This is a genomic window from Zunongwangia pacifica (genome assembly GCF_023499215.1).
Lineage (GTDB): Bacteria > Bacteroidota > Bacteroidia > Flavobacteriales > Flavobacteriaceae > Zunongwangia > Zunongwangia pacifica.
On record NZ_JAKHSK010000008.1, the window covers coordinates 1 to 57,671 of the forward strand.

Sequence of the window (57,671 nt, forward strand, 5' to 3'; positions counted from 1 at the left end):
TCAAAATCTTTTACAATAGATTTTTTAAAAGCCTCTGAATACTTACGGGACTTTTGAATTAATTTGATTGTTGACTTCATAGATTTAACCTGTTATGGTCAACCTATATCAGGGACGTACACCATTCAATATTCAGCATTTAAAATTCAATACTCCTCATGGTTCTTGATTCCTGATTCTTGACTCTTAAATCTCTTTTCTTTAGTCGATTTTCTAATGTCTAACAGCGTAGCGATCTAACTTTTAACTTCGTATTACATGTAATCGCCAAAGAAAATGGCATTCATCAATAATTTATTGGTTCCGAACCAAAATGCTCTAAAATTGGTATTATCTGTAAAATAAATGACCTTTCCTTTGCCAAAGCCACCTGTTTTAAAAGGTACCGTATTTTTTATCTCTTCATTTTTTTCTTCACTTATATAACCGCTTAATAAAGGATCACTGGTATACTGAATCGGATTATTATAGCTCTGTTCATCAGCTTCAACAAAAATGGTTGTATTTCTAAAAAGTGCCAGCCGATCGTTTTTATACCCAAAATTAATAGGGTGGGAACGGTCTAATTTTGCTTCAAAAATGGCACCGCCAATACCCTGAGCTCCGTAGAAATCGCTGCGCTGCTCAAAACTAATGTTTTTAGCAGTGATAGGATCACTTTTTGTTTTAATGTCCAGTAGGTTGTTGGCAATTAGGTAACGGGATGCATTTCTGTACGCAATTAAAGTCCCCCCGTTCTTAATCCAGGTTTTAAGTTTTTCGGTATCATTTTTATCCAGAGCTGTCCCCCAGCTGTTCACTAAAATAATATCGGTATATCGGCTAAGATCGGCACGCCCAAAGTTACGGGTGTTTAGTTTGGTAACTTTAATGTCGTATCGTTGATCAAATAAATGCCAAATTTCACCGGCATCATAAGGTGTGATCCCTTCGCTAACTAAAAGAGCAATTTCCTGATGTTCTATCGGAACAAAAAAGCGGCTACCAAGGTTAATTCCTGATGTTAAACCGGTGCCCACCGCATCGATCTCAATATTAGCCGTTTTAGCAACGTTTTTTATAAAGTCGAAAAGTTCTTCTTTATCCAGTTTTTGATTCTGAACCGGGATCATGATACTTCCGTAGTCATATTCTTTATTTTTTGTGCCAAATTTTTTCATGGCCACACGGGCTCTCAAACCCTTATCCAGGATCATGTTCAGGGCTTTTGGCGCATTGTAGTCGTGCCATTCCATCACATAGGCATAAGAGCTTTTTTCTACGGAAGGAACTGCAGGTTGTTTAAGCTCTTCAATTATGGCTCCGGCATGATCCAATGGTGCATCTTCGGTATACTCTACATTAAAAGCCAACGGGAGTGTCCATGCCGAAATATCGTAAAATAGGCTATCTTCAAAACGGGTTCTTTTTTCGAACATGGCTTCTACCAGGCGATGTTGCCTCTGATTCTTGGGAATGATATAAGCAGAACCTGGTTTATAGGTTTGGCCGTCTTTACTGAATTCTTTGGCTACCGGATGAATTTCGATTTGATGTCTTTTCATGATTTCAGCTAAATGATAAGCTGTGGTGGCATCTTTCTCATTTCCAAAAGCCCAGGCACCTTTACCGGCCGAACTCCTGGCATTATTGTAAAAATCACGTTGATAATTCAACAATTTCACCCTCATGCTTTTTGCGGCTTCTAAAGTAGAAAGTGCAGCGGTAAATTGATTTCTAATGGTAAATGGGAACGTTAATAATCCGTTATCGGTTTCCTGTGCATGGCCACGAGAACTCGCCTGTTCAAACAAAATCCCTATGCTTCCGTTAATATCGGGAAAGGTAGAACCCTTTCCGTAGTAAAAATCATCATAACTTTCTTCCGTAAAATAAAAGCTTCCTAATTTATCAAAAGCGGCGGCGTGATATTTCCCGATTTCCTGAGTGAGTTCCTGATTGAGATCTGGCGTTAAAGGATGTGTTCTGGACGGAATTCCCGGCTGAAAGAAAAAGGAAGCATTAGAACCCATTTCATGATGATCGGTAAGAATGTTGGGATACCATTTATGAAAGGTTTTAATTCTGGCCTGTGATTCTGGTAACTGTGCCGGCAGCCAATCGCGGTTAAGGTCAAACCAATAGTGATTGGTACGGCCACCCGGCCAAACTTCATCGTATTCGCGGTCTTGTGGATCGGCATTAATATTGGCACTACGATTGGTATTGGCCCAATAGGCGAAGCGTTGCAATCCATCTGGGTTAAAAGAAGGATCAAAAAGAATAATGGTGTGATCCAGTACTTCTTCAATTTCATCACCTTCAGCCGCCGCTAAATAATAAGCGACAAGTAGTGCTGCATTGGCTCCGCTGGGTTCGTTACCGTGGATAGAAAATCCCTGATTCACTACAATGGGCATCTCTTTGGTATTAAGATTGGCGGAGCCTTCTTCAACCAAGGCTTTATGCTGCTGCCGAATTTGGTCGATATTCCGAATATTTTCTTCTGAAGAAATTGTAAGCAATAAAAGGGGGCGTCCTTCGTAAGAGGTGCCGCGGTTTTCTATGCTGATGCGTGGGGAAATTTCAGCAAGTTTGCTCATGTAATTTACCAATCGATCATGGCTTACATGCCACTGTCCCGGTACAAACCCTATAATGTCCTGTGGTTTTGGGATATCGGCATTATAACTAACGTTTTTTGGTAAATAATAATCCAGGCTTAGCGTGTCGAAATCCTGGGCTTGAAAACCAAGTGATGAAATAATAAAAAAAAGAGTAAAAATTTTCTTCATAATTTAAAATATTGAGGTATAAAACAAAAAACCGCCTCTGGTTAGGAGGCGGTTAACAATTTAAGTGTAATTTTTTAGATATCGTCAAAGCTAACATCAGTAAAATTTTCTGGAGCAGTTTTGGCTTCAACTGCACTGGTGCCTTCGTAAGAAGGTTTAAAATCTTTTTGGTGACGCTCACTTATTACTTCTTCTCCTTTTTCATCAAGAATAAAATCTGTCATTTCCTGAAGAATTTCTGCAAAACCGGCAAAATCTTCTTTGTAAAGGTAGATTTTGTGTTTTTTGTAATAGAAAGATCCATCGTCATTGGTGAATTTCTTGCTCTCTGTGATAGTAAGGTAATAGTCGCTGGCACGAGTGGCTCTCACATCAAAGAAGTAAGTTCTTCTTCCTGCTCTTAGTACTTTAGAGAATATTTCTTCTTTCTCCATCAATCCCTTGTCGCTCATAAAATATAATTCTTTAAATGGTTTAGTAAAGTTGCTTTCAAAAATCTAAAAAAAATTAACATCTTACAAGAAATTTTCACATTTCTTTCTCATTTAACTGTTTTGCATACAGTTCTTTATAATATCCGTCTATTTTAATCAATTCTTCATGACTGCCTCGTTGTACGATATTTCCGTCTTCAAGAATAATTATCTTGTCTGCATTTTTTGCTGAAGAAATTCTGTGACTCACGATAATTGTGGTCTTATCCCGCGAAATTTTGAAAAGATTGCTAAGAATAGCTTCTTCAGTTTCAGTATCTACTGCTGAAAGGCAATCGTCAAAAAGCAGAATTTGCGGATTTTGTATAATTGCCCTGGCGATAGAAACCCGTTGTTTTTGCCCACCAGATAAGGTGATACCACGTTCACCAAGTACGGTATCGTAACCTTTGCTAAAGTTTTTAATGTTTTTATGTACAGAAGCCGTTTTAGCTGCTTCGATCACATCTTCATCGGTTGCATTGTCTTTTCCGAATTTAATATTGTTTCTAATCGAATCGCTAAACAGAAATGCATCCTGTGGTACATATCCTATATTTCTTCTTAAGTTATCCAGATTCAGGTTTTTTATGTTGATACCATCAACCTCAATCGATCCTTCTTCAACATCATACAATCTCCCTATAAGATCGAGTACAGTAGATTTGCCAGATCCTGTTTTACCGATAATTGCTAAGGTTTCCCCCTGGTTTACTTCAAAAGAGATATTTTTTAATGCGGTAATATTGGTGTCTTCATACGTAAATGTTACGTTCTTTAAGTTCACTTTGCCTTTAATTGGATCTTCGGTTTCTTTATGGTTTTTAATTTCTGGCTCGCTATCCAAAAATTCATTGATTCGTTCCTGGGAAGCTTCAGCCTGTTTAACCAAAGAGGTTACCCATCCTATCGAAGCTACCGGCCAGGTAAGCATATTTACATACAATAAAAATTCTACAATCACCCCAAGGTTATCAATCTGCCCGGTAATGTACTGGCGCCCTCCTACATAAATAACAAGGACGTTGCTTATCCCGATAAGAAGTACCATAAGCGGAAAGAAAAAGGCCTGTACTTTTACCAGATCGATATTCTTATCTCTGCTGGTGTTTGAAAGATCGGTAAAATTACTGTCGGTTTGTGGTTCTAATCCATAAGATTTTATGACCGCGATCCCGCTAAAACTTTCCTGTGTAAAAGTGTTCAGTTTAGATAAATATTGCTGAACTACTGTACTGCGTTTTTGAATGGCGACACTTAACTTATAGATCGCAAATGATAAAATGGGCAGTGGGATTACAGTATAAAGTGTAAGTTCTGGTGCTGCCTGGATCATAAAAATCAATACAACAATTGTTGAAGTAAGCGTGGTTACCGTATACATTATGGCCGGCCCCAAATACATTCTTACTTTGGTGACATCTTCGCTAATACGGTTCATTAAATCCCCGGTGCGGTTCTTTTTATAGAAATTAAGGGATAATTCCTGGTAGTGTTTGTACACCACATTTTTTAAGTCGTATTCGATATGTCGCGAAACTACAATAAAGGTTTGTCGCATAAGGAAGGTGAAAAATGCAGAAATTAAGGTTGTTCCTGCTAACAGCAGGATGTTTTTTAATAATTCAGCTTTTAGAGAATCGTAGCCTGTAATCTGTCCATTAATATACTGCTCGATAGCATCGGTAGAATTTCCTATAAGAGGTATAAAATACAAGCCAAAAATTCTGGAAATGATGGTTACGACCAGTCCCAAAAGTAATTTCCATTTATATTTTAAAAAGAATTTATTGAGTGTTCTTAAATGTTTCATCCTTAAAATAAATCTCTAATTTTAAGAATATGTTATTTTAACCATAATTTAATGGTGTAAAATTAAAATATTCCTATTTTTGTGTCGTCATTTTTAGAATATTTAAAAAAAATGACATTAATTTAAAAACCCGCAAATTATGCAAGTTGATGTTTTAAATGCTAACGAACTTAAAAAAGCTGCACCGGTATTTGGACAGCTTTCGTTCGATAATCATGAACAGGTTGTTTTTTGTAACGACAAAGATACAGGATTAAAAGCAATAATAGGTATTCACAATACAGTTTTGGGACCGGCTTTAGGTGGAACCAGAATGTGGAATTATACCAGTGAATGGGAAGCATTAAATGATGTATTACGTTTATCACGTGGGATGACATTTAAAAGTGCCATTACCGGTTTAAACCTTGGCGGTGGTAAAGCTGTTATTATAGGTGATGCCAAAACCCAAAAAACTCCAGAGCTAATGATGAAGTTTGGAGAATATGTAAATTCTCTGGGCGGAAAATACATTACTGCAGAAGATGTTGGGATGGAAACTGCAGATATGGATCTTGTTAGGGACGTGACTCCTTATGTAACCGGGATCTCTGAAGAAAGAGGAGGATCAGGGAATCCATCACCTGTTACCGCTTACGGTGTATTTATGGGAATAAAAGCTGCTACTAAATATCAGTTTGGTACAGACGAATTAGAAGGACGCTCTGTATTGGTGCAGGGAATAGGTCATGTTGGCGAGACTTTAGTAGAGTATTTAACCAGCGATGGTGCTAAAGTATATATTAGTGATATTAGTGAAGAGCGCTTACAGGAAGTTCGCAATAAATACGGAGCTGTTATTTTTGAGGAAAACGATGTGTATAGCGCTCATGTAGATATTTATGCACCTTGTGCTTTAGGAGCTACCATTAACGATGATACCGTAAACCGACTTAACTGTAAAGTTGTTGCCGGTGCTGCCAATAATCAATTATCTGATGAGGTAAAACATGGCCAGATTTTACGCGAGCGTGGTATCGTTTATGCTCCAGATTTCTTAATTAATGCCGGAGGGATTATAAATGTGTATGCCGAATTAGAAAAATATAGCAGAAAGGAGATTATGTCTAAGACTGAAAATATCTATAATACCACACTGCAAATCCTTGAAACAGCGGCTAAAGAAGACATGACAACACACTTTGCGGCACTTAAAATTGCCAAGCAAAGAATTGAAGACAGAAAAAATTCAAGTTTAAAGTAGCTAGAATCAAAATATTGGTATTTTTGCAGGGCGAAAGAATAATCTTTCGCCCTTTTTAAATTCTAAAAAAGTTCTTTTACAATTATGTTGACAAGAAGACATATTCGAGTTAAGGTAATGCAATCCCTATATGCATTCAACCAAAGTGAAAATGACAATCTTGCGAGCGAGGAGAAATTCCTGCTAAAAAGCATGGAAGAGATGTACGATCTTTTTGTGCTTCAGCTAAGTTTGTTAACCGAAATTAAGGCGCATGCCGAAACTTTTTTAGAGCGTTCCCAACAAAAACATCTCGCAACCAAAGAAGATAAAGATCCAAACCGGAAATTTGTTCAGAATGCGGTTTTTGAAATTTTAGAGCAAAATACCCAGTTAGAGCAAATTATCGACGATCGTAAACTTAATCACTGGAAGTTTGATGACGAGTATGTAGCCATTTTATGGAACGAGATCAAGGAAAGTGACGCGTTTGCCGATTATATGGAAACCAGAGATAATTCTTTTAAAGAAGATAAAGATTTTATTCTTGCGATCTTTAAAAAAGTAATTGCGCCAAACGACAAGATTTATGATTATTTTGAAGATAAAAAATTAACCTGGCTGGACGATCTTCCTTTAGTGAATACGGCGGTGGTAAAAATGCTTCAGAAATTAAAGCAAACAGCAACGCCAGAAGATAAGCTTCCTAAGTTATTCAAATCGATCGACGATAAAGAATTTGCGGTAAATCTTTTCAGGAAAACGTATCTTAAAGACGCAAAACTTTCCGAAGAAATGCAGGGGAAAACGCCAAATTGGGATAAAGACCGGATTGCTGAAATTGATACGGTGCTTTTAAAAATGGCGATTTGTGAATTTTTAGAGTTCCCATCAATTCCGGTGAAAGTAACTATAAATGAATATCTTGAGATAAGTAAAGAATATAGTACCCCAAAAAGTAGTATTTTTATAAACGGAATTCTTGATAAGCTTTCTAAAGAGTACAAAACAGATGGGAAATTAAATAAAATAGGGCGTGGCCTTATGTAGTCTAGATTTTTTCTTAATTTTAAACCTCAAATTTATACACATTATGAAAAAAGGAATTTTAATAATAGCAGCAGTGGGAACCATGTTCTTCACTTCTTGTAAAGATGCTGGAAGCAGCGCTTCAGAAAAGGTGAAAGCCGAGAATGTAGATGCAGCGGCAGCACGTGACTCTAAAGCTACGGTATATCCTGAACTAACATTCGATGAAACCGAGTTTGATTTTGGGAATATCCCACAGGGAGAACCGGTAGAGCATGTTTTTACATTTACCAATACAGGTAGAGCACCGTTAGTAATTACTAATGCAAAAAGTACTTGCGGATGTACTGTGCCTGAATATCATAAAAATGAATCTATCCAACCGGGTGAAACTGGAGAAATGCTCGTAAAATATAATGGATCGGGTAGAGGACAGGTTCAAAAAACAGTGACTATTTCTGCAAATACAGAAAAAGGGCAGGAGCAAATTAAAATTAAAGCTTTTGTTGAAGCTGATAAAACAAGCTAAAAGCGAGAATTGAATATATATGGAGCAAATACAACAGTTTCTTCCGTTAATCTTAATGTTTGCCGTGGTGTATTTTTTTATGATACGTCCGCAAATGAAGAAAGCGAAACAGGAGAAGAACTTTATTTCTGAATTAAAAAAAGGAGATCGAATAGTTACCAAAAGCGGAATGCATGGTAAAATTGTAGATTTTAGTGAAAAAAACAATGCGGTAATCATTGAAACCGGGGCCGGAAAAATCACTTTCGATAAATCTTCAATTTCTCTAGAAATGAGCCAAAAGCTTAACGAGCCGGCAAAACCAGCAAAAGAAGAGAAAAAATAAGATACTCTTTTAAAGAATAAAAAAACCTTTAGAAATTTCTAAAGGTTTTTTTTATGAATGATCCTTGGTGTTTCTAAGCATTTTTACTGAAATAGTTTTAAAATCCTTATGGGAAACCCCATTGTTGTTTATTGGGGATAAATTCTAAATCGCAGATTAAAGGCTTAATATCCATTTCGTCACTTTCTATAGAAATCATATTTCTAAGCCAGGGAATAAATTCATTAGTACCACTTTTTGTTAAAAAACCTTATCATCCGGTAATTTGCCGATGCCTGTAAATTTTTGGCATTTTTCGTGAGGATTAATTTTTTCTTTAGAAGAATAAAAGATGATGTAATCTCCTTGTTTCATTTTTTGTAACCGAAACTTTTTGCCTTAGTTTACTTTTGCGATTTTTGTTAGATAGCAGATTGAACGTGATCTTTAGCAGTGCAAATTAACCAGTATTTTCTTTGGCGAGATTCCATGCTAATCATTAATACTTATCCTGTAAGCCCACCCCTTTTTTTATCATTGGGATTATTTTTTCTAATCTCTTAGCGCGTGTGGTTTCTTTTTTAGCCGCGCTGATATAATTAGCATATTCTTTTTGCTTACTACAGGTTAACTGGCAGTAAGATTCGTCTAATTCCGCATCGTTTTTCAAAGCCGAATTTAATTCGGGCGGAATAATAAGTTCCTGTTTTCGGGAGGCTTTTATTGTTTTTCCCAGTTTCTGGTTTTCAATCGCTTCCAGCACATAGGGCAGCAAAATTTGCGTATTAATCTCATTACCCTTTTCAAAGCGTATTTGTCGTAACGCTTTCGTTTTTCCTTGCTGGGCATTTACGAGTAAACCAGTATTTTGCTGAAGTAAGGCACCATTAAAAAACCATAACGCGATATGATTTTTAAAAGCGGCCAGTCCGGCAACATTTTTATCTTTTAGCGTGTAGGTTGGTGCTCCCCATTTTATGGTTTCTTCTAAAATGGTTTCCTGAAGCATCTCCCGAATTTGCCTTAATTCGGTTTGCCAGTATTCGTGAATCTCAATGTATTCGTCTACATCTTTTACCGCCATAGCTCTAAGTTTCCTTAAAAACAAGATTGAAAAAATATCCAATCTTGTTTTTTTTAAAGTTATCTGGCATTAAGTTCGGCAATTTTTATGATAACTTCAGTAGCTTTAACCATACTTTCTAATGGTACATATTCATATTTTCCGTGAAAGTTATGTCCCCCGGCAAAAATATTAGGACAGGGAAGTCCCATAAAACTTAGTTGGGAACCGTCTGTTCCACCGCGAATAGGTTTAATAATAGGTTTCACCTTTACCGCTTCCATCGCTTCTTTTGCCAGTTCAACAATATGCATCATGGGTTCTATTTTTTCGCGCATATTGCGGTATTGATCTTTAACTTCAACGGTAACACATTCGCTTTCGTATTGCTTACAAATTTCTATTCCAAGATCCTGGATCATTTTTTTACGAGCTTCAAAATGCTTTTTATCATGATCTCGTATAATGTATTGCAGTACGGTTTCTTCAACATCGCCGTTAATATTGCTTAAATGAAAAAATCCCTGTCGGCCTTCCGTATGTTCTGGGGTTTCCAATCGTGGCAATGAATTAATAAAATCCTGAGCAATGTACATACTGTTTACCATTTTATCTTTGGCATAACCGGGATGTACGCTTTTTCCGCTTACCGTAACTTTGGCGCTGGCAGCATTAAAATTTTCGTATTCTAATTCGCCAATCTGGCTGCCATCCATCGTATAGGCCCAATCGGCTCCAAACTTTGCCACATCAAATTTATGCGCTCCACGACCAATCTCTTCATCTGGCGTAAAGCATACTTTTAAAGTGCCATGTTTAATTTCAGGATGCTCCAAAAGGTATTTCATAGCCGTCATTATTTCGGTGATTCCAGCTTTATCGTCGGCACCTAAAAGACTATTGCCATCGGTAGTGATAATGGTCTGCCCTTTATACTGTTTTAGATCATCAAAATATTCTGAAGAAAGGATGATATTTCTATCAGTGTTAAGTACGATATCCCCGCCATTGTAATTTTCGATAATCTGCGGATTGATATTAGCACCGTTAAAATCGGGTGAAGTATCAAAATGAGAAACAAATCCAATAACGGGCGTTTCCTTGTTGGTGTTGGCTGGCAGGGTAGCCATGACATAAGCATTTTCGTCGATGCTTACTTGTTGCATTCCCATTTCTTCTAATTCTTTAGCCAGTTTCTTGGCAAGAACCCATTGCTTTTCGGTACTAGGTGTGTTTTCACTCTCGGGATCACTTTGCGTATCGATACTTATATAGCTTATAAATCGATCTAAAACTTCTTGTTTATTGATCATGTTGATAGGTGTTAGTTGTCTGGATTTGGTTGATTTTTCAGAAGTTTTTCTGAAAATTAATGCTGAATAAACTCCTGATGATAAAGTAAACTACCTTAGGGCAAGCCCATGAGGCATTTATTAGAAAATTAACTTTTATTTCTAGGCATCGGGACGATCAGAACACATTTAATTTCTATTATCGAGTCAAAATTAGGGAATTGCCAATCGGGTACAAAACCTTTTAAGATTTAGTATGTTCATTTTTACAATTCATTTATTTTTGCACAAACCAGCCAAATATGTACAAGTCTTTAATTCGCCCGATACTTTTTAAATACGATCCAGAAGCCATTCACCATTTCACTTTTAGTAGCTTAAAGAAATTAAATAAAATTCCGGGAGTGCCTGCAATTTTAAGATCCAAATTTTGCAATAACGACCCGCGCTTAAATCGTGAAGTTTTTGGACTGAAGTTTAAAAATCCTGTAGGCCTGGCCGCGGGATTTGATAAAGATGCCAAACTGTATAAGGAATTATCGAATCTTGGTTTTGGCTTTATTGAAGTGGGTACGGTAACACCAAAACCGCAACCCGGCAATGATAAAAAACGATTGTTTAGATTAAAAGCCGACCAGGCGATTATTAACCGAATGGGGTTTAATAATGGCGGGGTAGCGCAAATGGTGACGCAGCTTAAGAAAAATACCGATGTATTAATTGGTGGTAATATTGGTAAAAATAAAGTGACGCCTAACGAAGAAGCTGTAGAGGATTATAAAATTTGTTTTGAAGCTTTGTTTGATTATGTAGATTATTTTGTGGTAAATGTAAGTTCGCCAAATACACCAAATTTAAGAGCCTTGCAGGATAAAGAGCCACTAACGCATTTGCTTAACACCTTGATGGAGCTAAATAATGCGAAGCCAAAACAAAAGCCAATATTGTTAAAAATCGCGCCAGATCTTACCGATTCTCAGCTTCTGGATATTATTAATATCGTTCAGGAAACTAAGATCGACGGTGTGATCGCGACAAATACCACAATTTCGCGTGAAGGTTTACAATCTGAAGATCAAAATGAAACCGGTGGTTTAAGTGGAAAACCGCTCACCAAAAGAGCTACCGAGGTGATTAAATTTCTTTCAGAAAAAAGTAATAAAGCGTTCCCTATTATTGGTGTGGGCGGAATTCACACCGCAGACGATGCTATAGAGAAACTAGAGGCCGGTGCCAGTTTGGTTCAACTATATACAGGTTTTATTTATGAAGGCCCTGCACTTATCAAAGCCATCAATAAAAAAATTCTTGAAAAATATCCAAAATCGTAATAGTTAAGACATTTGTTAGCGCAGCTCCTTCCTTTTTTAACCGCCACGATCCTGCTTACGCTCACTCCGGGGCCAGATATCATTTATGTGTTGGTACAGGGAATGGCTAATGGTAAAAAGCACGCGATAGTTACCGCTTTAGGCTTAGTTAGTGGTGTTGTGGTACATACTACTTTGGTAGCCTTTGGAGTGTCGGCAGTGATCAAGCAATCGGAGACTATTTTTGTGATCATAAAATGTTTAGGCGCCGCTTATCTGTTTTATTTAGCGTATAACGTTTTTAAAAGTGATCCTGATATTGCTTTTTCTGCGGAAGGAATTAAACAAAAAAGCCTTTTTGGCTTATATAGACAGGGATTTATTATGAATGTTTTAAATCCTAAAGTAACCATTTTCTTTTTAGCGCTTTTTCCAGGTTTTTTATGGGATCCTGAAGGGAATACAGTGCTCCAATTCTATATTTTAGGGCTTATTTTTATGTTTCAGGCGTTGCTGATCTTTAGTTTGGTAGCGATCCTTGCCGGAAACATTTCAAAATACCTTCAAAAACATCGAAAATCGGGTGTGGTTTTAAAATGGATCCAGATCTTTGCATTTATTGGGATTGGCGTATTTATTTTAATTTAAATAAATGCCGAAATGGTATAAAAACGAAACCTGTTTTATATAATCTCAATTCGATACTTCCGACTTAATTTTTTCAAAGCAATTGCTTATTTCTGAATAAATATTAGATTTTATTATCAAAATCTAAAAAACTATCTTTGGCTATATGGGAGAGATTAAGCTTATCGAATGTCCGCGCGATGCCATGCAGGGAATTAAAGATTTTATTCCTACTAAAACTAAAGCTCAGTACATTCAGTCCTTATTACAATGTGGTTTCGACACGATCGATTTTGGTAGTTTTGTGTCTCCCAAAGCGATACCCCAGATGCGGGATACTGCTGAAGTACTCTCTATGCTGGATCTTACCAGAACAAAGAGTAAATTATTAGCGATCGTTGCCAATACACGCGGGGCAGAAGATGCTTCGCAATTTCCTGAAATAGATTATTTAGGGTATCCATTTTCTATTTCAGAAAACTTCCAGATGCGAAATACCCACAAAACCATAGCAGAATCTGTTGAGGTCTTAAAATCGATCTTGGATATTGCGAATAATGCTGATAAACAAGTGGTAGCCTACTTAAGCATGGGCTTTGGGAACCCTTATGGCGATCCTTGGAATGTGGAGATCGTAGGGGAGTGGACCGAGAAACTGGCGGCTATGGGCGTGAACATTTTATCGCTTTCTGATACTGTGGGTACTTCTACACCAGATATTATCGATTATCTTTTCTCTAACCTAATCCCAAAATATCCAAAAGTGGAATTTGGAGCGCATCTACATACCACGCCAACGAAATGGCATGAAAAAGTGCACTCGGCGTATAAAGCCGGTTGCCGAAGATTCGATGGGGCCATCCAGGGATTTGGCGGTTGCCCAATGGCGAAAGATGAGCTTACCGGAAATATGCCTACCGAAAAAATGTTTTCCTATTTCAATACAAAGAAGGAAACTACAAATATCAGAATGGGAAGTTTTGAGGCATCTTTTAATAAAGCGACCAAAGTTTTTACTCAATATCATTAGTGTTTCTTATTGATTCTGATTTATTTATAAATAAAAATTATTTAAATTAGGTCTAAATAAAGTTGTAGTACTCCTTAAGCATTTTATATTTGCGAAATTATTTTAAACAAGTCTAAATAAAATGGTAATGAGAAAAATTTTACTGGGTTCACTTATTTGCAGTACGATAAGCTTTTCTTCTTGTTCAGATGACGATACAATGATTATCGAAGAAGAAAATGAACTAGAAGTACCTGCCAATTATATTTTCGAAAGAAATGGTGAGTCTACCGTAAACTATAACGGCCAGACGACAAGATTACAAATGTCTGCCGAATTGCTTTCAGCTTTTAACGACTTCGAAAATAATAGCGAAGAGCAATTATTAAATATGTTTGCCAATGAAAATGCACCTTTCGCAAACGCATCATTAAACGAATCTTCTAAAAGTGTGAAGTCTAAAGTTGCCGCTTCTAACCTTTATTTTTCTACAAATAGTGTTGAAAGTGCTGCCATTAAAGAAGATTTTGAATCTTTTATTTCTGGACAAATCAATCAGGTAAAAGTAAATAAAGATAAACTGGCCGAGGCCGGAGTTGCCGGACAGATTGCCCAGGGCGAACGTGTTCGTTACGTAAATGCACAAGGCCTTGAATACAATCAGGCTTTCGCAAAAAGTCTGATCGGTGGCTTATTGCTGGATCAGATTATTAATAATTATTTGTCTCAACCGGTTTTGGATGAAGCTGATAATCGTGAAAATAACGATGCCACTGTTGCTGAAGACGGAAAAGTGTACACTACCATGGAGCATAAGTGGGACGAAGCTTATGGATATTTATACGGTGACCCATCGATCCCAACAGCCGATCCAATGTCGGTTTTAGGAGAAAGCGATGACCATTTATTGTTTAGCTATTTAGGACAGGTTGATGCCGATGAGGATTTTGATGGTCTGGCAGAAACTACTTTCGAGGCTTTTAAAAAAGGCCGTGCTGCGATCGTAGCCGGCGATTATGAAACACGAGATGAGCAGGTAAGGATGATCCGCGGAAATCTATCTACTGTAATAGGTGTACGTGCCGTGCACTATTTACAGGGAGGAAAAAATGCTTTAGCTGAAGAAAACTATGGCGCTGCTTTTCATGAATTGTCTGAAGGTTTCGGATTTGTATACAGCCTGAGGTTTACACATAATCCTATAACCGGTCAGCCCTATTTATCAAAAGAAAAGATCGATTCTTATAAAGCGGAATTATTATCTGGTAATGGTTTCTGGGAAGTTTCTTCAGAAACATTAGATAACATTTCAGAAGAAATTGCGGCAGCTTATGGATTTTCCGTACAGCAGGCTGCAGAGTAACTTATAATATCCGGAGTTGATTAACGTCAGCTTCGGTTTTTAATTTTTGAATACAATGAAGAAAATTTCAACGATTTTAATACTTTCCTTGCTGTTTTTTGCGGCCTGTTCTTCTGGAGACGATGGAGGAGAAACCAATGGAGGAAACGAAACTGAAAGTTTTGATCGCAGCGCGATGCTCGCACACTGGGCAGATGATGTTATCGTTCCTGCTTTTCAGAATTTCAACCAATCAACTTCCGAGCTAAAATCGGCTACCGATGCGTTTGTTGCAAATCCAAATGCCGATGATTTTGCAACTTTAAGGATTAGATTTAGAAAAGCTTATATCAACTTTCAGCATGTTTCTATGTTCGAGATTGGAAAAGCAGAAGAATTGAATTACAGAAATTTCCTAAATACATACCCGGCAAATACTGCGAATATTCAAATTAAGATCGCTTCTGGTTCTTTTAATCTGGAATTGCCATCTTCTTTTGCCCAACAGGGATTCCCGGCTATGGACTTTTTGTTGTATGGTCTGGCTGAAAATGATGCTGCAATTCTGGAATTTTATACTTCCGGAGAAAATGTTGAAAATTATAGATCGTATCTTCTGGCAGTTGCTGAAAGAATAGATTCCCTTACCGCTGAAGTTACCGAAAGCTGGACTGGAAACTATAGGACTACTTTTGTTAAAAATACCAGTTCTTCCAGTACCGGTTCTGTAGATCGTTTTACCAATGATTATGTCATGTATTTTGAAAAATTTCTGCGTAGTGGTAAAATTGGGTACCCTGCGGGAGTATTTTCGGGAACACCTTCTGCGGTTAATGTAGAAAGTTTATATGCCGGCAACCTTTCTAAAGAGCTATATCTTGAAGCACTGAATGCCTTTAGTAATTTCTTTGAAGGTAAAGGCTTTGACAGTAATCCTAACGGGAAGAGCTATAAGCAATATCTGCAATATTTGGATAGCATGAAGGACGGTCAGGATCTTGCCGCCCTTATTTCAAGCCAGTTTTCAGCAGCCAAAAATCAGGCTAATTCACTAAATTCAAACTTAAAAGAACAGGTAGAATCTGATAACTCGGTAATGTTGGCGGCCTATGATGAATTACAGAAAGCTACCGTTTTGCTGAAATTAGACATGATGCAGGCACTTTCGATCAGCGTGGATTATGTAGATTCTGATGGTGACTAAGATTTTTGAATGAATTCAAAGCGCAGCAAATATCTAAACTCTTATACGGAAGCCGCCCCTCTGGCGGTTTTTCGTTTGTTATTTGGGCTTATGATGTTTGCGAGTATTGTTCGATTTTGGTGGAATGGCTGGATTGAAAAGTTATATATTCTTCCGAAGTTTCATTTTTCCTATTACGGTTTTGAGTGGGTAAAACCTCTAGGAAATTTCACTTACCTTATTTTTACGATCTGCGGAATTGCGGCCTTATTTGTTGCCGCAGGTTACAAATATCGATTGGCGATCATCACTTTTTTCCTGAGTTTTACCTATATCGAACTGATGGATAAAACCACCTACCTGAATCACTATTATTTTATCAGTGTACTGAGTTTTTTGATGATATTTCTACCTGCCGGAGCCTATTTTTCTATCGATGCGATTAATGATCCTAAAAAAGGATTTCAAAAAATCCCATGCTGGTGCGTCGATTCGATTAAATTAATGCTGGGAATTGTCTATTTCTATGCAGGTCTGGCAAAAATTAATTCCGACTGGCTTTTTAGGGCAATGCCATTAAAAATCTGGCTGCCTTCCAAATACGATTTGCCATTTTTGGGAGATTTGATGCAACAGGAATGGGTGCATTATGCCTTTAGCTGGAGTGGCATGTTGTATGACCTGTCCATTCCGTTTTTATTACTTTGGAAAAGAACCCGACTTTTTGCTTTTGCCTTAGTGGTGATTTTTCATGTGCTAACGCGAGTGTTATTTCCAATTGGGATGTTTCCGTATATCATGATCGTGAGTGCCATGATCTTTTTTAGTCCGCAGTTTCATCATAAAATCTTGAAAAAGCTGGCAGATTGGTTCAAGATCGATATATCCATATTTGATAATAACCGACGGTATTTTTTGAAACCAAAAACAAGAAAAATATTGACTGGAATTATTAGTGTTTTTTTTGTGATCCAATTGCTTTTCCCGTGGCGGTATTTGTTATATCCCGGGGAATTATTTTGGACTGAAGAAGGTTTTCGATTTTCCTGGCGGGTGATGCTCATGGAAAAAGCCGGTTACGCGCAATTTAAGATTGTAGACGGAAAAACGGGCAAACGATTTTATGTAGATAATTCCGATTTTTTGACCCCTTTCCAGGAAAAACAAATGAGCTTTCAGCCCGATTTTATCCTGGAATACGCGCATTATCTTGCTAATCATTTTAAAAAAGACGGTCACCAGAATATCGAAGTGTATGTAGAAAATTATGTGGCGCTAAATGGCAGAGCTAGTGATCCTTACATTTCTCCCAAAACGAATTTGCTTAATTTTACCGACTCTTTTAAACATAAAACATTCATTTTACCCTTCAAAGATGAAATTAAAGGTCTTTAGTATACTTTTTCAGTGTTCATTTTCAGTTTTCGCCCAGTTTTCGATTAGCGGAACGGTAACTTCTTTAGAAACCGGAAAACCGATTAAAAACGCCGAGGTTTGGAATAAAAGCCTTGGCATAGTAGCAGTTACAGATGCAGATGGGAATTATAATATTACTAATCTGGAAGCCGACTCTTATACATTAGTAGCTTTTGGCCTGGAATACGAGATTATTGAAAAGGAAGTTAGTCTTTCTTCCAACGCGACGATCGATTTTAAGCTTTCCAGACTCGCAGGAAGCTTATCGGAAGTAGTTTTGAACGCCAGAAGGGAACAACTTTTTTCGCTTCGGAAATTGAGAAAAGTGGAAGGCACAGCAATCTACGCCGGGAAGAAAAGCGAGGTGGTATTATTAGATAAAGTTTCTGGGAATCTTGCCGCGAATAAAGCCCGGCAGATTTATAGCGAGGTGGTTGGTTTAAATATTTATGATAATGGCGATGCCGGAATTCAGCTGAATATCGGTGGCCGGGGACTGGATCCCAACCGAACCCAGAATTTCAATACCCGCCAAAATGGGTATGATATTTCAGCAGATGTTTTGGGATATCCTGAGAGTTATTACACGCCTCCGGCAGAGGCTTTAGAAGAAATACAGGTGGTTCGCGGTGCGGCATCTTTACAATACGGCACGCAGTTTGGCGGTTTGCTTAATTTTAAATTTCATCAGCCTTCAGAAAAGAGAATCGAATTTATTACCCGGCAGTCGATTGGATCGTATGATCTGTTTACCAGTTTTAATAGTCTGAGCGGGACGCTGGGGAAGTTCAGTTATTATACCTATTATAATTATAAGGGAGGAAAAGGTTTCCGTCCAAATTCCGAATATGATTCGCATAATGCATTTGCTCACCTTGGATGGCAGTTGAGCGATAAAACAAAATTGAGCTTTGAATATACGTTTTTAGATTATCTGGCGCAGCAACCGGGAGGTTTAACCGATTATCAGTTTTATGAAAACCCCGATTATAGCAATCGTGAGCGAAACTGGTTTGATGTGAACTGGAATCTTTTTGCATTAAAACTGGAGCAGGAAATTAGTGAGAAGACCGATTTTAGCCTGAATATTTTTGGCTTGGATGCGTCTAGAAAAGCGCTTGGTTTTAGGGAAAATCGAGTTTCGATTTCCGATCCGGGGCAGGCGAGGGAATTACTGGTAGACGATTTTAATAACTGGGGAGCAGAAGCCAGGATTTTAACCAGGTATCAGCTTTTTGATGAAGAATCGGTTTTACTGCTAGGTTCCAAGTTTTATAAGGCGGACAACAACCAGCAGCAGGGGCCTGGTAGTGATGGTTTGGGAGCAGATTTTGATTTTTATAATGAGGAATTTCCAAATTATCAGCGACAATCAACTTTTAAATTCCCGAATCAGAATTTAGCCTTTTTTGGGGAGAATATTTTCAATATCACCAACGAGTGGTCGGTGACCCCGGGTTTCCGTTTTGAATATATCAATACAAAAGCTGATGGAAGTTACAAGAATATCATTTTGGATCTGGCCGGTAATCCGTTGCTGGATGAAACGATTAAGGACCGCCAGGATTTCGAAAGAAGTTTTGTATTGCTTGGGGTAGGGAGTAGCTATAGCCTGGATGCTTCAAACGAAATTTATGCGAATTTTTCACAAAATTATCGATCGGTAACCTTTAATGATATTCGGGTGGTGAATCCAAGTTATCAGGTAGATCCAAATATCAGTGATGAAGAGGGGTTTACTGCCGATTTGGGAATCCGTGGTAGGCTTGGGGATTTCCTTTCTTACGACGCGAGTATTTTTGGATTAAAATATAAAGACCGAATTGGGGAAATTCTAAAGGAAGAAGAGCGAGTGAATGCCCAGGGCGAATTGGAAGAAACCGGAAGGCTTGTCCGTTTTCGTGGGAATATTGGAGACGCGTTTATTTACGGTTTGGAAACATTTGCAGAGTGGAATGTGAGAACTAGTTTATTTCCGCAATTACAGGAGTATCAGTTAAGCATATTTCTAAACTCCGCTTTTACAAAATCAGAGTATATCCGGTCTGATGCTAATAATGTAAAAGGAAATCAGGTAGAATTTATCCCAACGGTAAATTTAAAAACCGGGATGAATTTTGGTTATAAGAATTTCATTGCAGGGCTTCAGTATTCTTATTTATCAAAACAATATACCGATGCTACAAATGCTCCGCAGGATAAAAATGATCGTGTAAGAGGAATTGAAGGGAGTGTTCCTGCGTATGGGGTGATGGATCTTTCAGCATCTTATAGCTGGAAGCACTTTAAATTAGAGACAGGTATTAATAATTTGCTGGATGATACGTATTTCACAAGAAGGGCGACGGGTTATCCGGGACCGGGAATCATTCCGGCTCAGCCACTAACCTGGTATACCACGCTTCAATTTAAATTATAAACGGGTTGTTATGGCTTAAGGTTTTATCTTTTTCAATAACTTCATACTATAGCCTTTTTTAAATATAGAAGAACACAAATTCTTTACATTAGATTTGTTAATTTTTTTTATTTAATAACCTAAAAAAAATGTTCAGGTCATTTCATTATTAATAATTTCACATTTCTTCTTATTATTGTGCTAATAATAGATGTTACGTTTTGCAAATCAAGTTTTTAGGAATTTTCTTTCTTTTTCTTACAAAATTAGCTCTGGCTCAAACAAAATTCTCACAAGAGTCTATAGCCGATTCTGCACGCTATTATATAAAAGAAGCTAATGAGTCGATTTTTAACGATTTTGAAATAGCAAAAGAAGAACTTATAAAAGCTAAAAATTTTGTAGACCAGACAGAAGATGCTGCTTTAAAAGCCGAGGTAGCACGTAAATTTGCTATTGCTTATTATATAAAAGGAGAATATTATAACTCCTTATCTCATTTCCTGGAAGCAGAAGGCTTGTATAGAAAAGCAGGAGATTGGGTAGGCATAGGTAAATGCTTAAATGGTTTGGGCTTAATCCAACAGGGGATCGATAGGCACAAGGAAGCTATAGAATATTTTAAGCAGGCAAGAGATTATTATAATTTATCTAAAGATAAATATGCCTCAACTCCTGCCGTAATTAATTTAGGAATTTCTGAATTACAATCGGGCGATTTAGATCATGCAAAAGCTACTTTAGATAGTGCGCTAATCATGGCTATAGGTTCGGGTAGAAAAGATATTGAGCATGTAACCCTAAATCATTTAGGGGATTTAGCGTACAAAAAAGATCAAATCAATACTGCTTTAACGTATTTTGAAAGGGTAGTAAATGATAGTGTGGAACCAAATAATTGGGAAAAGGCATTCTCTTATTACGGTTTGGCAAAGGTTGACCTTGCTTTAAATAATCTATATGAAGCTGAGAGATATGGTTTGAAAGCTTTAGATTTTGCTAAAGCCAATGAATCGTTTTATGAATTAGAGCGAATAACCGGCGTATTGTTTAATATCTATGAAGCCAAAGGAGAGCTGGAAAAGGCGATTCTTATTTCTAAACAAAATAGGGCGTATAGGGATTCTCTTTATGATCAAAAGAGAACAAGAGCGATTAACGTTTTAAATTTAGAACAAAAGGAAGCAGATAATCGACGCCTTCGAATCGAGAAGATGGAGAAGGATAAGGAGCTTTCTAAAAATAAGCTGATTATTGCAGTACTTCTTACGTTAGGTTTTATTTTAATATTGATTTTATTTTTCTGGGTAAAAAATTATCAGCAAAAAGAACAGTTCAGGAAGGCCCTTGAAGAAAAAAACCGACTTATTGTTCAGAAAAATGATATGATTACAGAGCGGAATATTGAGCTGGCAAAACTCAATAAAAGTAAGGATCGTTTATTTTCTATTTTATCACACGATTTAAAATCACCTATTGGTTCTATACAAAAACTTTTAGAGCTTATAAAATCAGGAGAGTTTACCCAAAAAGAGCAAGCTGAACTTTTAGATGAGATGTTAAAGCAGGTTTCAGCCACTTCTTCGATGCTTCAAAATTTATTACAATGGGCCAACTCCCAATTAGAAGGCTCTAAAGTGTATATGGAAGAAGTAATCTTGCCAAAGCGTGTAAAAGAAATAATGGATGCACATTATCTGGTTGCAAAAGCGAAGAACATTAGGATGATACACGAAATACCTTCTAATATGAGTCCGGTTTTCGTTGATAATGGTCATCTGTCCATTATTCTCCATAACTTAATTAGTAACGCAATTAAGTTTACCCATCCCGGTAAAGAAATAAAAATTCATTATTCAGAAAATGAAGGATGCGTTCTATTTAAAGTAAAAGATGGAGGTGATGGTATTTCTAAAGAACGTATAGACCAGATTCAGAATTTTAATACACAGATAATGTCTGAGCTTGGTACCGATATGGAGACGGGAACGGGGATAGGTTTGCTGTTGGTCAAACAGTTTTTAATGATGAATAATGCCTATCTTCAAATAAAAAGTTACCTCGGTGAAGGGTCAGAATTTATTATTTGTTTCAGTAAAAATAAGGATTAAGGATTTATTCATGTAAACCTAACGCATTCTAGCGAAAACTGTGTATATTTGCATGCAATTAAATTCTTAATTGCCATGATTGCACACGAATCCAAAATTCTGGGAGAAGGGCTTACTTACGATGATGTTCTTTTAGTCCCTGCCTTCTCTGAGGTTTTACCACGCGAAGTAAATATCCAGACAAAATTTACCAAAAACATTACGATTAACGTTCCTATTGTTTCAGCAGCGATGGATACCGTAACAGAATCCCGTATGGCAATTGCCATGGCTAGAGAGGGAGGTATAGGTGTTCTTCATAAAAACATGACGGTAGAACAGCAGGCTTTAAAAGTACGTAAAGTGAAACGTGCGGAAAGTGGAATGATTATCGACCCTGTTACCCTGCCAATTTCATCTACCGTTCAGGATGCGAAAGATCAAATGAAAGAGCATAGCATTGGCGGTATTCCTATTGTTGATGAAGATGGAAAATTAATAGGGATTGTGACCAATCGTGATCTTAGGTTCGAAAAAAATAATAAGCGTCCTATTTCTGAAGTAATGACTTCAGAAAATCTTGTAACTGTGGCTGAAGGAACTTCTTTAGAGCAGGCAGAGGATATACTTCAGGAAAATAAAATTGAAAAACTTCCGGTAGTAAATAAGGAGGATAAACTGGTTGGTTTAATCACTTTTAGGGATATTACCAAGCTTACCCAAAAGCCTAATGCTAATAAAGATAGCTACGGAAGATTAAGGGTTGCTGCGGCTATTGGAGTGACCGCAGATGCGGTACAAAGAGCTGAAGCCTTGTATAATGCCGGGGTAGATGCTATTATTATCGATACCGCTCATGGTCATACTAAAGGAGTTGTTTTTGTCTTGAAAGAAGTAAAATCAAAATTCCCGGATCTTGAAGTTGTTGTTGGAAATATCGCTACCGGTGAAGCTGCAAAATATTTAGTAGAAGCGGGTGCAGATGCGGTAAAAGTAGGTATTGGGCCGGGATCTATTTGTACCACAAGAGTTGTTGCCGGTGTTGGCTTTCCTCAATTTTCAGCAGTTTTAGAAGTAGCTGCGGCTATAAAAGGAAGCGGTGTACCTGTTATTGCCGATGGAGGTATTCGATATACAGGAGATATTCCAAAAGCACTTGCAGCAGGAGCCGATTGTGTGATGCTAGGTTCTCTTTTAGCAGGAACTAAAGAATCACCGGGAGAAACCATTATTTATGAAGGAAGGAAATTTAAATCTTACCGCGGAATGGGATCTGTAGAAGCGATGAAAAAAGGTTCTAAAGATCGTTATTTTCAGGATGTAGAAGACGATATCAAGAAACTTGTTCCTGAAGGAATCGTAGGTCGTGTTCCTTACAAAGGTGATTTAGAAGAGAGCATTCATCAATTTGTTGGCGGTTTAAGAGCCGGTATGGGATATTGCGGAGCCAAGGATATTGAAACGTTAAAAGAACATGCAAAATTTGTGAAAATCACCTCTTCTGGTATTCATGAAAGTCATCCTCACGATGTGACGATCACTAAAGAGTCTCCAAATTACAGTAGATAATTTTAGAAGAATCTATATAACTGTAAAAGCCCGCAATCGCGGGCTTTTTGTATTGCGTGTTTTTGTGCTTTTTAATTAGATCCTGCTTTATTACTATCGGCAGATGGTTGGGTAGTATTCACCTCTTCAATCGAAATTCCTAACTTTTCCATTACTTTTTCAGTAATATCACTTCCTGGTTGAGAGTAAGCCAAAGCCCCACCACCGGCATGAAAAATCTGGGTATAGCCTTCTTCGCTAATAACTTCTTTCATTGCAGCGTCGATTTTTTGATATAATGGCTGGGTAAGCTCATTACGTTTCATTTGCATCATTACCTGAGAGCGCTGGCGAAATTGTTTAATTTCGTTCTCTAATCCAAGAATTTGGTTTTCCCGTTGTTTTTTAATGTCTTCAGTAAAAATAGCCGTACTGTCCTGGTAATTTTTAATAAGACCTTCGTAGGCTTTAATCGCTTTTTCTACATCTGTTTGTAAAGATTTGTTGTATGCCTGTATGCCTTCATCTACAGTGCTAATTTCAGGCATTTTGGTAATAATGTATTCGGCATCTATCGTTCCTATCTTACTTTGTGCGTTCGCCGCAATTGCGAAAAATAAAAATGTAATTAATACGCTAAATTTTTTCATTTTTTATCTCTTGTTTTGCGCAAATATAACAGGGAGTATTAATTAAACATAGAATTTTTTAGGAAAATGATACTTTTTGAGTTTGATAAAATGAAATTACACCGCTTTTTTAGACCAAATACAAACAGTGCTTGATAATCAGTAAGGTTATAGCTTGCAGAACCTTTAGGAATTCTTATTTTTGCTTCACTTAATAAGAAATTTCAGAAAACAGCGTTTTTACTGAAGTTGAAAGAATTGTTGACCTGTTTTGAAGAAAGTATTTAAGGCAATTTTAATAGGCTTTATAGCGATTTTGGTTATTTCTTGTGATCTTTTTAAATCTCAGGATGATCGAAAAGTCGTGGTACGGGTAAATAATTCTTATTTATATGAGGAAGATATTAAAAGCCTGGTTGGTGAAGGAACCTCGGCAGAGGATAGTGCCATTATTGTAAATAGTTATATTAATCGTTGGGCAACACAACAATTATTGATCGACAGGGCAAAACTGAACCTTCCGGAAGCCAGACAAAAGGAGTTTGATGAGTTGGTAGAAAATTATAAAAACGAATTGTATACCAATGCCTATACCGAGGCTATCGTTTCAAAAGAAGTGGATTCTGTTTTTTCTGATACTGTTATTTCAAGGTATTACGAAGAGAACAAAGAGAATTTTAAACTTGGGCAGGATCTTGTGAAACTTAGGTATATAAATTTAGAGGCAAATAATACCAATTTTGATAAAATTAAAGACTGGTTTGTTCGTTTTAACGAAGAGGATAAGGTAAAATTGCAGGAAAATGCATTGCAATTTAAAAATTATTCTTTTAACGATTCAGTTTGGATAAAAACAGCTACGGTTTACGACAAAGTAACACCATTAGGCGTGGGGGACAGAGCTAAATTGGTACAAAAAGACAAATACATAGAGTTAAAAGATTCGTTAGAAACCTATTTAATTTATGTAAATGACGCGCTTAAGAAAAACGATCAGGCGCCATTAGAGTATGCAAAACCAACGGTGGAACAGATTTTGCTTAATAAGCAAAAATTAGAGTTGGTAAAGCAGTTAGAAAAGGATATTACAAAAGATGCAATTAAAAACAATCAATTTGAGATTTACAATTAAGAGAAGTTTGATGCTGGCGGCTATACTGCTTGGGTTACATGCAGGAGCACAGGAGATTATTGTTACAGACAGCACTTCGATCCCACTAGAGGAAGAGCTGGCGCAAAGCGAAGCGGTAACGGCTGAGGAAGGTACTCGAAGAAAAGTAGATGGTATTGCTGCGGTAATTGGGGATTATATTATTCTGGATAGTGATGTTGATTTAACAAGAAAAGATATCCAGTCTCAAGGAGGTAGTACCGCAAATGTGACCGATTGCCAACTGGCAGGCTCTCTAATGGAGAATAAACTTTATGCGCACCAGGCCATTCAGGATAGTATTATTGTGCCCGATGCACAAATTAATAATTATATCGATCAACAAATTGCCGGTATGGTAAGACAGCTGGGGAGCATGGAAGATGTGCTGGAATTTTATAAAAGAGATTCTGAAGCTGAATTTAGAAATGAATTGTTCGAGCTTAACAAACAAAGCCAGCTTGCACAAAAAATGCGACAAAAAATTATAGAGGATATCGAGGTTACCCCTGAAGAAGTGAGAGCTTACTTTAATAGTATTCCTAAAGATTCCCTTCCTGTTTTTGGAGACGAAGTAGAAATTTCAGAAATCGTGGTAAAACCTGAAGTTCCTGAGGAAGAAAAGCAAAAAACCATTGACCGTTTAAATCAATTTAGATCAGACGTTTTAGATAACGGCTCTAAATTCGCGACGAAGGCGATCCTTTATTCCGATGATACAAAAACGGGAGGTGATATTTTAAGTTTGGGAAGAAAAGATGCTTTTGTAAAGGAATTTAAAGATGTGGCTTTCTCTTTACGCGAAGGGGAAATAAGTGAACCTTTTGAAACTACATATGGATATCATATTATACAACTGGTTAAAGTAAGAGGTCAGGAAATCGATGTACGCCATATCCTTTTAATACCCGATGTAAATAATGCAGCAGTAGAAAAGGCGAAGAAGGAGATCGATGGGGTACGGGAGAAAATTGTAAATGGGGAAATCGAATTTGCCCAGGCCGCCAGAGAAGTTTCAGATAGAGAGGAAACAAAGGCTGATGGTGGTAAAATGAGAAATCCAACTACCGGAGATACCGGTTTCGATCAAAAGAATTTACCTCCAAGACTTTACAGTCAGATTTCAGAATTAAAAGACGGTGAGATTTCTTATCGACTTACCGAGCAGGACGAAATGGGGCGCCCTATTTTTAAGATCGTGAAAATCGATAAAAGGATTCCGCAGCATGTTGCAGATTACGGTACAGATTATATGAAGATTAAAGATCTTGCGCTTCAGGATAAAAGAATTAAAGCGATCCAGGAGTGGCAAAAAGAAAAAATCCAGGATACTTACGTTAAAGTTAGTGGAAAATACCGGGATTGTGAGTATACTAGCAACTGGTTAAAAAAATAAAATTAATTACTGAATGTCTGACGTTAGCTTACTAGAGAATTTTGTACAAAAGCATAAAAGCTTAAAAGGTGAAATAAGTAAAGTAATTGTAGGACAGGAAAAAGTAATCGATCAAATACTGCTCTCCGTTTTTTCCGGAGGGCATTCTTTGTTAATAGGCGTTCCCGGTCTGGCGAAAACCTTAATGGTAAATACCATTTCTAAAGCTTTGGGACTGGATTTTAAGCGTATTCAGTTTACGCCAGATCTTATGCCGAGTGATATACTGGGGTCAGAAATTCTTAATGAAAAACGCGAATTTCAGTTTATAAAAGGCCCTGTGTTTACCAATATATTGCTGGCAGACGAGATAAACCGCACACCTCCAAAAACACAGGCAGCCCTGTTAGAAGCCATGCAGGAAAAATCGGTAACTGTAGCAGGGCACCGGTATCATTTAGATTCGCCTTATTTTGTGCTGGCTACACAAAACCCTATAGAGCAGGAAGGAACCTATCCTTTGCCAGAGGCGCAGTTAGACCGCTTTATGTTTGCGATTAATCTGGAATATCCCACTTTCGAGGAAGAAGTAAGTGTCGTTAAAAATACCACTAGCGATAGGCAATATGATATCAAATCGTTGTTTACTTCAGCCGAGATTAGCGATATTCAGCAGCTCATTAGAAAAATTCCGGTGGCAGATAATGTGATCGAATATGCTGTAAAATTGGTAGGAAAAACCCGCCCAAATTCAGAGGCTGCTCCCGCGCTTGTAAAAAATTATTTAGATTGGGGAGCCGGGCCAAGAGCTTCGCAAAACCTTATCCTTGCGGCAAAAACTCATGCAGTCATAAATGGTAAATTCTCTCCCGATAAAGAGAATGTTCAGGCCGTAGCGATTGGCATATTGCGTCACCGAATCATCAAAAATTATAAAGCCGAAGCCGAAGGTGTTACTGTCGAAAGCTTAATCAAAGAACTTTTCTGATAATCTGCTATAATCATCTGCTTTTAGAAGCTACCGGAGAAATTGCTTCTTAAATAGATTCCTTTTTTATAGTGATAGATAATTAAGAATGGCTATAAATAAAATCAATTGCTTCTTTGAAGTGATGTAGTTTATTAAATTCTTAAAAATACACGTCAATTTTTGCGTACTATGTTTTTTGAGGTGATAGTGTTTGTCTTTTATTGAATATTCTGCCTTCTTGAAATCTGTTGCAACCCCTTTTACTCAAACCTTTTAGAAGGGCTTTTGATTTTCGAAATCCGCTTAAATTTCTTATTTTTGTTGGACTTTTTTAGAACAAAAACTCTTAAAACAATGGCATACGATATTGATATGATCAAAAAGGTGTACGACCAGATGGCAGATCGTGTTACTAAAGCACGTGAAGTTGTTGGTAAACCTTTAACTCTTGCAGAAAAAATTCTTTATTCTCATTTATGGGACGGTGAAGCAACCAAAGCTTACGAGAGAGCAAAAGATTATGTAGAATTCTCTCCAGATAGAATTGCCTGCCAGGATGCAACTGCACAAATGGCTTTATTGCAATTTATGCAAGCTGGTAAAAAGAAAGTAGCTGTTCCTACCACAGTACACTGTGATCACCTTATTCAGGCAAAAATGGGAGCTGCAATCGATCTGCAAAGTGCCAATAAATCAAGTAGCGAGGTTTTCGATTTTCTAGAATCTGTTTCTAATAAATACGGCATTGGTTTCTGGAAACCTGGTGCCGGGATTATTCACCAGGTAGTATTAGAAAATTATGCATTCCCTGGAGGAATGATGATTGGTACCGATTCTCACACGGTTAACGCAGGTGGTTTAGGTATGGTGGCTATTGGTGTTGGTGGTGCCGATGCTGTAGATGTTATGGCAGGTATGCCATGGGAGCTTAAATTCCCTAAGCTTATTGGTGTGAAATTAACCGGTAAACTTTCAGGATGGACAGCCCCTAAAGATGTCATTCTTAAAGTTGCAGGTATCTTAACCGTAAAAGGGGGGACCGGTGCAATTATCGAATATTTTGGTGAAGGTGCCCGTTCTATGTCTTGTACCGGTAAAGGTACCATTTGTAACATGGGAGCTGAGGTTGGTGCAACCACTTCAACTTTTGGTTATGATGAGTCTATGGAGCGTTACTTAAAAGCGACCAACCGCGAGGATGTAGCTGAAGCAGCTAACGTGGTAAAAGAGCATTTAACCGGTGATGATGAGGTTTACGCTAATCCAGAACAATATTTTGATGAAGTTATCGAAATTAACCTTTCTGAATTAAAACCTCACTTAAACGGACCTTTCACTCCAGATTTAGCCACTCCAATTTCTGAAATGGGAGAAAAAGCGAAGGAAAATGACTGGCCAATCAATGTAGATTGGGGATTAATTGGGTCTTGTACCAACTCTTCTTATGAAGATTTAACCCGTGCCGCTTCCATTGCAAAGCAGGCGGTTGACAAGAAAATAAAATCAAAATCAGATTTTGGTATTAACCCGGGATCTGAACAAATTAGATATACCGCAGAGCGTGACGGACTTTTACAGATTTTTGAAGATCTGGATGCTACTGTATTTACAAATGCCTGTGGACCATGTATCGGTCAGTGGGATCGTAGTGACCGTAAGGGAGAAGAGAAAAACACTATTGTTCATTCTTTTAACCGTAACTTTTCTAAGCGTGCAGATGGTAATCCAAATACACACGCTTTTGTAGGTTCTCCAGAGATGGTTGCTGCTATTGCGATTTCAGGGCGTTTAGATTTCGATCCAACTCGTGATAAATTAATCAACGAGGATGGGGAAGAGGTAATGCTAGATGAACCACAAGGAATTGAACTTCCAACAAAAGGTTTCGCGGTAGAAGATGCAGGTTATATCGCGCCAAAAGAAGATGGTAGTAGTGTAGAAGTAAAAGTAGCTGAAGACAGTGAGCGTTTACAATTACTTACTCCTTTTGAGCCTTGGGATGGTAAAAACCTAACAGGGGCTAAATTATTAATTAAAGCTTGGGGTAAATGTACTACCGACCATATTTCTATGGCGGGTCCCTGGTTACGTTACCGTGGTCACTTAGATAATATTTCTAATAACTGTCTTATTGGTGCTGTAAATGCGTACAATAAGAAAACCAACTTTGTAAAAAATCAGCTTACAGGAGAGTACGATGGCGTACCTGCTGTACAAAGAGAATACAAAAAAGAAGGAGTGCCAACAGTGGTTGTGGGAGATCACAACTATGGGGAAGGTTCTTCTCGTGAGCATGCTGCTATGGAGCCTCGTCACTTAGGTGTTAAAGTGGTACTGGTAAAATCTTTTGCCCGTATTCACGAAACTAACCTTAAGAAACAGGGAATGTTAGCGCTTACTTTTGTAAACGAAAATGATTATGATCTAATTCAGGAAGATGATACGTTTAACTTTGTGGACCTTGCTGAATTTGCTCCAGATAAGGAAATCACGATCGAGATCGTACATGCTGATGGATCTAAAGATACCATTAAAGCTGAGCATACCTACAACTTACCACAAATCGAATGGTATAAGCATGGTTCAGCATTAAACTTAATCAAAAAGGAAAATGCCGCTTAATGGTAATCCCTTAAAGGATTAATGTTTTAAATAAAATTTGCTAAAACTCCCACTATATTTAGTGGGAGTTTTTGTTTTATCTATTTTTGTAGTATGAAAAAGTTTTTTAAAAACGAGTGGATAAACATTATTATGGTGGTGATTATTTTGGCAATGATCATTCCCCAAACAAGAACCCCAATTGCTATTGTTTTTAATAAGCTTATTGCTTCAAATCCAGGAGTGACCGATGAAGAGGAACGCCCAGAAATAGAATCGTATAACTGGATATTAGAAGACCGTTTTAAAAATGAAGTCGATTTTAACCAATTTAAGGGAAAGGTGATTCTAATAAATTACTGGGCCACCTGGTGCCCGCCATGTATTGCAGAAATGCCGAGTTTAGATGAGGTATATCAGGATTATAAAGATAAAGTGGTTTTTCTTTTTATTAGTGGAGAGGATTTGGAAAAAAGTCAGGGGTTTATGAACGCTAAAGGCTATGATTTACCGGTATATCGCATGAAAACCAATTATCCCGATCCTTTAGAAGGCTACAAATTGCCAACCTCTTATCTTATCGACAAAAATGGGAAGATCGTGATTAAAAAAGAAGGTGCTGCCGATTGGAACAGTGCCGGTTTTAGAAATACTTTAGACCAGCTTTTGGCTCATTAAAAGCGGAATTTTCTGAAAAAGGAAATAATAAATTCAGGGTCAAAAAGGCTAAACATGATCTTTAAATCTTCGCTAAAAGAAGTTTCTTCATCCAAATAGGCAAAAATTTCCTCTACCGAATTTTTACGGTAGAATTTACTGAAAATCTGTTCTCCTTTGTCGTTTCTACGGGCAAGTACATCTAAAAAAATGGCATCGTAAATTTTATATTTTTTTCTGAAAAGATCTTTAGAAGGTTCGTGACCAGATTTAATATTTTCGATGATTTTTGAGATGTTTTTTTCGGTGTGTTTAAAGGCGTAACCCGTAGAACCCTTAACCCAGCCGCCACCGGTACCGATTTTGGTGATTTTATCACTATTATTTTTATCGAAGGGGAAATCGGTCATGGGGATAACGCCCTGCTCTTCCTTTGTAATTTCGTAATAATCTGATTTTAAGTATGTTGAAATGTAGTGTTGTAGCTGCTCGTTATAGATAGTTTCTTCTGTAAGAAACGGAGTGAAAAAGGTATATTCCACGAGCGCTTCGTTTTCAGAGAAAGGTAAAATATAGGTGAAACTTGTACTGTTTTTATAACGAAGCCTAAAATCCATCATCGTAAATTGATTAGTCGTAAAAACAGGCGATTCAGATTTTATGTGATAGCCTTTAAAATGCTGGTAAATCTTGGTGTGCTCATTGGTCTCGTAATAAGCGGAAGGTATACGGCTATCAAAAAAGTGAGTGGCATTGTAGGTCTTGTTTTTGCCTATCGCTTTCATGGTTACCGGATCGATTTCTGAAATTTCATCTTCTATTAAAATGAAGTCTTTAGATTTACCAATTTCAGCTAACGCATATTCAAAAAAATCTTCAGAAGTCAGCATTTTATAGGAATAGGGAGCAAGGTCTAAATGTTCATTAGCAATAGTAGAAATAAATTTCCCTTTTTGCCATTCCGCAGTAATTAAAGCATCCCAACGACCATGGCCTTTTTCCCAAAAACACCATGTTTTATCTTTGGTGATTTTAAAAGAAGGATCGATAATCGCTATTTTCTTTCCTTTAAAGAAAACATCATCTTTTAAGCGCAAAGCGAGCTGAAGTCCTGCCAGGCCGCCCCCAACAATCGCATAAAAATATACAGGGCCTAGCATAGGTTGGGGTTACTTAGATTTTTTGAAGTATTTAAAAGGTACAAATAGCATCCCAAAGTTTTCACCGTCTTCTTTACCAATATGTTTGTGATGCATTTTATGTGCTCTTCTAATACCTTTTGCATACGTGCTATTGGCGTTTCTAAAGATCTTAAAACGCTGATGGATAAAAATATCGTGAACGCTAAAATAGGCGATTCCGTAGGCTAAAATTCCTAATCCAATAGGTAAGGTAAACCACACATTTTCATAGCGCCATAAAAGAAAACAGCCAATACTTACCGCCGCGTAAAATACAAAAAACAGGTCGTTACGTTCCCACCAGCTGCTGTGATCTTTTTGGTGATGGTCTTTGTGAAGGCTCCATAAAAAGCCATGCATAATGTATTTATGGGTAAACCATGCCATACCTTCCATGCCTATAAAAGTGGCTAAAAATATTGCGATCCAAAGTACTGTAGTCATAGGTTAAAAATACAAATTATATAAGATTTAGTCGGCATGAGATATAAGACTTTGCAAGTAATCCTGCTTTTTGGTAATCTGATACCCTAATTCGTTTTTTCTTGATTTCTAAAGACGGTGTTTGCTTTAATTTACACAGCAATTTTTTGTAATAAATATAAGCGGTATACACCCCAAATTTCGCTTCTACGGGTAGGTGAATGATTCCGTTTAAGCCCTGTCTAAAATCTTCTTCAATTTCAGCAATAATCCTTTTTTTACTGGCTTCATCTAATTGATCAAGATTGGTGTTCGGAAAATAACTTCGGTTTAAATCTTCAAAATCGGCTTTTAGGTCTCTTAAGAAATTCACCTTTTGAAAGGCCGAGCCCAGGCTCATGGCAGATTCTTTAAGTTGGTCGTACTTTTTTTGATCTCCTTTTACAAATACTTTTAAGCACATAAGCCCCACCACGTCGGCGCTGCCGTAAATATATTCTTTGTATTCCTGGATACTTAGGTAATCTGATTTGTGAAGGTCTAATCGCATACTTTTCATAAAAGCGACGTACAGTTCTTTATCGATATCGTATTTATGTACGGTTTCCTGAAAAGCGTTAAGAATAGGATTTAGACTTATTTTATCTTCTAAAGCTTTATATAAATCGGTTTCAAAATCGTTGAATAACTTCTCCTTATCATAGTCATGAAAGCTGTCTACAATTTCGTCTGCAAATCGTACAAAACCATAAATATTATAAATGTCCTGCCGTATACTTGGAGCTAACATTTTTGTTGCAGAAGAAAAAGAAGTACTGTACGCATGGGTAACTTCTTTACTGCACGTTCTCGAGACAACGTCAAACATAGATTTCATAGCATTAATTTTTATTTTTTGTAATAAGCCCGGCGGTTAATTTTCCCGAGATCAATGATGGTGGAACTCCCGGGCCGGGTACCGTTAACTGCCCTGCAAAAAACAGGTTTTTTACTTTTTTACTTTTAAGCTTAGGCCTTAAAAAGGCTGTTTGTAGCAAGGTGTTCGCTAGTCCGTAAGCATTTCCTTTATAAGAATTATAAGCTTCTTTAAAATCATTTACGCAAAAAGACTCTTTAAATATAATATTATTTTTAACACTTTGATTGGTGATTTTTTCAAATCTAGTGATAATTTTTTCGAAATATGTATTTCTTAATGCCGGAGTGTCTTCGATATCGGGAGCAAGCGGAATTAAGAAGATTCCTGCTTCGTTCCCTTCGGGAGCAATATGATTATCGGTTACTGAAGGAAAACTGGCATAGAAAAGCGGATTTTCGGGCCATTTTGGTGTATCGTAAATGTCCTGGGCATGTACATCAAAATCGGTATCAAAAAATAAGCTGTGATGTACGGTATCTTTTAATTTTTTATCGAAACCTACATAAAAAAGTAGGGATGAAGGGGCAAACGTGCGGCTCTCCCAGTATTTTTCTGAATATTGCCGATGTTGTTCAGGGAGTAGCTGTTCGCTATGATGATAATCTGCGCCACTAAGCACGATATCGCTGGCGATAAATTCATCATTTACATATAAACCTTTAGCGGTGTTATTTTCGACTTCGATTTTAGAAACATTGCTATTGGTTTTAATGGTTACGCCTAAACTTTCGGCTAAAGCCTGGATGCCAAGAATCACCTGGTACATTCCTCCTTTGGGATGCCAGGTTCCCAGCCCAAAGTCGGCATAATTCATAAAACTATAAAAAGAAGGCGTATTGGTAGGTTTGGCTCCTAAAAATAAGACCGGAAATTCAAGAATCTTAATAAGATTTTGATTGTTGAACTCTTTTCTAACCTTTTGGGATATGGTACTAAAAAACTGTCCGATCCTGGTAGCGGTTTGTGGCGTTACCAGTTCTAATGGGGAAACCCCGGGGCGGTAGACCACATCTTTTATGGCGATATCGTAATTTTCCTGTGCTTCTTTAATAAATTTTTTTAAAGGTTTAGAGCTGCCAGGTTCTTCTTTTTCGAAAGCGGCATAAATTTTTTCAAGACTGTCTTCTATCGTTATACAATGTCCCTTTTCAAAATAAACACGGTAGGCAGGATCTAGTTTTATTAACTCATAAAAGTCTTCCGGTTTTTTACCAAAATCGGCAAAAAAGCGTTCAAAAACATCGGGCATCCAGTACCAGGTGGGGCCAATATCAAATGTAAACCCATCTTTTTTTAATTGTCGCGCCCTACCACCAACCTCGTTGTTCTTTTCGTAGATCGTGATGTCGTAGCCTTCCTTAGCCAGGTAGCATGACGCGGCAAGTGAAGCAAATCCAGAGCCAATAATGCTTATTTTTTGCTTCATTTTAAATGGTTTTTGTAAAATTATTCAAATCGCGGTATATTTTTATATTTTCGGGTAAAGCGGTGTCTTTGATCATATTCGCTTTATGCCCAAATAGATTGAGTTCGTATTGGCGACCATCACAAATGATTTCCTGAAACTCATTGATAAAATCCTGCATATTTACAGGGGCAATGGTACAGTAACTTAAAAACCGTACGTTAGGATAGCGTTCCAGTAAAAATTTCATGTTAGAAAGCGGCAAACTTGGTCCCAAAAAGATAGTTTGATATCCGGCATGTAAGAGCAGGTATTGTATGTATAAAATGCCAATGTCATGAATTTCGTTTTCGGGCAGAAAAAGAATAAAAAGATCGTCTTTAGAGGGATCTTTAGTGCTTTTTATATCAACAATATTTAAGTACAGTTTTTGTTTGATTAAATCTACGATATAATGCTCGTGGATAGGTTTTATGGTATCTGTTTGCCAAAGCATTCCCACTTCATTTAAAAGCGGAAGAAAGATATCGTTAAAGATGGTTTTAAAGCTTTTCTTTTCGAGTAAGCCCTTGTAGGTCTTATCGAAAAGTGTCTCATCAAAATTCATCATGGCCATCTTAAATTGGTTGATCGCCCTGTTTTCGTCACTAATGCTAGACGTGATACGATGTACCATTGCGGTAATTTCTTCCTCGCTTAGTTTTGAAATTCTGGAGATTTTATACCCATTTTCGTTAAGAAAAGCGATGTTTAATATTTTTTGAAGACTGGAACTATCGTACATCCTAATGTTGGTCTCGGTACGTTCCGGGCTTAAAATATTATAGCGTTTTTCCCACATTCTTATGGTGTGTGCCTTGATACCGCTAAGGTTTTCTAGGTCTTTAATGCTAAAGTTTTGTTTGATTAATTCCATATTACCTGTGATACTAAACAAATCTAAATAAATAGTACCTGTAATTTACATAGGGAAAAGTTAAAATGTTTAATCTATGCGTTAATTGATTAAACAAAATTTAAAAAAATGGGAAATAGGATCGTTTTTTAAGTGCTGTAAAAACAAAGAAATTCTTTAAATACTAATCCCAAGCCCCATTTGTAGTTTAGAGGTATATTCCCTGGTATTCAGCGGGGTTTTGCTATCAAAATAGTAGTCGTAAATCGCAAAGAATTTAAGCCATCGGTTTAAAGGGAAATCAAACCTAAACTGCTCAAGTAATCGATAATCGCTTAAATCCTTATACAAAGGCTGATAGTAAAACGTATTGGTTAATATAAAATTTCTAGAAGCCGAGGTGTACGAAAAGCTCACATAGGTACTATTTCTATGATTGTACATGGTGCTTCCTATCGTATCACTTTGTTCCATTTCGTACATATAACTATTGCCCAGATGTCCCGTAAAATTTTTACGGCTAATCCAGTTCAATCGTAATCCTGCACCAATCAGGTTTCGTTGCCGTACCACCAATAGCTGGTTATATTGTCCCTGTACAAAGGCTTCTAATCTTATAATTTTATGGATTTTATAATTAAACCTCCCATGCAGAAACCAGGAATTTTGTAAGTTTCCTTCATCAGCATCAACAAGATTATAGTTCCCCAACAAGAGATAGGTTTTCTTTAGGTCTTTGGATCGAATTTGAGTGGTTAAAGAGGCCTCGATCTGATTTACGCTAACGCCATCGTTGTTAGAATGGTTAAACCCAAAATCGGCATTAAGCACAAAGCGAATAGAATCAGACTGGATACGTTTGGTTTCTATATTCACCAGTTGGGCATTTAATAAACCGGGGATAAATAAGCAAATGAATATTAACTTTTTAGGCATAGACGATGTTCAGCTAAAGCAAAGATAAAAGCTTTGATGAATTCGTAAGGAAGATATTAGGATGAATGTACATTGTGAATATGGAATGGGAAAAGAATTGTGAATGAGAGAATGAAATAACCTGTAGCTTATTTCCTGTTAGCAAGGAATCGGATTGGAAAAATAACAAAAAGTAGAAGTGCCCAGGATGGGAGTCGAACCCATACGCCCTAATGGACACATGGCCCTCAACCATGCCTGTCTACCAATTCCAGCACCTGGGCAAATGCGCCGCACTAAAGGGCTAAAAAGAGTTTTGGAAACCCTAAATAAAAAGTGATCTGGCTGGGGCTTCTTTCGACTTCGCTCAAGATAAACTTCTCGCCCATCCACATCTTAGTGATCTGGCTGGGGCTCGAACCCAGGACCCTCTCCTTAAAAGGGAGATGCTCTACCAACTGAGCTACCAGATCAAAATTGTATGTAATAAAAATAAGAACAAAAAAGTGATCTGGCTGGGGCTCGAACCCAGGACCCTCTCCTTAAAAGGGAGATGCTCTACCAACTGAGCTACCAGATCATTAAATAAGCATCCGTCGTTTTGCGAATGCGGGTGCAAATATATAATCAATTTTTTATTTTTCAAGCTTATTTTAAATTAAATTTGCTTTCAGTAAAAATTAACTTGAAAAAAACGGCTATAGTATGAAAATTTTCTTGAATGGTTATATGGGGTCTGGGAAATCCCTTATTGGTAAAATGCTTTCTGATTCAATGGGTTACCCATTTGTAGATATGGACGATCAGATTGAAATTATGGAAGGCACTACTATTCATGAAATTTTTCAAAAAAAAGGAGAATTATATTTCAGAAAACTCGAAAATGAAGTTTTAAAGGATATTTTGGCGTCAAATTCAGAGATGATTATCTCTCTTGGAGGCGGAACTCCGTGCTACGGAAATAATTTTGAATTGATAAAGAGTGATCCTGAAAATAAAACCGTGTACTTAAAAGCCTCGGTCGAACAATTAACACAACGATTGTTTTTAGAGAAAGTGCACCGCCCGGTGATTAGCCACCTGGATACTAAAGAGCAGCTGGAAGAGTTTATAAGAAAGCACCTTTTTGAGCGAGCGTACTATTACAATCAATCTAATATCATTGTGGATGTAGATCATGCTACACCCACAGTAATTTTAGAAGAAATAAAATCCAGGCTAGCTTAAACAAGCTCGGCCCTGTCGTTACCTTCTTCAAAAGTGATCTTTACCGTTTCGTTTAAAGAGGTAGAAAGTGATATACCTTTAAAATCGGCTTTTACAGGGTATTTTTTATGATTACGGTCTACTAGTACCGCCGTTTTAAATTGCTTTAAAGGAACGTCTAAAAAGTGGCGTACACCGTAGATTAAAGTGGTGCCCGAGTTTAAAACATCGTCTACCAGTACAATCGACTTATTACTGTATTTTTCCGACGGTATAGAGGTGGTGATGGCATTTAATGGATGTTGTTTATCTACCTTTACCTCACACAGAATAATGTGAAGCGGGGAGATTTTCTCTAATTCGGCCTGGATTCTTTTTGCCAGTTTAAAACCTTTGCGGGCAATACCGGCAAGAACGATTTCCTGTTCGTTAATATTATTTTCGTAGATCTGAAATGCGATACGCTTGGTTTTTTGAGCAATTTCAGCATGATTTAAAATCTGAACCTTTTCTTTCATTTAAGCGCTATTAAGTATTTTGTTCTTTATTTTCAGTGTCACCAGCATTATCAAACCAGTCTTCGATATCCCGACGATCTTTTTTTGTAGGTCTTCCGGTGCCTTTTTTTCGGTAATACTCTTTAGAATATTTTAGAAGATCTAATTTTTCAAAAGCTTCTTTTGGAGTGTGATCCTGTATATAGATGGTGACAAGTTTGGCACCAACCCTGCTTGGAGGGAGGTCTAATACTTCTAACTGATAGTCTATCTGGTTTTTTCTTACCAGCAGTTTATCGCCGGGAAAAACCTCTTTAGAAGGTTTTATGTTACTACCGTTCATTTTCACCTTCCCCTGTTTACAGGCATTGGTGGCAATACTTCGGGTTTTAAAGTACCGTACACTCCATAAAAATTTATCAACTCTCATAATAATTGGTCCCTAAAACTGTTCTATAATCATAAACAAAAATACAAGATTATTGTATCTTGCGCCCTTAAAAAACGAGACAATGCGATTAAACAAATATTTATTAGCCGGAATTGCTTTGGCTGGCCTTATTTTTACGAGTTGTAATAAAGATGATGATGGAGGCAAAATAGAGCCGATAGAATTAAGGGACGAGCAGGAACAGGCGGTGATAGACGATGATAGTATTGTAGAATATTTACAAACGCATTTTTATAATTACGAAGAATTTGAAAGCCCTGCTTCAGATTTTGACTATAATATTGTATTTGATACTATTGCTGGGGAAAACAGTGATAAAAAACCAATTTTGGAATCACCGCTTTTGGAAACGAAAAAAGTGACCTATAAGGTGAATGAAATCGAATTGGATTACAATCTTTATATATTGAAAGTTAGAGAAGGTGTTGGTGAAAAGCCACATTTTACAGATTCTACTTTTGTTAGATATAAAGGAGAACTACTTTCTTCTAAAGTTTTTGATAATAGTATTAATTCGCCGGTATGGTTCGATCTGGTGGGTTCCGTTTTTATAAACCCTAATACAGGTCAACCTTATATAGAGGGAGGTGTGAAAGCCGTAGGATTTAGAGAAGCTATGATCGAATTTAGAGGAGCTTCAGACTATAGTGTAAATCCCGATAATACCATAAAATGGTCTAATGATTATGGAATAGGAGCTTTATTTGCACCCTCAGGGCTAGGATATTTTAATACTCCAATTGGAGGAAAAGAATATAGCCCGTTAATTTTCACATTTCACTTATTAAATGTAAATGAAGCCGATCATGATGGGGATGGTATCCCAAGCTGGATGGAAGATATTGATGGTGATGGCGATATATATAATGATGATACCGATGGGGACGGATTACCAAATTATGCAGATAGAGATGATGACGGGGATGGTTTAGCGACGCGTCGTGAAATAATTATCAACGCCGATGGTACTATAACTTTCCCGGATAGTAATAATAATGGTACGCCTAATTATTTAGATGCTGATTATTTTCAGCCTGTAGAAGAAGAATAAACGATCAGATTTCAATATAAAAAAAGCTCCTTTTAAAATTGATAAAAGGAGCTTTTTTAGTTCATCTTGCATCTATTAAAGGGTTAAAGACAAACTAAAAATCCATTGTGAAGGTCTGGAGTCTATGCCAAAATTTTCACTTGCGGTTTCACTAAAAGCGGTGTTATCGGTAAATGCGCCTTCATATCGTACATCCAGTCCCAAATTACCTAAGTTAACTCCGGCTCCTAATTGATAGCCTACGGTAATATCGTTTTCTACATCACTGATTTTAAAGGTGCCATTTTCAATTTCGTTATTGGTAATGTACTGGAATGAGGGGCCTGCTTTAACATTTAACGGGCCAAGAATATCGATTCCCAATAATACCGGTAAGTCTATTTTATTCAGATTATAGTCGAATGCTCCATAATCTGTAGACAATTTGGTGTATACAAGCTCGGGTTGAATGAAAACCGAGGAGATGCCAAATTTAGCGAATATTCCAAAATGATAACCTGCTTTTTCTTCTCCATTGGTGATGTCTGGAAAATCTTCTTTAGCGTCTGAAAAGTTATCGATATCTCCCGTAGATCCATAATTTAGCCCTCCTTTAATACCAAATTCGGTAGATTGTGCCCATAATCCTGTAGAGGCCAGGCACAGCATAATGATTAAAATTTTTTTCATGATATAATTTATTAGTTAAGTATAAAACGCAAATTAACCGGTAAAATTTTCATCTAAAATAACAAAGCCTTTTAAATATGAATTTAAAAGGCTTGTTTTGTGATAGTTTAACGCTTTTTAAGCTTTTATTTACGTTTTATAACTTTTTCTGAAGCAGCTACAATAGCTTCAGCGTTAAGGCCGTATTTGTCCATTAATTGTTCAGGAGTGCCACTTTCACCAAAAGTATCTTTTGTGGCTACAAACTCCTGTGGAGCGGGGTGATGCTCGGCTAAGGTTCTGGCAACACTCTCTCCTAAACCACCAAGGAAGTTATGTTCTTCAGCAGAAACCACGCATCCGGTTTTTTTAACCGATTTAATAATCGCTTCTTCATCTAGAGGTTTTATCGTGTGAATATTGATAATTTCAGCACTAATACCTTTTTCTTCTAAAGCTTCGCCGGCTTTAATGGCTTCCCATACTAAATGACCTGTAGCGATTATGGTAACATCGGTACCTTCATTCAGCATAATGGCTTTACCAATTTCAAATTTTTGATCGGCCGGAGTAAAAATTGGCACTTTAGGACGTCCAAAACGTAAGTAAACAGGACCTTCATGTTCCGCAATGGCAATGGTCGCTGCCTTGGTTTGGTTATAATCACAAGGGTTGATCACGGTCATTCCCGGTAACATTTTCATAAGTCCAATATCCTCAAGAATCTGATGGGTTGCCCCATCTTCTCCTAAAGTTAAACCTGCGTGAGAAGCACAAATTTTTACATTTTTCCCAGAATAAGCAATAGACTGTCTAATCTGGTCGTAAACACGGCCTGTAGAAAAGTTTGCAAAAGTTCCGGTATAAGGGATATAACCTCCAATAGTTAATCCTGCGGCCATTCCCATCATATTTGCTTCAGCAATTCCTGTTTGGAAAAAACGCTCTGGATTCGCCTCAATAAAATCGGCCATTTTTAAAGAAGGGGTAAGGTCGGCACAAAGCGCAACTACTTTTTCATTGGTTTTCCCAAGCTCTGCAAGTCCTGCTCCAAAACCACTTCTTGTATCTTGTTTTTCTGTATAAGTGTATTTTTTCATTGTATTCTTTTTTGGAAAAGAGGATTTAGTAATCACCTAAAGTTTCCGGGTTTTGTGCAAGTGCACTTTCTAATTGTTCATCGTTTGGAGCTTTACCATGCCACTCGTGTGTACCCATCATAAAGTCTACTCCGTTACCCATTACTGTAGTAAGTAAAACACAAACAGGTTTTCCTTTACCGGTGTGTTGTTTAGCTTCTTTTAATCCTTCGATTACTTTTTCGATATCATTTCCTTCAGCAACTTTTAAAACATCCCATCCAAAAGCTTCAAATTTAGCTTTTAGGTCTCCCATGTTTAATACGGTATCTGTACTACCATCAATTTGCTGGCCGTTCACATCTACTGTAGAGATAATGTTATCCACTCCGTTTGCCCCGGCATACATGATTGCTTCCCAGTTTTGACCTTCCTGAAGCTCACCATCGCCATGAAGTGTAAATACCAGTTTATGATCTTTATTTAATTTTTTTGCCTGTGCAGCACCTAAAGCTACAGACATTCCTTGTCCTAAAGACCCAGAGGCAATGCGTACTCCCGGAAGCCCTTCGTGAGTCGTTGGGTGTCCTTGCAGGCGAGAATTAATCATTCTAAATGTTCCTAATTCTTCAACAGGGAAATATCCGCTGCGTGCAAGTACACTGTAGAAAACGGGAGAAATATGACCGTTAGAAAGGAAGAAAATGTCTTCTCCAATTCCGTCCATATTAAAACTAGGATCGTGATCCATTATTTCCTGATAAAGTGCTACTAAAAACTCGGTACATCCAAGAGAACCTCCCGGGTGGCCAGAGTTTACTTTATGAACCTGTCTTACAATATCCCTGCGTACTTGGGTAGCAAAACTTTTTAATTCTTCAATGTTTGCCATTATATAGTTATTGTTGTGAATATTTCTTGCTAAAATAAGCTAATATTATGCTTTCTCAAAACTAAAGGGAATGAGTATTTTATATAAGTGTTAAATTTACATTTTATTTTTGGAATATCTTAATACTTTAATTTGCAGAAATGTTAAGTATCTTTGCAGCCATTAAAAATTTTTATGGAATTTGAACTTTTAAAGACCGATCCCTCCAGTAAAGCCCGAGCCGGTAAGATTACTACAGATCACGGAGTTATAGAAACCCCTATTTTTATGCCTGTAGGAACGGTAGCCTCTGTAAAAGGGGTGCATCAAACCGAGTTAAAGCAAGAAATTGATCCGGATATTATTTTAGGAAATACGTATCATCTTTATTTACGTCCTAAAACCGGGATCCTAAAAAAGGCAGGCGGACTTCATAAATTTATGAACTGGGATCGTAATATTCTAACCGATAGTGGAGGTTATCAGGTTTATTCGCTTTCAGGAAGAAGAAAAATAAAAGAAGAAGGGGTAAAGTTCAAATCGCATATCGATGGTTCTTATCATACGTTTACGCCAGAGAATGTAATGGAAATTCAGCGTGAAATAGGAGCTGATATTATTATGGCGTTCGACGAGTGTACTCCTTATCCCTGTGATTATAATTATGCCAAACGATCGATGCAAATGACGCATCGCTGGCTGGATAGATGTATTAAGCATTTTGGGAATACACCGCCACTTTATGGATATAATCAAACACTGTTCCCTATCGTTCAGGGAAGTACCTATAAAGATCTAAGAAAACAGTCTGCAGAATATATTGCGTCTAGAAATGCAGAAGGAAATGCAATAGGAGGCTTATCTGTTGGTGAGCCTGCCGAGGAAATGTACGCAATGACGGAAGTGGTGACCGAGATCCTTCCTGAAGATAAACCACGATATTTAATGGGTGTGGGAACTCCCATCAATATTTTAGAGAATATCGCTCTTGGTATCGATATGTTCGATTGTGTAATGCCTACCCGAAATGCAAGAAACGGAATGCTTTTTACAGCACACGGCACTATCAATATCAAAAATAAAAAATGGGAAGACGATTTTTCCCCAATAGATGATATGGGAATTACCTTTGTAGATACCCAATATTCTAAAGCATACGTTCGCCATTTATTTAGCGTTAATGAAATGCTTGGCAAGCAAATTGCAACCATTCATAACCTTGGTTTTTATCTTTGGCTGGTACGAGAGGCCAGAAAGCATATTTTAGCAGGAGATTTTAGAACCTGGAAGGATATGATGGTGAAACAAATGGATAAAAGACTATAAAAACATCGTAGTTTGAAAATTTTAGACTGGTATATTTTAAAGCGCTATTTAGGAACCTTTAGTATGATGCTGTTATTGTTTATCCCTATTGGGATAACGGTTAATCTTGCTGAAAAAATAGATAAGATTCTTGAAAATGAAGTTCCTTTTATGGAGGTCGCCGAATACTATCTAAATTTCACGATTTATTTTGCCAATCTTTTATTTCCGCTCTTTTTATTTTTATCCATTATCTGGTTTACTTCAAAACTGGCTAATAATACCGAAGTTATTGCTTTTTTAAGTAGTGGGGTCTCTTTTTATCGATTTTTAAGACCCTATATAATTGGGGCAACTATCGTATGTATTGCAGCTTTAGGACTAAGTATGTTTTTGGCACCCAAGGCCAGCAAAGGTTTTAATGAATTTAAATACGAATATCTAAAGCGAGGTCACGAAACCCAGGAAACTAAAGATGTATATCGGCAGGTAAACGATGACGAGGTGATTTATGCCAGTCATTTTCGTCCCAAAACACATACGGCCAGTAACTTTGTGATAGAACATTTTGATGGCAATCAGCTAAAATTTAAAATAAGTGCTTCCAGGTTAAAATTTAATACTGAAGATTCTACATACACCTTGACTAATGTGGATAAGAGGGTTATTGGTGAAAACGGAGATATAATGAGTAGTCAAGCCAAATTAGATACGATTTTACCTTTTGAATTTGACGAATTAACGCCAGAAACTTATATCGCTGAAACCTTAAGTTTTTCAGAATTAAACGAGTTTATAGAAAAAGAAAGTCGCCGTGGATCGGGCAATATGAATATGTATCTGGTGGCCGCCTATAAAAGAGTCAGTATTCCGGTTTCCGCATTTATATTGACTATTATCGCGGTAGCAGTATCTTCTATGAAGCGCCGTGGCGGGATGGGTGTAAATCTTGCTGTAGGAATTTCCCTGGCCTTTATTTTTATCTTTTTTGATAAGGTTTTTGGTACAATAGCCGAGCAGTCAACCTTTTCGCCGCTTCTGGCAGTTTGGATTCCCAATATCTCTTTTGGGATCTTAGCGGTGGTTTTATTGTTAAAAGCAAAACGTTAATAAAAATAATTAAGCTCAGGCTTTAATTCTTCGATTTAAAGTTTGTTATATTTGTAGGCTCAAATTAAAACAACCATAGCTACTTATGGAATATTTAGACTTTGAATTACCGATTAAAGAGCTTGAAGAGCAGTACGAGCGCGCCTGTAACATTGGTGAAGAAAGCGAGGTAGATGTTACTGCTACCTGCAAGCAAATCGAGAAAAAACTTCAGGAAAAAAAGAAACAGATCTATAAAAATTTAACTGCATGGCAAAGAGTGCAGTTGTCCAGACACCCTAATCGTCCTTATACCTTAGATTATATTAATGCCATTTGTGGAGATACTTTTTTAGAGCTACATGGCGATCGAAGTGTAAAAGATGATAAAGCCATGATAGGTGGTCTTGGTAAAATTGGTGATCAAAGTTTTATGTTTGTTGGCCAGCAAAAAGGGTACAACACAAAAACAAGGCAGTACCGTAATTTTGGGATGGCCAATCCAGAAGGATATCGCAAAGCTTTACGCCTAATGAAATCTGCTGAAAAGTTTAATCTTCCTGTTGTTTGTTTTGTAGACACTCCCGGTGCTTATCCAGGTCTGGAAGCCGAAGAAAGAGGGCAGGGGGAAGCCATTGCCCGAAATATTTTAGAAATGACACGCCTTAGTGTGCCAATTATTGTGGTAATTATTGGTGAAGGAGCCAGTGGAGGTGCTTTAGGAATAGGTGTAGGGAATAAAGTGTTAATGTTAGAGAATACCTGGTACTCTGTAATTTCACCTGAGTCTTGTTCTTCTATTTTATGGAGAAGCTGGGAATATAAAGAGACCGCAGCAGAAGCTTTAAAACTTACTGCTGAAGATATGAAAAAACAAAAGCTTATCGACGAGATTGTGAAAGAACCACTTGGTGGAGCACATAGCGATCGTGATGGAGCTTTTAAAGCGGTAGAAAAATCTATTTTAAAAGCGTTTGAAGAGCTTAAAAATTTATCAAAAGAAGATTTGATAAGTTCCAGAATGGATAAATATTTAGATATGGGAGTCTATCAGGACTAACCCGTTAAAAATCATAACAGATAAGGGGAATCCGAAACAAACGTTTCGGATTTTTTTGGCCTTATTAACAAAAAAATAAAGTTTTCAACAACCAAATTGTTTACTATTAGTGAACTAGAAATCACTATTTTTTTAAGAACTACTTAACAAATTGGTTACATTCGTGCTATGGAAAAAATCGCAACATCACCAGTATATAATAAACAAAATTCTAATGTAATTAGTCTCGAGAAGGGAAAAATACCTCCGCAGGCTATTGATTTAGAGGAAGTTGTTCTAGGAGCGATGATGATCGATAAAAAGGGGGTAGATGAAATTATCGATATCCTACACCCCGATGCCTTTTATAAAAACTCGCATAAGCTTATTTATGAAGCCATTTTCAAACTTTTTGAAAATACCGAGGCGATTGACTTATTAACGGTTTCCAATCAGCTTAAGAAGGATGGGAATTTTGAAAAGGCCGGTGGTGATTATTATCTAATTCAGCTTACCCAAAGAGTATCATCATCTGCCCATATCGAGTTTCATGCAAGAATTATTCTTCAGAAATATATTCAGCGTAGTTTGATAAAAATTTCTGCTGAAATTATCGAAGAAGCCTACGATGAAAGTGTCGATGTTTTTGACCTTTTAGATTCGGCTGAAGCTAAATTGTACGAAGTTACTCAGGGAAATATTAAAAAGTCTACCGAATCTGCACAGAGTTTAGTAATTCAGGCTAAAAACAGGATTCAGGAGATCTCAAATAGAGAAGGATTAAGTGGGGTGCCTTCAGGATTCGATAAGTTAGATGAACTTACTTCGGGATGGCAGCCTTCAGATTTAATTATTGTGGCGGCACGTCCTGGTATGGGGAAAACGGCACTTACCTTATCCATGGCAAGGAATATCGCCGTAGGACAGGGAATACCCGTAGCTTTTTTCTCTCTGGAGATGTCTTCAGTACAGTTAATTACCCGTTTGATTTCTTCGGAAACCGGACTTTCTTCAGAGAAATTAAGAACCGGTAACCTTGAAAAGCACGAGTGGGAGCAACTTAATGTAAAGGTAAAAGATCTTGAAAAAGCACCACTTTTTATAGATGATACTCCGTCTTTATCGATTTTCGATCTTAGGGCGAAAGCACGTCGTTTAGCTTCTCAGTTCGGAATTAAACTGATCGTAATCGATTATTTACAGTTAATGACAGCGGGAGGAACGCAAAAAGGAGGAAACCGTGAACAGGAAATTTCTACGATTTCCCGAAACCTTAAAGCGCTGGCAAAAGAATTAAATGTGCCGGTAATTGCGCTTTCTCAGCTATCGCGTGCGGTAGAAACCCGTGGAGGCAGCAAAAGACCATTACTTTCTGACCTTAGGGAATCTGGAGCAATCGAGCAGGATGCCGATATTGTATCGTTCATTTACCGTCCCGAATATTATAAGATTGAAGAATGGGATGATGAAGAGCGTTCTCCAACTGAAGGACAGGGAGAATTTATTGTAGCAAAACACCGTAATGGTGGTTTGGAAAATATCCGTCTTAAATTTATTGGTCATCTTGGTAAATTTGATAACTTAGAAGAGTTTGATTCGCCTTTCGAATTTCATTCAAAAATGAATGATGGTGACGATGATAACGAATTTGGAAGTGGTAATCTTCCAAGTCCAAGTGCAGATGAAGCTTTTGGAAGTGCTATGAACGATTTTAATCAGGATGATGATAGTGACGTTCCGTTCTAAATTAAGAAACATTATAAGAAATAACGAAAGACAGTTTAAGGCAGTAATGCTTTTTACTGTCTTTTTCTTTTTTGGTTTTACCGGGTTTGCCAATAAAATTTTGGTCCCTATGGATGCAGATGCACAGCAAAATCACCTTAAAGCCTACGGGGTCACCTATTTTGCTTTAGAAAATCAAATTAGGGCCCAGTGGTTATTAAATTATCGCGGTGGTTCTTTTCTTTTCGATGCTGAAGAAATTTTACAGAAAGAATGCAAAATTAGGGGTGTTTCTTTTGAAATATTGACCGATAATGATGCCCAGGCGATAGTAGACGAAATTTCGAGTCCTTCTAAAAATATGGAAAGCGTGATTTTAGAAAAGGCGCCAAAAATTGCGGTCTATTCGCCTAAAGGAAATAAGCCCTGGGATGATGCAGTGACCATGGCGCTAACTTATGCTGAAATTCCCTACGAAACTATTTATGATACTGAAGTTTTAAACGATGCCCTTGTTCTTTACGATTGGTTGCACCTGCATCACGAAGATTTTACCGGGCAATATGGCAAATTTTACAGAGCGTACCGAACCGCTCCCTGGTATATCGAAGATAAAAAAAATGCAGAGGCCCTGGCTGCAGAACTTGGTTATGATAAAGTTTCAGATGAAAAACTTGCTGTTGCCTTAAAAATTAGGGATTATGTAGTAGGTGGCGGATTTATGTTTGCCATGTGCAGCGCTACCGATAGTTTTGATATTGCGCTGGCTGCCGAAAATACAGATATAGCCGAACCCATGTTTGATGGCGATCCTAGTGATCCCGGATATCAGTCGAAGTTAGATTTTACCAATTCTTTCGCTTTTACCGATTTTATTCTGGAAAGGGATCCTATGGTATATGAATTTTCTTCTATAGATATGACGGCTAAAAGAGCCGTACCTGTGGAAAAAGATTATTTCACCCTAATGGATTATTCGGCAAAGTGGGACGTGATTCCTACCATGTTAACTCAAAATCATACCAGATTGGTAAAGGGATTTATGGGGCAAACTACCGCTTACAATCCAGATAATATAAAAGCCAATGTGCTGGTGATGGGAGAGAATAAGGTTAATGGAGAGGCTAGGTATATTCATGGGGTAAAAGGCAAAGGATTTTTTACGTTTTATGGCGGGCATGATCCCGAAGATTATCAGCATAGAGTGGGGGACCCTAAAACCGAGCTGGAATTGCATCCAAATTCTCCCGGCTATCGATTAATCCTTAATAATGTGTTATTTCCGGCAGCCAAAAAGAAAAAGAAGAAAACATAAGGATCATAGCCTAACACCAATAATTGTCTTTTTTAGCTATGATTTCTTTGTAGTTACAATTTAAAAATGAAGATTGGCATGAAGACCTTTCAGAAACAAATATCGCTAAAACCTAAATCCCGGGGATTTCATTTAGTAACCAGTGAAATTGTAAGTCAGTTTCCTGAGATTGGTGAAATTCAGCAGGGAATTTTTCAAGTATTTATAAAGCATACGTCGGCAGGATTAACGATAAACGAAAATGCAGATCCTACGGTAAGGGACGATTTTGAAAGTCATATCAATAAAATGGTCCCTGAAAATCAATCTTATTATCGCCATACTTTTGAAGGTTCAGACGATATGCCGGCGCATATTAAAGCCTCGCTCATGGGAACATCGGTACAAATCCCGGTGACCAACGGAAAACTTAATCTGGGAACCTGGCAGGGTATTTATTTATGTGAACACAGAAATCACGGTGGTTCCCGTAAACTGGTGTTAACCCTAATGGGGACATAATTTTACAATAAAGCACCGATTTTCTTTGCCTTTAAAGCCGCTTATCTTTAATATATCCAATTTTGGAGAGGAGGTACGGAATAACAATAACAGATAATTATTTGAGAGGAATGTTTATGATAAGGAGTATAGTTTCTATTATTTTAATACTATTAAGCGCTCTAACTATTGAAGCCCAGGAACTTTATGAGATACCTAAAGGCGTTTCTACAAGCTGGGCGAGTTTCGAAAATGCCAGTGCAGCAAAGGGCAGTGGCGGTAAGGAAAATAAAGGCGCAAAAGGCCATCCTTTCGATCGTATTCCGGCAGGAGAAAGCCTTGATCTTTTAAATATCGAGGGCAGCGGTACGATTAAAAGGATATGGTTAACCATTAGTGATCGTTCGCCTATGATGCTGCGGGCATTAACTATTAAAATGTTTTGGGAAGGTAGCGATAAACCTGCTGTAGCGGTACCTCTGGGAGATTTTTTCGGGATAGGTTTAGGTCAAAAGACAGCTTTTGAAAGTAAACTTTTTAGCGATCCTGAAGGTCGTTCTTTTAATTGTTTTATTCCCATGCCATTTAAAAAATCGGCTCGCATTACGATAACCAATGAATCTGATAAAGATCTGGATGCCATTTTTTATGATGTGAACCTGTTAAAGGAGAATCATGAGGGCGAACTATTTTATTTTCATGCTTATTGGAATCGGGAGAAGAATACTAAGTTAGGGGAAGCTTTTAAGATCCTGCCAAAAGTTGAAGGGAAAGGACGTTTTCTAGGAACCAATATGGGGTTGGTTACTCATAAATTATATAAGGATACATGGTGGGGTGAAGGCGAAGTTAAAATGTATATCGATGGCGATTCTAATTTTCCCAGCCTTGTTGGTTCTGGAACAGAAGATTACGTAGGTACCGCCTACGGCCAGGGCACTTACGATCATATGTATCAGGGATCACTGGTAGCCGATAAGAAACAGGGGGCATTTGCTTTTTATCGTTATCATATACCAGATCCTGTGTATTTTTATAAGGATATTAAAGTGATTATCCAGCAGATGGGCGGGGCTCCCAGGGATGTCGTAAGAAAACTTGTAGAAGATGGAGCAGATTTAATTCCGGTGACCATCGATCACGCACCTAATTTCACTAAATTATTCGAATTAGAAAATCCTTCCAATCTGATGGATGAAAATTTCCCAAATGGATGGACTAATTTTTATCGAAGTGATGATGTATCGGCAACGGCCTATTTTTATTTAAACAAACCATATAGCAAGTTACCGCAGCTTCAATCTGTACAATTAAGAACAGAGGATCTAATAAATGCCGAAGTCATAAAAAATGACCTATAGATCATTAGGGGAGCTAATGTGTTCTGCGTTTTAAATGAAAATTTTACTCGATAATTAAGATTAAAAGTCTCATGCTCCTGGTTGGGGTTAGTTTTTATTTTGTAGGGCTTTTTCTAAATCCACTTTTAAAGGAGAGGTTATGATTTTAGCCTGTTTCTGTAGCATCTTTATCCAGTCTTCTTTGCTACTTACATCTCCACTTTTTTCCCAGGCAAATCCTGCGTAATAAGTAAACGTACTTTTAGGTGTTGTAGTAATTAAAAGGTTACTTTGGTCTGGAACTTTGCTTATATAAGCAAATGCCGAATCGATCTCAGCAGGCTGCATCACAATACCTTCACCAACTTTAGTATCGTCGATGCTTTCCCAATGCATTATCCATCCCTCTTCTTTGTTAATTTTATATTCTCCCTCGTTGTTGTGCAACGTAATACCGGCTGCGTAGTTAGGGACATCTTTCACAGATTCGAGGCGAATTTCAAATTTTGAAAAATGAGAACCTAAGGCCAGGCTTATTCTTTTGGTTTCCTTTACCTTATAAGGACCCCAGGGATCGTAGCTGAGTTCAAAAATTGTTTTTAAAGGGCCGCTCACGATAGTTTTATATTCCATAAAGTTTTGGGAAACATAAAGACTGTCATCCTCAAAAATTCCGATACCTCCTAATCCGCGACTGTTACCTACATGATAAGGATCATAACCTTCACCATGATCTGTATGGTAATATCCGGGATTTTTTACATGCTCAGCGTACCATTTATTGATAATGGATTTGTTGGTGCGTTTTAACCAAACATCGATTCCGCTTGAAAGTGTACTTCCCGCAACACCTTCTAAAGCTTCTTTTTGTCCTGTGGGACCATAGGTTCTAAAAGCAACTTTATCATTTTCCCAGGCATAATCATCGGTTCTCTCAGGTACAAATCTGGAATACGCCACGGCCTCTTTTTCGGGCATTGAAAATGAGCTGTCGCTAACTATTTTATAAGTCGACGTTTTATTTGCACCAACCTTAGCCATAAATAAAAATTCTTCGGGTTTACCATCTTTATCGTAATCTACCCATTGATGTCTTATGGTTTTTCCGGTAGAATCTTTAATATGAATATCGTCAATAGAAGTATCTTCAAATTTGGCTAATAATTTTTTAGCTTCAAAACTTACAATTTCATTTCTTTCAAAATCCAGCTCATTACTTACTAAAAGGGCATAACCAGATTCTTCGGTTTTTTCGGGTTTACATCCCACAGCGAGCAAAAATCCAAGAATAGAAGTTGTAATTAGTTTTTTCATTTTTTTGTTCAGTTTACTATTATTGTTTTAGGAAAGGTCTTTGTTTAAAGAAAATTCAGAAGGTAACTGACCAAATTTCTCCCTAAAAATTTTCCTAAAATATTTAGGGTTATTAAAACCAACTTCCAGGGCAGCTATAGATATATTTACTCCTTCTTTTTCAATCAAATATAAGGCTTTGTCGAGTTTTATATCACGAATATATTCATTAATACTCTTACCGGTAAGTGCTTTGATCTTGCGGTACAATGATGCACGGCTCATACCCATTTCTTCTGAAATTAATTCCACCAATTTACCTTGTACCTGAATATGAGTATGGACTTTTTCCTCAAATTTTTTCAGGAATTCTTTCTCAATTTTAACCTGCTCATTTTTGACTACATTATTAGTGTTTTCAGACCCTTCTTTTTGAAGTAGGTTTTTCTGTAAGCTGAATTTACGATCCAAAAGATTTCGAATCCTGGCCTCAAGAATTGCAATGCTAAAGGGTTTGGTTATATAATCGTCTGCGCCTTCTTTATATCCTATTACAATAGATTCTTGCGCATCTTTAGCAGATAGTAAAATTATAGGAATATGGGTTGTTTCTTTTCTCGATTTTAGTGTGCTGGTAAGATCGATCCCACTTTTTATGGGCATCATAATATCTGAAATAATAAGATCTGGAACATGCATTATAGCCATGTTAAGACCTTCTTGCCCATTTAACGCATGTAAAAGATCATACTTCTCTTTTAAAATCGAAGATAAATAATGATGAATATCTGGATTGTCGTCAATTAATAATATTAACTCCCTATCGGTATCAGGGTAAAGCAACGCACGGCTTTCTAATTCTTTGTTTTCGTTTAGGAGATCTGTAGTTTTTTTTATGAATTCGGCAACTTCAGGAGTATCGGTATTTTCTGAATGCGAGGGTGTACCTTTAGGTAAAAATACTTTAAAAACAGTATATTGATTTTCGATACTTTTGGCATTTATTTTCCCACCGTGCAATTCAATAAAACGTTTAGAGAGTGCCAGGCCAATACCGCTCCCGTCTTTCTTTATTTTTTCGTCGGAATGATAGTACCAATCGAAAATTCTTGGTAAGATTTTAGCAGAAATACCTGCACCATTATCTTTAATCGAAAATTGATAGCCATTGGCTTTTTCTTTTAATTTAATCTTTATTTGATCTCCTTTTGAGGTATACTTTAGCGCATTAGACATTAAATTATTGAAAATGATATGTATTTTATCCACGTCACAGTAAATTGTAGATTTCTCTAAATCGATATTCTTAATAATTTCAATATCTTTTTTCTTCGCGATAGGCTCGTACATTTCAGTCCATTTCAATAAGGATTCTGCGAGATCGTTCTTGGTGATATTTAGCTTATTTAAGCCTTCTTCAGTTTGTCTAAAGTCGAGTAATTTGTTTATCCTGTTTAATAAGGTTTTTGCATTTTTTTCAATGATTCTTAAATTATTGACATGTTCTTTTTTCCGAATTTCAATTAATAAACTTTCAACCGGAGCCAAAATCATGGTTAAAGGTGTTTTAAGTTCATGTGAAAATCCCGTATAAAAACGAAGCCTTTCTTCATTAAGATCCTGTTCTAACTGACGTTGGTTTTTTTCGAAAATAAGGGATTGTTTTAACTTAACTTTTTCAGCATAATAGTTTAAACCAAACCAAATAAGGAGTATTGAGATGATGAAATAAGCTATATACGCCGGAATTGTTCGCCACACAGGAGGGATAACTTCAATAAATAACTGGCTGTAGGATTCCAGATAATCATTATCGTTCGTTTTTAATTTAAGCTTATAATTTCCTGGTGGAAGTTGGCTAAAATTGATACGTTTCGCATTTTTAATGTTAATCCAATGGTCGTTGTAGCCCTCTAAAAAATAAGAGTATTCAATATTATCTGATTTTGGGTATTTTAAGGAGGCAAAATCTAGAGAAAATAAAGCCTGATTGTAACTTATTTTTAAGGTATCGCTTAAGAAAATAGATTTATCTAGAACGGTTTGGGTACTATCGCCAAGACTTATACGCTCTCCATAAATCTCAAGATCCTTGAATACCGTAGGGAAATTTGTTTTTACAGGATTTGATAAGTCCCTGGTATCAAAAATATTTAACCCTTTATTTCCTCCTATTAATAAAATACCATCTTGTGTTAGAAGGCTAGCACCAATATTAAATTCACTTTCCTGTATGTTATTAAAGTTATTAAGGTTTCTAATGCTATTCGATTTTAAGTCGTAAAGACTTATGCCATTGTTAGTGCCTATCCAAAAATTTCCTGATAAATCGCGGATAATAGAATTAATGGTATTGTTGCTTAAACCATCATTCATAGAGAAGCGTTCTGCTTTTTTATTGTTGATGTTTAGCTTTAATAAGCCTTCATTCATGGTACCTACCAAAAGAGTATTTTTATCTATAAATTCAATGCTGAAAATGATATTTATAGGGAAATTTGCATTTTGAGTATGAAAACCTGAAGATTCTCCTGTTTTAAAATTATATTTTATAACGCCATTGCCGTAAGTGGCGAGCCATATTTCTTCAGGATCTTTTTGGACAATATCCCTTATATCAAGTTTCCCAAGCTCGTCAATATATATAAAATTGTCTTTTTTAGGATTATATTGATATAATCCCCCACGGTTTGTGCCTACCCAAATATTGCCCGCTAAATCTTCGAATATCGATCGAACATCACTACCATCAGACACTTTGGTGTCTAAATAAGTGGTTAGTTTTTTTGTTTTAAGATTGTATTTGCTTATTCCTTTGCGGTAAGTGCCAATCCAGAGATTTTCTTTAGAATCTTCTAATAATGAAAGAACCAAATCACTTGGAAGATTAATATTCAGTTTACCGAATTGTTTAGAAGTTTGGGAGTATGTGTTAATTCCCCCACCGTCAGTGCCAATCCAAATATTATCATCTTTTCCTTTGGTAATTGCTTTTACACGATCGTGAGATATTTGAATGTCATCATTAGTAGAATGGTCGATTAGTTGAATGGCTTCTCCTTTTGGATCTACAAAATCTAAACCAGCCTCAGTACCTATCCATATATTTCCATTGGAATCTTTAAATAGGTTTAAAATGTTACGGTTAAAAACGCTACTACCATCGGTTTTGGGACAAAAGGACTGGATTTTAATTTCTCCCTCATCAGATAAAGAGTTTGGATCAAGAATATTTAGACCGCTATTTCTTGTTCCTATCCATAATAAACCCTGGTTATCTTCAACCAGGCTGCGAATAGCATCATCGTTAAGGTCACTATTCCCTTTATTAATATCCACTATTTTGTTTTCTTCAGAAATCAGCTTTAAACCTTCATCGGTTCCTATCCAATGCCTGTTTTTAGAGTCGGTATAAATAGTGTTAATCCTGCCATGAAAAAGTTTCTCGATTTTTGTTACAATCGTATCATTTATGGAAATGCAGTATAATCCATTATTGTAAGTGCCTACCAGTACAGAATGTTGATCCTTTCTATCCAATACGCTAATGCGATATTCTTTTAGTAAAACGTTTTCGTAAACATTTTTAAATAGAACAGGTATATGCTTATTTTCCTTTATAAAATGAACACCATGAGAGTAATCCCCTACTACAAGTATGTTTTTAGAATACTCAAGAATACTGGTAATTCCATCAGATAGATAAGAATTTTCTATTGATTTTTGCTGAAATAGATTTTTCTGGAGATCATAGATATGAATTCCTCGATTAGTGGCCAGAAATAAATCACTATTCTTTGCAGGTATGATTTGCTGGATATAGTTATTAAGCAATCCAGAATTTTCCTTATCAAATTTTTCAAATTCGTTACCATCAAATCTGTTTAAACCAGAATTCGTTCCTATCCAGATAAAACCTATTTCATCTTCTGTAATTGAATTAACGATGTTATTGGATAATCCATTTGAAGTATCATAATGGTAAAATTTAAGTCCGTTAGGAAACAGGGTACCCTGCTTACAGTCCTGGGCATACGTTTTCAAACCTATAAGAGAAGCAATAAGTAAAAATTGAAGATGAATTTTTGTTTTTATGATTCCCATAACCTGTATTTTAAATTTTCACTATACCATCAACAGATCAAAGTGATTTATTTTTTAAATGATACAAATATTAATAAATGTATAAAATAAACTAAAAAAAACACTAATATTTTGTTAACCTGTTTTAATAGTATATAACCTTTTTAAAAATCAATATTTAAAAAATATTTCCTAGATGATTTTTTCATTAGAAAGGCTTAAACAGGCAATTCCACATAAAAAACTTAAAAAGTCTAATGGGGTAGACTATTATAGATACGTGAAAAGGAAAATGATTTGGAGCAACTTTCGATTGCAGATGATTCATAAAAAGATGATTGAAATTGTTGATTGCTAGTTTTTTAACTTTTCGTGAACATTTTACCCCCCTAAATATATCATTTTACCCCTTATGCTATTATTAAAAGTTAACGAACATTGTATTACGATTTGTAAAATTACTAAATCGTTTTCGCTAATTCATTTAATTCAATTCAACACAGCAAATGAAATTTTACAATTACAAGTTCGCATTATCTGCCTTTTTAATGCTGTTTTCCTCCTTTGGCTTAATTGCTCAGGAGGTATCTATAAAGGGAACAGTTCTAGACGAAAAAGGAATTCCCTTACCGGGAGTTACTGTTAGCATTAAAAGTGACGCTACTAAGGGAACAGTCACCGATTTTGATGGTTTGTACACAATAAAAGCAGGAAAAGATAAAACCTTAGTATTTTCTTTTCTTGGTTTTGCAACACAAGAAATTATGGTTGGAGATCAGTCCACGATTAACGTAACCTTAAAAGAAAGTACCGCAGAGCTCGAAGAGGTAGTGGTGGTAGGTTACGGAACTCAAAAGCGCTCTGATATAACAGGATCGGTAGCATCTGTTCCCGAGGAACGTTTAGAAAATCTACCGGTAACAGATGTCACACAGGCAATACAGGGAACTACAGCGGGTTTAAATATTACCCAAGGCTCTTCTGTACCGGGTAGTTCAGGATCGATTCAGGTAAGAGGTGTCAATTCCATAACAGGTTCTACCAGTCCTTTTATAGTTCTGGATGGAGTGCCTTTTACAGGTACCATTAACGATATTAATATGCGGGATATTAAATCTATAGAAATCCTTAAGGATGCATCGGCCGTAGCTATTTATGGAACAAGAGGATCTAATGGGGTTATTTTAATCCAAACAAAAAGAGGGGTAAGTGGACAACCTCAAATAAACTATAGTACCTATACCGCTTTAGAAGATTTTGCAAATGTTCTGGAACCTCTAGGGCCACAGGCATATTTGCAGAAGTATGCCGATTATTTTAAGCAGGCCTATCCCGGCGAAGACCAGGATCGCGTATTAATCAATCAAAGTGAAATAGATAATTATAATGCAGGGATTACTACCGATTGGTTTGACGAAGTGACGCAAACAGGAATTATCCAAGAACATAACCTTAGTATTCGTGGTGGTTCAGAGAATACCAAATATTTTGTTTCTTCAGGTTATTTAGATCAAAAGGGGGTAATTAAAGGATATAACTACAAGAAGTTTACACTTAGGTCAAACTTAGATGTTCAGGTAACCGATTATCTTAAGGTTGGATTAAATGCATTTTTCGCCAATAACAACTTTGATGGAGGTCGTGCGAATTTGCTTAA

At 37.0% G+C, this 57,671-nt stretch carries 48 protein-coding genes and 3 tRNA genes (1 of these 51 running past the window's edge); 28 read left to right on the forward strand and 23 right to left on the reverse strand.

Features of this window, described 5'->3' with window-relative positions:
- Nucleotides 1-254: 254 nt before the first annotated feature.
- The 3 genes from L1967_RS06965 to L1967_RS06975 form a co-directional block, all read right to left on the reverse strand.
- Nucleotides 255-2,774: a M14 family metallopeptidase gene (locus tag L1967_RS06965; RefSeq protein ID WP_249601012.1), complete on the reverse strand. Its 2,520-nt coding sequence runs from the start codon at nt 2,772-2,774 to the stop codon at nt 255-257.
- 74 nt (nt 2,775-2,848) lie between these two features.
- Entirely contained in the window at nt 2,849-3,226 is a 378-nt protein-coding gene (locus tag L1967_RS06970) for a PUR family DNA/RNA-binding protein (RefSeq protein WP_249601013.1), read from the reverse strand.
- A gap of 76 nt (nt 3,227-3,302) precedes the next feature.
- A complete protein-coding gene (locus tag L1967_RS06975) occupies nt 3,303-5,060 on the reverse strand; it encodes an ABC transporter ATP-binding protein (protein WP_249601014.1) in 1,758 nt (585 codons plus the stop codon).
- A gap of 139 nt (nt 5,061-5,199) precedes the next feature.
- On the opposite strand from L1967_RS06975, the gene L1967_RS06980 reads away from it, so the two are divergent.
- The 4 genes from L1967_RS06980 to yajC all read left to right on the forward strand — a co-directional run bounded on the left by L1967_RS06980 (nt 5,200) and on the right by yajC (nt 8,165).
- Nucleotides 5,200-6,303, forward strand: a complete 1,104-nt coding sequence (locus L1967_RS06980) for a Glu/Leu/Phe/Val family dehydrogenase (protein WP_249601015.1) — start codon at nt 5,200-5,202, stop codon at nt 6,301-6,303.
- An 84-nt stretch (nt 6,304-6,387) separates the two neighbouring features.
- Nucleotides 6,388-7,332 carry a transcription antitermination factor NusB gene (gene nusB / locus L1967_RS06985; RefSeq protein WP_249601016.1) on the forward strand — a complete coding sequence of 315 codons (945 nt, stop codon included), beginning with the start codon at nt 6,388-6,390 and terminating at the stop codon, nt 7,330-7,332.
- 43 nt (nt 7,333-7,375) lie between these two features.
- Complete coding sequence (locus tag L1967_RS06990; protein ID WP_249601017.1) at nt 7,376-7,840, forward strand: DUF1573 domain-containing protein; 465 nt, start codon at nt 7,376-7,378, stop codon at nt 7,838-7,840.
- Nucleotides 7,841-7,859: 19 nt separating this feature from the next.
- Nucleotides 7,860-8,165: a preprotein translocase subunit YajC gene (yajC, locus tag L1967_RS06995; RefSeq protein ID WP_249601018.1), complete on the forward strand. Its 306-nt coding sequence runs from the start codon at nt 7,860-7,862 to the stop codon at nt 8,163-8,165.
- Between the two features lie 240 nt (nt 8,166-8,405).
- Here yajC and L1967_RS07000 read toward each other — a convergent pair whose 3' ends face one another.
- The 3 genes from L1967_RS07000 to pepT all read right to left on the reverse strand — a co-directional run bounded on the left by L1967_RS07000 (nt 8,406) and on the right by pepT (nt 10,520).
- The gene (locus L1967_RS07000; protein WP_249601019.1) at nt 8,406-8,519 is read right to left on the reverse strand and encodes an EVE domain-containing protein; all 114 of its coding nucleotides are present in this window, start codon (nt 8,517-8,519) and stop codon (nt 8,406-8,408) included.
- 124 nt (nt 8,520-8,643) lie between these two features.
- Nucleotides 8,644-9,270 (reverse strand): YdeI/OmpD-associated family protein, encoded by a 627-nt coding sequence (locus tag L1967_RS07005; protein ID WP_249601020.1) that lies wholly within the window; start codon nt 9,268-9,270, stop codon nt 8,644-8,646.
- 17 nt (nt 9,271-9,287) lie between these two features.
- Nucleotides 9,288-10,520, reverse strand: a complete 1,233-nt coding sequence (gene pepT, locus L1967_RS07010; RefSeq protein WP_249601021.1) for a peptidase T — start codon at nt 10,518-10,520, stop codon at nt 9,288-9,290.
- A gap of 281 nt (nt 10,521-10,801) precedes the next feature.
- Between pepT and L1967_RS07015 the strand changes: the two genes are divergently transcribed.
- From L1967_RS07015 to guaB, 9 genes are all read left to right on the forward strand, one after another.
- Complete coding sequence (locus L1967_RS07015) at nt 10,802-11,830, forward strand: quinone-dependent dihydroorotate dehydrogenase (protein WP_249601022.1); 1,029 nt, start codon at nt 10,802-10,804, stop codon at nt 11,828-11,830.
- Nucleotides 11,831-11,842: 12 nt separating this feature from the next.
- Nucleotides 11,843-12,457: a LysE family translocator gene (locus L1967_RS07020; RefSeq protein ID WP_249601023.1), complete on the forward strand. Its 615-nt coding sequence runs from the start codon at nt 11,843-11,845 to the stop codon at nt 12,455-12,457.
- Nucleotides 12,458-12,602: 145 nt separating this feature from the next.
- The gene (locus tag L1967_RS07025; RefSeq protein WP_249601024.1) at nt 12,603-13,466 is read left to right on the forward strand and encodes a hydroxymethylglutaryl-CoA lyase; all 864 of its coding nucleotides are present in this window, start codon (nt 12,603-12,605) and stop codon (nt 13,464-13,466) included.
- Between the two features lie 127 nt (nt 13,467-13,593).
- Nucleotides 13,594-14,808, forward strand: coding sequence for a DUF4856 domain-containing protein (locus tag L1967_RS07030; protein ID WP_249601025.1), 1,215 nt, complete (start codon nt 13,594-13,596; stop codon nt 14,806-14,808).
- Nucleotides 14,809-14,863: 55 nt separating this feature from the next.
- A complete protein-coding gene (locus L1967_RS07035) occupies nt 14,864-15,991 on the forward strand; it encodes an imelysin family protein (RefSeq protein WP_249601026.1) in 1,128 nt (375 codons plus the stop codon).
- Between the two features lie 9 nt (nt 15,992-16,000).
- On the forward strand, nt 16,001-17,365 hold the full coding sequence (locus L1967_RS07040; protein WP_249601027.1) for an HTTM domain-containing protein: 1,365 nt from the start codon (nt 16,001-16,003) through the stop codon (nt 17,363-17,365).
- Nucleotides 17,346-19,805, forward strand: coding sequence for a TonB-dependent receptor (locus L1967_RS07045; protein ID WP_249601028.1), 2,460 nt, complete (start codon nt 17,346-17,348; stop codon nt 19,803-19,805). The genes L1967_RS07040 and L1967_RS07045 overlap by 20 nt, the downstream gene beginning before the upstream one ends.
- Before the next feature lie 200 nt (nt 19,806-20,005).
- Nucleotides 20,006-21,895, forward strand: a complete 1,890-nt coding sequence (locus tag L1967_RS07050) for a tetratricopeptide repeat-containing sensor histidine kinase (protein WP_249601029.1) — start codon at nt 20,006-20,008, stop codon at nt 21,893-21,895.
- 75 nt (nt 21,896-21,970) lie between these two features.
- Complete coding sequence (guaB, locus tag L1967_RS07055; protein ID WP_249601030.1) at nt 21,971-23,443, forward strand: IMP dehydrogenase; 1,473 nt, start codon at nt 21,971-21,973, stop codon at nt 23,441-23,443.
- 71 nt (nt 23,444-23,514) lie between these two features.
- Here guaB and L1967_RS07060 read toward each other — a convergent pair whose 3' ends face one another.
- The gene (locus L1967_RS07060; protein WP_249601031.1) at nt 23,515-24,072 is read right to left on the reverse strand and encodes an OmpH/Skp family outer membrane protein; all 558 of its coding nucleotides are present in this window, start codon (nt 24,070-24,072) and stop codon (nt 23,515-23,517) included.
- Between the two features lie 250 nt (nt 24,073-24,322).
- On the opposite strand from L1967_RS07060, the gene L1967_RS07065 reads away from it, so the two are divergent.
- The 5 genes from L1967_RS07065 to L1967_RS07085 all read left to right on the forward strand — a co-directional run bounded on the left by L1967_RS07065 (nt 24,323) and on the right by L1967_RS07085 (nt 30,825).
- Nucleotides 24,323-25,183, forward strand: coding sequence for a peptidyl-prolyl cis-trans isomerase (locus L1967_RS07065; protein WP_249601032.1), 861 nt, complete (start codon nt 24,323-24,325; stop codon nt 25,181-25,183).
- Entirely contained in the window at nt 25,146-26,597 is a 1,452-nt protein-coding gene (locus L1967_RS07070; protein WP_249601033.1) for a peptidylprolyl isomerase, read from the forward strand. Before L1967_RS07065 ends, L1967_RS07070 begins: the two co-directional genes overlap by 38 nt.
- A 13-nt stretch (nt 26,598-26,610) precedes the next feature.
- Nucleotides 26,611-27,564, forward strand: coding sequence for an AAA family ATPase (locus L1967_RS07075; protein WP_249601034.1), 954 nt, complete (start codon nt 26,611-26,613; stop codon nt 27,562-27,564).
- Nucleotides 27,565-27,900: 336 nt separating this feature from the next.
- Nucleotides 27,901-30,168: an aconitate hydratase gene (locus L1967_RS07080; protein WP_249601035.1), complete on the forward strand. Its 2,268-nt coding sequence runs from the start codon at nt 27,901-27,903 to the stop codon at nt 30,166-30,168.
- Nucleotides 30,169-30,261: 93 nt separating this feature from the next.
- The gene (locus tag L1967_RS07085) at nt 30,262-30,825 is read left to right on the forward strand and encodes a TlpA family protein disulfide reductase (RefSeq protein WP_249601036.1); all 564 of its coding nucleotides are present in this window, start codon (nt 30,262-30,264) and stop codon (nt 30,823-30,825) included.
- Here the strand turns inward: L1967_RS07085 and L1967_RS07090 are convergent.
- The 9 genes from L1967_RS07090 to L1967_RS07130 all read right to left on the reverse strand — a co-directional run bounded on the left by L1967_RS07090 (nt 30,822) and on the right by L1967_RS07130 (nt 37,122).
- Nucleotides 30,822-31,964 carry a lycopene cyclase family protein gene (locus L1967_RS07090; protein ID WP_249601037.1) on the reverse strand — a complete coding sequence of 381 codons (1,143 nt, stop codon included), beginning with the start codon at nt 31,962-31,964 and terminating at the stop codon, nt 30,822-30,824. The two genes, L1967_RS07085 and L1967_RS07090, sit on opposite strands and share 4 nt — an antisense overlap.
- A 9-nt stretch (nt 31,965-31,973) precedes the next feature.
- Nucleotides 31,974-32,429, reverse strand: a complete 456-nt coding sequence (locus L1967_RS07095) for a sterol desaturase family protein (RefSeq protein WP_249601038.1) — start codon at nt 32,427-32,429, stop codon at nt 31,974-31,976.
- 16 nt (nt 32,430-32,445) lie between these two features.
- Complete coding sequence (locus tag L1967_RS07100; protein WP_249601039.1) at nt 32,446-33,285, reverse strand: phytoene/squalene synthase family protein; 840 nt, start codon at nt 33,283-33,285, stop codon at nt 32,446-32,448.
- 4 nt (nt 33,286-33,289) lie between these two features.
- Nucleotides 33,290-34,753, reverse strand: coding sequence for a phytoene desaturase family protein (locus tag L1967_RS07105; protein ID WP_249601040.1), 1,464 nt, complete (start codon nt 34,751-34,753; stop codon nt 33,290-33,292).
- 1 nt (nt 34,754) lies between these two features.
- Complete coding sequence (locus L1967_RS07110) at nt 34,755-35,648, reverse strand: MerR family transcriptional regulator (protein WP_249601041.1); 894 nt, start codon at nt 35,646-35,648, stop codon at nt 34,755-34,757.
- A 156-nt stretch (nt 35,649-35,804) separates the two neighbouring features.
- Nucleotides 35,805-36,563, reverse strand: coding sequence for a DUF481 domain-containing protein (locus L1967_RS07115; protein WP_249601042.1), 759 nt, complete (start codon nt 36,561-36,563; stop codon nt 35,805-35,807).
- A 179-nt stretch (nt 36,564-36,742) separates the two neighbouring features.
- Nucleotides 36,743-36,826 (reverse strand) — tRNA-Leu (locus L1967_RS07120).
- 116 nt (nt 36,827-36,942) lie between these two features.
- Nucleotides 36,943-37,015, reverse strand: a tRNA-Lys gene (locus L1967_RS07125).
- A gap of 34 nt (nt 37,016-37,049) precedes the next feature.
- A tRNA-Lys gene (locus tag L1967_RS07130) sits at nt 37,050-37,122 on the reverse strand.
- Between the two features lie 125 nt (nt 37,123-37,247).
- Here L1967_RS07130 and L1967_RS07135 point away from each other — a divergent pair.
- On the forward strand, nt 37,248-37,769 hold the full coding sequence (locus tag L1967_RS07135; RefSeq protein ID WP_249601043.1) for a shikimate kinase: 522 nt from the start codon (nt 37,248-37,250) through the stop codon (nt 37,767-37,769).
- On the opposite strand, the gene L1967_RS07140 is transcribed toward L1967_RS07135, so the two are convergent.
- Both L1967_RS07140 and L1967_RS07145 read right to left on the reverse strand, forming a co-directional pair.
- Entirely contained in the window at nt 37,766-38,266 is a 501-nt protein-coding gene (locus L1967_RS07140) for a phosphoribosyltransferase family protein (RefSeq protein ID WP_249601044.1), read from the reverse strand. The two genes, L1967_RS07135 and L1967_RS07140, sit on opposite strands and share 4 nt — an antisense overlap.
- A 10-nt stretch (nt 38,267-38,276) precedes the next feature.
- Nucleotides 38,277-38,675, reverse strand: a complete 399-nt coding sequence (locus L1967_RS07145) for an RNA-binding S4 domain-containing protein (protein WP_249601045.1) — start codon at nt 38,673-38,675, stop codon at nt 38,277-38,279.
- Nucleotides 38,676-38,757: 82 nt separating this feature from the next.
- Here L1967_RS07145 and L1967_RS07150 point away from each other — a divergent pair, with 82 nt between their 5' ends.
- Nucleotides 38,758-39,747 (forward strand): FKBP-type peptidyl-prolyl cis-trans isomerase, encoded by a 990-nt coding sequence (locus L1967_RS07150; protein WP_249601046.1) that lies wholly within the window; start codon nt 38,758-38,760, stop codon nt 39,745-39,747.
- A gap of 75 nt (nt 39,748-39,822) precedes the next feature.
- On the opposite strand, the gene L1967_RS07155 is transcribed toward L1967_RS07150, so the two are convergent.
- From L1967_RS07155 to L1967_RS07165, 3 genes are all read right to left on the reverse strand, one after another.
- On the reverse strand, nt 39,823-40,416 hold the full coding sequence (locus L1967_RS07155) for an outer membrane beta-barrel protein (RefSeq protein ID WP_249601047.1): 594 nt from the start codon (nt 40,414-40,416) through the stop codon (nt 39,823-39,825).
- A gap of 125 nt (nt 40,417-40,541) precedes the next feature.
- On the reverse strand, nt 40,542-41,495 hold the full coding sequence (locus L1967_RS07160) for a transketolase family protein (protein WP_249601048.1): 954 nt from the start codon (nt 41,493-41,495) through the stop codon (nt 40,542-40,544).
- A gap of 25 nt (nt 41,496-41,520) precedes the next feature.
- Nucleotides 41,521-42,366: a transketolase gene (locus L1967_RS07165; protein ID WP_249601049.1), complete on the reverse strand. Its 846-nt coding sequence runs from the start codon at nt 42,364-42,366 to the stop codon at nt 41,521-41,523.
- Between the two features lie 174 nt (nt 42,367-42,540).
- Here L1967_RS07165 and tgt point away from each other — a divergent pair, with 174 nt between their 5' ends.
- From tgt to L1967_RS07200, 7 genes are all read left to right on the forward strand, one after another.
- Entirely contained in the window at nt 42,541-43,671 is a 1,131-nt protein-coding gene (gene tgt, locus L1967_RS07170; protein ID WP_249601050.1) for a tRNA guanosine(34) transglycosylase Tgt, read from the forward strand.
- A 12-nt stretch (nt 43,672-43,683) separates the two neighbouring features.
- The gene (locus L1967_RS07175) at nt 43,684-44,760 is read left to right on the forward strand and encodes an LptF/LptG family permease (protein ID WP_249601051.1); all 1,077 of its coding nucleotides are present in this window, start codon (nt 43,684-43,686) and stop codon (nt 44,758-44,760) included.
- Nucleotides 44,761-44,845: 85 nt separating this feature from the next.
- Nucleotides 44,846-45,799, forward strand: coding sequence for an acetyl-CoA carboxylase carboxyltransferase subunit alpha (locus L1967_RS07180; RefSeq protein ID WP_249601052.1), 954 nt, complete (start codon nt 44,846-44,848; stop codon nt 45,797-45,799).
- 168 nt (nt 45,800-45,967) lie between these two features.
- On the forward strand, nt 45,968-47,524 hold the full coding sequence (gene dnaB / locus L1967_RS07185) for a replicative DNA helicase (RefSeq protein ID WP_249601053.1): 1,557 nt from the start codon (nt 45,968-45,970) through the stop codon (nt 47,522-47,524).
- A gap of 46 nt (nt 47,525-47,570) precedes the next feature.
- Nucleotides 47,571-48,818: an asparagine synthetase B gene (locus L1967_RS07190; protein WP_420856405.1), complete on the forward strand. Its 1,248-nt coding sequence runs from the start codon at nt 47,571-47,573 to the stop codon at nt 48,816-48,818.
- A 78-nt stretch (nt 48,819-48,896) separates the two neighbouring features.
- A complete protein-coding gene (locus tag L1967_RS07195; RefSeq protein ID WP_249601054.1) occupies nt 48,897-49,319 on the forward strand; it encodes a secondary thiamine-phosphate synthase enzyme YjbQ in 423 nt (140 codons plus the stop codon).
- A gap of 116 nt (nt 49,320-49,435) precedes the next feature.
- Nucleotides 49,436-50,659, forward strand: coding sequence for a glycoside hydrolase family 172 protein (locus L1967_RS07200; protein ID WP_249601055.1), 1,224 nt, complete (start codon nt 49,436-49,438; stop codon nt 50,657-50,659).
- A gap of 87 nt (nt 50,660-50,746) precedes the next feature.
- Here L1967_RS07200 and L1967_RS07205 read toward each other — a convergent pair whose 3' ends face one another.
- Together L1967_RS07205 and L1967_RS07210 are read right to left on the reverse strand one after the other, a co-directional pair.
- Nucleotides 50,747-51,952 (reverse strand): DUF4861 family protein, encoded by a 1,206-nt coding sequence (locus tag L1967_RS07205; protein ID WP_249601056.1) that lies wholly within the window; start codon nt 51,950-51,952, stop codon nt 50,747-50,749.
- Between the two features lie 27 nt (nt 51,953-51,979).
- Nucleotides 51,980-56,035, reverse strand: coding sequence for a hybrid sensor histidine kinase/response regulator transcription factor (locus L1967_RS07210; protein WP_249601057.1), 4,056 nt, complete (start codon nt 56,033-56,035; stop codon nt 51,980-51,982).
- 485 nt (nt 56,036-56,520) lie between these two features.
- Between L1967_RS07210 and L1967_RS07215 the strand changes: the two genes are divergently transcribed.
- Nucleotides 56,521-57,671, forward strand: the 5' end (the start) of a protein-coding gene (locus tag L1967_RS07215) for a SusC/RagA family TonB-linked outer membrane protein (protein WP_249601058.1). It continues 1,813 nt past the right edge of the window; only the first 1,151 of its 2,964 coding nucleotides appear in the window; the start codon lies at nt 56,521-56,523; its stop codon lies beyond the right edge, outside the window.

Coding starts and splice junctions, on each gene's coding strand:
- L1967_RS06965 (WP_249601012.1), bottom strand. CDS start 2,774: ATGAAGAAAATTTTTACTCTTTTTTTTATTATTTCATCACTTGGTTTT.
- L1967_RS06970 (WP_249601013.1), bottom strand. CDS start 3,226: ATGAGCGACAAGGGATTGATGGAGAAAGAAGAAATATTCTCTAAAGTA.
- L1967_RS06975 (WP_249601014.1), bottom strand. CDS start 5,060: ATGAAACATTTAAGAACACTCAATAAATTCTTTTTAAAATATAAATGG.
- L1967_RS06980 (WP_249601015.1), top strand. CDS start 5,200: ATGCAAGTTGATGTTTTAAATGCTAACGAACTTAAAAAAGCTGCACCG.
- nusB (WP_249601016.1), top strand. CDS start 6,388: ATGTTGACAAGAAGACATATTCGAGTTAAGGTAATGCAATCCCTATAT.
- L1967_RS06990 (WP_249601017.1), top strand. CDS start 7,376: ATGAAAAAAGGAATTTTAATAATAGCAGCAGTGGGAACCATGTTCTTC.
- yajC (WP_249601018.1), top strand. CDS start 7,860: ATGGAGCAAATACAACAGTTTCTTCCGTTAATCTTAATGTTTGCCGTG.
- L1967_RS07000 (WP_249601019.1), bottom strand. CDS start 8,519: ATGAAACAAGGAGATTACATCATCTTTTATTCTTCTAAAGAAAAAATT.
- pepT (WP_249601021.1), bottom strand. CDS start 10,520: ATGATCAATAAACAAGAAGTTTTAGATCGATTTATAAGCTATATAAGT.
- L1967_RS07015 (WP_249601022.1), top strand. CDS start 10,802: ATGTACAAGTCTTTAATTCGCCCGATACTTTTTAAATACGATCCAGAA.
- L1967_RS07025 (WP_249601024.1), top strand. CDS start 12,603: ATGGGAGAGATTAAGCTTATCGAATGTCCGCGCGATGCCATGCAGGGA.
- L1967_RS07030 (WP_249601025.1), top strand. CDS start 13,594: ATGAGAAAAATTTTACTGGGTTCACTTATTTGCAGTACGATAAGCTTT.
- L1967_RS07035 (WP_249601026.1), top strand. CDS start 14,864: ATGAAGAAAATTTCAACGATTTTAATACTTTCCTTGCTGTTTTTTGCG.
- L1967_RS07040 (WP_249601027.1), top strand. CDS start 16,001: ATGAATTCAAAGCGCAGCAAATATCTAAACTCTTATACGGAAGCCGCC.
- L1967_RS07045 (WP_249601028.1), top strand. CDS start 17,346: ATGAAATTAAAGGTCTTTAGTATACTTTTTCAGTGTTCATTTTCAGTT.
- guaB (WP_249601030.1), top strand. CDS start 21,971: ATGATTGCACACGAATCCAAAATTCTGGGAGAAGGGCTTACTTACGAT.
- L1967_RS07060 (WP_249601031.1), bottom strand. CDS start 24,072: ATGAAAAAATTTAGCGTATTAATTACATTTTTATTTTTCGCAATTGCG.
- L1967_RS07070 (WP_249601033.1), top strand. CDS start 25,146: ATGCAATTAAAAACAATCAATTTGAGATTTACAATTAAGAGAAGTTTG.
- L1967_RS07075 (WP_249601034.1), top strand. CDS start 26,611: ATGTCTGACGTTAGCTTACTAGAGAATTTTGTACAAAAGCATAAAAGC.
- L1967_RS07080 (WP_249601035.1), top strand. CDS start 27,901: ATGGCATACGATATTGATATGATCAAAAAGGTGTACGACCAGATGGCA.
- L1967_RS07085 (WP_249601036.1), top strand. CDS start 30,262: ATGAAAAAGTTTTTTAAAAACGAGTGGATAAACATTATTATGGTGGTG.
- L1967_RS07090 (WP_249601037.1), bottom strand. CDS start 31,964: ATGCTAGGCCCTGTATATTTTTATGCGATTGTTGGGGGCGGCCTGGCA.
- L1967_RS07095 (WP_249601038.1), bottom strand. CDS start 32,429: ATGACTACAGTACTTTGGATCGCAATATTTTTAGCCACTTTTATAGGC.
- L1967_RS07100 (WP_249601039.1), bottom strand. CDS start 33,285: ATGAAATCTATGTTTGACGTTGTCTCGAGAACGTGCAGTAAAGAAGTT.
- L1967_RS07105 (WP_249601040.1), bottom strand. CDS start 34,753: ATGAAGCAAAAAATAAGCATTATTGGCTCTGGATTTGCTTCACTTGCC.
- L1967_RS07110 (WP_249601041.1), bottom strand. CDS start 35,648: ATGGAATTAATCAAACAAAACTTTAGCATTAAAGACCTAGAAAACCTT.
- L1967_RS07115 (WP_249601042.1), bottom strand. CDS start 36,563: ATGCCTAAAAAGTTAATATTCATTTGCTTATTTATCCCCGGTTTATTA.
- L1967_RS07135 (WP_249601043.1), top strand. CDS start 37,248: ATGAAAATTTTCTTGAATGGTTATATGGGGTCTGGGAAATCCCTTATT.
- L1967_RS07140 (WP_249601044.1), bottom strand. CDS start 38,266: ATGAAAGAAAAGGTTCAGATTTTAAATCATGCTGAAATTGCTCAAAAA.
- L1967_RS07145 (WP_249601045.1), bottom strand. CDS start 38,675: ATGAGAGTTGATAAATTTTTATGGAGTGTACGGTACTTTAAAACCCGA.
- L1967_RS07150 (WP_249601046.1), top strand. CDS start 38,758: ATGCGATTAAACAAATATTTATTAGCCGGAATTGCTTTGGCTGGCCTT.
- L1967_RS07155 (WP_249601047.1), bottom strand. CDS start 40,416: ATGAAAAAAATTTTAATCATTATGCTGTGCCTGGCCTCTACAGGATTA.
- L1967_RS07160 (WP_249601048.1), bottom strand. CDS start 41,495: ATGAAAAAATACACTTATACAGAAAAACAAGATACAAGAAGTGGTTTT.
- L1967_RS07165 (WP_249601049.1), bottom strand. CDS start 42,366: ATGGCAAACATTGAAGAATTAAAAAGTTTTGCTACCCAAGTACGCAGG.
- tgt (WP_249601050.1), top strand. CDS start 42,541: ATGGAATTTGAACTTTTAAAGACCGATCCCTCCAGTAAAGCCCGAGCC.
- L1967_RS07180 (WP_249601052.1), top strand. CDS start 44,846: ATGGAATATTTAGACTTTGAATTACCGATTAAAGAGCTTGAAGAGCAG.
- dnaB (WP_249601053.1), top strand. CDS start 45,968: ATGGAAAAAATCGCAACATCACCAGTATATAATAAACAAAATTCTAAT.
- L1967_RS07190 (WP_420856405.1), top strand. CDS start 47,571: ATGCTTTTTACTGTCTTTTTCTTTTTTGGTTTTACCGGGTTTGCCAAT.
- L1967_RS07195 (WP_249601054.1), top strand. CDS start 48,897: ATGAAGACCTTTCAGAAACAAATATCGCTAAAACCTAAATCCCGGGGA.
- L1967_RS07200 (WP_249601055.1), top strand. CDS start 49,436: ATGATAAGGAGTATAGTTTCTATTATTTTAATACTATTAAGCGCTCTA.
- L1967_RS07205 (WP_249601056.1), bottom strand. CDS start 51,952: ATGAAAAAACTAATTACAACTTCTATTCTTGGATTTTTGCTCGCTGTG.
- L1967_RS07210 (WP_249601057.1), bottom strand. CDS start 56,035: ATGGGAATCATAAAAACAAAAATTCATCTTCAATTTTTACTTATTGCT.